Genomic DNA, 57,671 nt, shown 5'->3' with positions numbered 1-57,671 from the left:
AAACTAATATAACTTCCGGTAATTATAATGCCACAGCTGATAACGTTCATAAACTGAAGCACAAAATAAGTGTATTAGGAATGGAAAAAAGTTATTATCTTGCTGAAAAGTTCGAAAAAAACCTGAAAGATAACAGTACTGAACTCCAAAAAGAATTTGAGGATGTACTTTCATCAATACAAGGTTTTGTCGCTGCTTTGTAAAGATACAACTATGAATTGCATTATAATTGACGATGAAGGAATGGCTAGGGCTATTATAGCTCAAATGGCTGGTGCCGAAGAAAATCTTAACGTTACAGAAGAGTTTAGCAATGCCATTGACGCCATTAAATACCTAAACCAAAATGGTGAAGGTGTAGACCTTATATTCTTAGATATACACATGCCGGGTTTTACCGGTTTTGATTTTATACAAACTATAAAAAACCCACCGGCAGTAATACTGGTTACTTCTGACAAAAACTTTGCTATAGAGGCTTTTGAGTACGATTGTATTGTAGATTATCTTGTAAAACCTATAACAGAAGAACGCTTTAAAAAAGCGGTAAGCAAAGCTCGTAATAAAAAAGTAGTACCCGTCCCTCAGTCTACTACAGACACAAAAGAGCAGCATGTTGATACTCCTACAGAGTTTTATGTAAATATAGATCGCAGGCTTATAAAAATTGATATACCAACGGTTAACCTTATAGAAGCCAAAGGGGACTATATATTAATTAAAACTGAAAATAAAAACTATACAGTACACTCTACCCTAAAAAAGATAGAGGAAAAACTACCTGATTCACTTTTCCTTAAAGTGCACCGCACCTATATTATTAACCTTAAGAAGATTATTGATATAGAAGATAATAGTGTACTAATAGGTAAAGATGTAATACCTGTTAGCCGTGCTAACAGACCGGAATTAATGAAGCGTTTAAACACGCTTTAAAATTTCACCGACACATACTTGCATTTCGCCTTAACAAAAAACAGGCTAACCGAAAAGTAAAGACATTGACATAGAACAGATTATATATTTGTTTCATATTTAATACTAAAAATAGAAAGATGAAACGAATAGTACTTATAGCTGCCTTACTTTGTAATGTTCTTTTATTCGGACAAAACAATTACCAATTTTTAGGAACTTACGATTCTCAGGGAGTTCCTGACTACTTAGAGGAAGATGATGTTGTTTCGCAAGCTACATTAGATTTAGTTTCTAACTCTTTACCGGAAGGATATCCTGTACCCGTATATAACCCACACTATATTACAGCAGGTTATGATACTGACCTTACACTTGTAGACAGTGCGGAAGTATATGTAACTTTCGTTAAAGAAGGAGCAGGATATAAAAACGTATTGGGTTTCTATACTTACGATTTAAGCAACCCACAAATTACTACACCGCAACCGGAAGATATTACAATTGTATTCCCTAACGTTTCAGAAGGAGGTTCCGGCGGAGGACTATCAGCCGGTAATAAAGTTAAAATAGGTAATTTTCCTGCAGGCACAGGAATAGGCTGGGTACTATTAGCCAACGGTTGGAATAATGTAGAGGTTACTCCCGGTCAGTGGCAATTATTCTCTAACCCAAACTTTAATCCTGAATCAGACCCTGCTTTACAGCACCATAATGTATTACTGGCAGACCCTGAAAACCAAAGAGTTTTACTTGGTTTTGAAGATATAAGGAGAGATTACTCCTCATGTGATAATGACTTTAATGATGCTATTTTCTATATAACAGCCAACCCATTTACAGCAATGAGAATTGGTAATATAGCCGATGTAAACAGTGCTGCTGATGTATCATCGGGTAACGATGGCGGGCTTGAAAGTAATGGAGACTTAGCAAACCTTATTGCTAAAAGGAACTTTAAAAGGGTACAAAACAACTTATTCCTTAATAAAAAACAAAGCCAGTCTCAATTTGTAAGCGCAAACTTTGCATACAGAAATGGTAATAATCAATTAAGTGTAGAAGCACTATTCCCTGATACAGGTATGTTTGGTACAGAAGTGCCTTATGTATCAAGTCCTGAAGACTTATTAGGTATTACCAATGCAGATGAAGTATTCTCTATAGATTATTATTCAGGAGATAACAGGGTGGCAGCAGCATTAGCTACAAAAACTACAGGAAATGTATACGACCACTCAAAAGTAATATGCGACAGGCTTAACGGCTCGTCTTTAGAAGATGTAAGAACAATACAGCTACAAGGGCATGAGATAATAATGGTGAAGCTTAAAAGAACGAATGGAGTAATGGAATATGCCCTTAGCTTTTCTGTAGAACAAACTGAAACTGAAAACATACTGCACAGTTACTGGAACATTGGGCAGTACCCTGAAGCCAACTACTTAAACCTACAAGTATGGGGTGCCAACATGGGGCAGGTATGTAGCATAGTAAACCATGCTTTAGCACAGCTTGATGGAGAAAACACATTAGTAAGTGATGCTATTGAAAACAGAATACCATCCGTTTTTGTAAAGAACGGAACGTATAAAAACGGTATGCTGAATTTAGAAATTGTAAACAAATCAATGGCTACAACGCTTAACTTTGAAGGTAATAAAAAAGTAACTGAGCTAGCTGAAATGGAAAACTTTACACAGCAAATACCTTTAAGCTTAGAGTATACACAAAGTGTTGCTGTAGAAGTAGGTGGTATATTTGATATCGGTTTCTCAGTAAACGCAAATACTTCGGAAAGACCTGACGGATTATATCTTGCTGACGGACCTTGGGGTATTGATTATAACACTCAGGAAACCGTAATAAACAACTTTGAAATAGCAGAATATATGCCGGAAGCTATAGGCAACGGAGTATATGCCGTAGAACGTAACCCAAGTGTAAGCGGAGAGTTATTCGGTACTATGAACCTTTTCAGGAACATACTGGCAGGTGAGCTTTTACTGGACGCATCAGAATATGAAGCAGTAAACTTTACAATGAACAATACTCATAATGTAGAAGTAGTACTTATAACTGAAGGCCTTACGGATTGGAACAACCGTTTACGCTTCCAAATACCGGTTAACACCTCAAACGAAGAATTTAGTATCCCGTTCAGCAGCTTTACTAATCCTGATGGCGACAGCTATAATAATGAAAAAGTAAAAGGACTTGTATTCTCAGTAATGGGTAGCTACACCAGCTTTGAGTCTTTCAGCATAAATGTTTCATCAGTAACATTTGGTGCAATAGCACTTAGCAACAAAACATTTACAACACAACTGGGCAGTAAAATGTATAACTACCCTAACCCATTTAATGGCAGCACTACTGTAGTACTGCCTGTAACTTCTGCAAAAGTAGCACTACAAATGATAGACATGACAGGAAGAACCCTAATAAACAAAGAGTACACTCCTGATGCCTCTAACAGCATAAGCGTAAAAGCAGAAGGACTACCAAAAGGAATATATATAATAAACGTAAAGACAGAAGAAGGAAAAACATATAACACACGATGTGTGGTGGAATGATTTGAGTTAGCGATTTATGTATAACGGAAAGTCTCTGTAATGTTTTAATTTACAGAGGCTTTTTTAATAAAATATTAACTCTGAATAGTACTATATTTTTTGGTGCTGTCATTTTTAATCAATAATTTTATATCGTAAACGATTTAATTTAAACTAAAAAATATACTCTGATGAAACCATATGTCCCTACCAATGCTACACAAAAAATATTCAGAATAATTTTAGGCTCATTTATGATACTGGCTGCCATAGGGCACCTTACCTTTCAGCGAGAAGAATTTCAGGCACAAGTCCCAAAAGGAATTCCTTTTTTTAGTGAGGACTTTATTGTGGTAGCCTCGGGAGTGGTTGAACTGATATTTGGATTGGCAATACTGTTCTGGAAAAGCAACAGAGTATATGTAGGTATAGCACTCGCTATATTTTATGTTTTAATTTTTCCCGGGAACATATCACAATACACAAACGGTATAGATGCTTTTGGTCTTGATACCGACAGAAAAAGGCTTATACGTTTATTCTTTCAGCCTGTACTTATACTTTGGGCATTATGGTCTACAGGAGCATTAAAGGCGATGTTCACTAAAAGTGATAAATAACACGCTATCAGCACAAATAGTTATATTTTTTCTGCTTTACTTAAATCAGGTAAAAACACGTATTTATAACTACTATAAATACAATAGATTTGTTAAATCCAACAGATAATTATTAAAACAGGTACGTTTTTCATACCGAAAAGCCCTTAGTGTCGCAACTATTTTCCTGACTTAGTTTTTTACCCGCCCAAAAAGGTTCGGATAAATATCTGTATCGCTACTTTTCAAAAACCGGAATATTATTTCTGTTTTTTGGGAAATGGCTGAAGATGCCCTAAAGTAACAGTTAGATACAATGAAAATTGAAAAGACAATTTTAATTGGTTCTGATAAAGCAGGTAACCTTATTACCATACTTAACTGTGTGCAACAAAGTCCTGTATATACTTTTAGGATAATAACAGCGAGCAGAATAGAAGATTTAAAAAACATTTTAAAGGAAGCTAAACCCGACTTAATTATAGCAAACTTTACAAATAACCAGTTAGTACTGGATGAAACAAGTACTTTTGTTCGCGAAAACACCATACCCATTTTATGCCTTAACAGCAAGGAGCAAAAAAATATACTCAACTGGAATATTAACGCCATTGTTTTCGCTTATCCTGTAGCGTTAATTGATAAAGAGTCCTATTTACTTAACAGAATCAACTCCATCTTTCTGCTTAAAAATTCAAGAAGCAATAATGATAAAAGTTCTTTTACTTCGGGTAATGATAACATGAGCCGATATGTAATGGAACTTGACCGCAAAAAGGAAATACTTAGTAAAGTAAGAGACAGAATAAAGGCGCTATACCCCAATGTTAACGATCCTGTACGTAATGAGCTTACCGGTATATTAGACTATATTAAAGCATCATCAAACGACCAGAAGCTTTGGGACGACTTTAAATTTTACTTTGAAAAAACACATCAGGGCTTCTTGCAAACACTAACCGAAAAACACCCTGCCCTTACCCCTATTGATTTAAAATATTGTTGCTACCTTAAAATGAATATGAGTAACGATGATATAAAAAGAATTTTAGGTATCAATCAGGAAAGTGTGCGTACACACACCTACAGACTAAAACGTAAACTGGCACTAGCCAAGCAGGAAGATTTACGCCGCTACCTGCGTAAAGTATGCTGATAAAATAAATATACCTTTCAACACTACCTGCTTTTAATAAGCGGGTATTTTTTTGTCATACTTCTCAAAAGTGTTGCGTTTTTTTCGCAATGTACACGTTTTGTATACGCTGTTGCAGTTTTATGACTACGATTAGTATACGGCAACAATCACAATTTTTTAGCCTCTCATTTTAACTTTACCCTAACACTTTTTGGTAAGTGTTATATCCATCCAACTAAAACTTTATTATGATTAGCGCTGCCCTTAAATTTAGTAGTGATTCTTTAAATCAGTTCCTCCGTAACAGGATGGGGCTCGACGAAGATAAAGTACTGCTTAACAACTTAATAGAAAGTAATGGTAGTATTCCGGAACGCAACCATAATAAGGTAGTTATATCTCTTGTAAACGTAGATAAAGAAACGGTACGTCCTTATAATATAAGGAATGTACAGCTTAAAGATGGCAGTTATACTGATATAAACCCTTCGGAAAAATACAACCTGTATGTATTAATCAGTTCCAATTTTAGTGACTACAACGAAACACTCAAGTTTCTTGATGCCATATTACTGTTTTTCCAGAGAAACCCTTGTCTGGATGGTCGCACACACTCCAACATTCCCGAAGGAGTATCTAAACTGGAATATGAGGTAGAAAAAATATCCCATAATGAAATGCATAACCTTTGGACAGCAATGGGTGCAAAATATCAACCCTCAATGCTATATAAGGTAAGACTGATAACAGTACAAAGCGCAGAAACTATAGCAACACGCAGTGCCGTAACACAACAGGAAAACAATGTAATACAATGAGAAAAAGTAATTACATACCCGTCTTTAGCCTGTCTGTATCGCATTCCTATTTTGCAGATGGTATTTGCAGGGGTATTAATTTTCAGCCCTGTGGTACTACACTATTACTAACAGACCGATATAATTTTAAATACAGAAGCCTGCCGGATGGCTTTGCATGGTATGCCGGTACTGCTGACACATTAGAACAGTTTTTAAACAGCATAGCAAAAACAATCGGGCAAACCTATTTTGAGTTTGAAATAACCGTCACCCCCAATTTTTACAACTATACCACACTACCTGAAAATACTATTAACGAGCAGGTTTACAACAGTAACAATGCAACTGACAACATACTGAACTCAGTTAGCACAGGAGAATCAGGAAATTGTTTTGGTAAACTAATCATCAATTTTGATGATATACTAAAAGTAAATACTACAGAAAACCCAGCTTCATATATTATACAATTTGAAGCTAAAAAAACACAGTGGCAGTATTATATCATTAACCGTAGTAAAGTAGAGTGTAACAACCTTGCTATTACAGGCAAAGAAAATATAACCTTTCAAGGTCCTGATACTATAACCACAGCAGGCGGGGAACAAGCAATACTTTTTACTTCGGGTGATGTACTTATACCGTTAAAAGAGAAACCGGAATACAGTTTAAGCCTCATTAGCCAACCCGAGCAAACAAACAGTAAAATAAAGTCATCAAACAAAATTATATATAAAGGTTTACCCACACCAACCCCTGATAATATAGGGTTTGCAAAAGGAAATAAGCTTGACAGCATAGCATCACCGATGTACGTGTACATCTAACTAAAACTATAAATTAAAACGAATATTATGGTCGAATCTAACATTAAAACACCCGGCGTCTATATAAACGAGCTAGATGCCTTTCCCAATTCGGTAGTCCCTGTGGCTACTGCTGTTCCCGCCTTTATAGGCTATACCCCTCAGGCACAGTATGAGGGTAAATCATATACTAATATTCCACAAAAGGTTACCTCTTTTGCCGAATTCCAGTCTATTTACTGCTTACCCGATCCTGCACCACCTGCAGACCCTGCAAAACAATACAGCCCGCAGTATTATTTAGTAGCGCAAAAAAGCAAGCCTACCAATCAGGATTATTTAATGATCGACGGGGCTTACTACTCTTTAGTACCCGACCCTAACACTATTTATTACCTGTACAACAGTGTAAAAATGTTTTACCAAAACGGTGGTGGTGATGCTTACATAGTATCTGTTGGCGGTTATGGGGCTCCTTCCGGGAAACCTATAGATTCAGGAGCACAAATAGTAAACCCGAATGTACAGTTAAGCGATTTAACTAATGGTCTTGCGTTACTTAAAAATGAGGAAGAGCCAACCATGTACTTATGTCCTGAAGCTACCTTATTACCTGTAGACCAAAACGGTACACTTATGCAGGAAATGCTGTTACAGTGTACAGAAATGCAAACAGCAATATCCATTTTTGATATTATAGGCGGCAGAAACCCTGACCCTATAATGTTTATGGATGACATTACTACCTTCCGTAACAATACAGGATCACAAGGGTTAGACTATGGTACTGCCTACTACCCATTTGTTGGCACAACCATAATGCAAAGTCAGGATGTTGATTATACCAATCTTTTTGGTGGCGATGTAAAGCAACTGGAACCGCTTTTAAACCCTGCCGACAACCCGAACCAGAGTGCTGCCACTATAATAAGCATGATTGAAAATCCGGGAAGCAATCCGCTAACCGTTACGCAGTATAACAACTCTTTACTAAATGCCAGTAAAACCTATAGCCAAATTATGAAGCATGTGCTTAACGATGTTAACATCATGCCTCCAAGTGGGTCTATGGCTGGGGTTATGGCAACTACTGATAATGAAGAAGGTGTATGGCAGGCTCCGGCAAATACTTCTATAGTAGGAGTATCATCATTACCTATACGATTATCGGAAACACAACAGGCAGGACTGAATGTTGATGCCGTATCCGGTAAATCTGTAAACGCTATACGTTTCTTTAACGGTCTTGGTATTTTGGTATGGGGTGCCCGTACTCTTGACGGTAACAGTCAGGATTGGCGATATCTCTCTGTAAGACGTACTGTTACTTTCCTGGAGCAGTCTTGTAAGCAGGCAGCCCACCCTTACGTTTTCCAACCTAACGTAAAAAACACTTGGGAAGCCGTAAAAGCTATGATAGGCAGTTTCTTAACCTCTATTTGGAAAGAAGGCGGTTTACAAGGTGCTACAGCAGCCGATGCTTTCTCTGTAGACTGTGGTCTTGGTTCTACAATGACTTCAGAAGATATACTTAACGGATTTATGAAAGTAACTGTAAAAGTTGCTGTAGTACGTCCTGCTGAATTTATTGTAATAACCTTCCAACAGGAAATGGCTACATCAAGCTAAAAACTATCAACCGATTATAATCATATAAAAAAACAACTAAAAAAATAAAAACATTATGGCAACAGATGACGGAAGCAAAGAAGGCGCAACATGGCCCATGCCGAAGTTCCGATTTGAAGTAGATCTTGGAACTGAAATGAAAGGCGTGGCTTTCCAGGAAGTCTCCGGAATGGATGTTGAAAATCAAATTATAGAATATCGTAAAAGTAACAGCCCCTTATTTTCTACAGAGAAAATGCCGGGTATTGTTAAGTATGGTAATGTAACCATGAAGCGCGGTGTTTTTGTAAACGACAACACTTTTTGGAACTGGCATAAAGAAATTTCAATGAATACCATTAAAAGGAGAACAGTAATTATAAAACTGCTCGACGAAAGTGGTAGCGTAACTATGCAATGGCAGCTTAATAATGCTTGGCCTACTAAAATTACCAGTACCGACCTGAAATCGGATGGTAATGAGGTAGCTATTGATACGCTTGAAATTGCTCATGAACAACTGATTATTACAAATGGCAAGTAATCAAGATTATCCTGTAGGGTTTTATTTTGAACTTTCCTTTAAGGGAGAGGATGCAGCTTTTCAGGAAGTATCCGGTATTTCAAAAGAATTAACGACCGAAGAAGTAGCCTGTGGCGGAGAAAACCGATTTAAATATCGGCTTCCCACAGCTACTGTCAGTCAAAATTTGGTACTGAAAAGAGCACTCATCCCGGGGGGTACACAGCTTATAGACTGGTGCGCCAGCTGCCTTGACGAAGGACTTGCCACCAGTATTGAAACACACGATGTTTCGGTAAGCCTGTTAAGTGCCGACGGCAGTGTATGTGCCATGTGGACTTTTTATAGTGCCTACCCTGTTAAGTATTCAATATCAGACTTAAAATCTCAGGAAAGTGAATTGGTAATAGAGTCCTTAGAGTTGGCGTATACCTATTTTATCACCTCTCCTGATACTATGTTCGGAAACCTATTTGACTAATTACTATGCCTGTAGAAATAAGAGAATTAATAATAAAAACGGAAGTAAGTACTGCACAGCAGGAAAAAAAGGCTGCAATAAAAGACAGCGATATTCAGCTAATGCGAAAGCAGTTACTGGAGGAGTGCAAGCGGTTAATAGCAACACAAAACAGTAATAAAACTTATAAACGCTAAAAATTTAAGAAGATATGAGCAATGGTAGTTTGGAGTACATGCAGATAACAGGTTATACCGATGAAGGTTTCTCATTGCCATTTTCAGGGCAGCCCTATACCTTTATGGTTAACCCTGATAATATCAAGTGGCAAAGAGGCATTGATTATAACGAACAGCAAGCTCCTAACACAAGCTCTCCTTCTCAAAAATATAAAAGCACCCCTTGCGAAAAACTGAGTTTTGATATTGTTATAGACTGTACAGGGATTATAGACCCCAAGCGTACGGATATGGCAAAGGAAATAAGTGACCTTGAGAAGATAATATATACCTATAACGGTGACATTCACCGCCCGAACTTTGTGAAAGTACAATGGGGAAAAAATATTGTTTTTAAAGGTGTGCTTACTTCAATGGATAGCTCGTATACGCTTTTTAAGCCTGACGGAAGCCCGCTAAGAGCAAAAATATCATTAAGCTTTAGTGAATACACAGACCCTAAAACAGTAGCAAAAGAGGACAGCCAAAAATCACCTGACATTACCCACTTAGTAACGGTTGAGGAAGGTATGACACTACCGCAACTATGCGAAAAGGTATGGAAAGAGGATTCTTATTACATACACGTAGCAAAGTTTAACGGTTTAAACAAGTTCAGGAAACTGAAAGGCGGCAGCAAACTTATTTTCCCACCAATAATACAACCCAACTAATGGCAGCACCAACAATACAATATGGCGACATAGCTACTTTTGACGTTAAGGTAGAAGGCAGCACTATACCAAGTGATATTAGTGTACACTCTATCAATATAGAACAAAAGGTAAACCGAATCAGTTCGGCAAAACTGGTTATACTGGATGGAGATGCAGACACGCAAACTTTTAAAGCGAGTTCATCCTCAACTTTTGTTCCCGGTAATAAAATAACTATTGAGGTGGGTTATGACACCAAAAACAAAACCGTTTTTACGGGTATTATTACGCGCCAAACCGTTCGTATTGATGCTCTAATAGGTTCTGCTTTAGAGGTAGAGTGTAAAGATGAAGCTGTAAAAATGATTGTAGGCAGAAAAAGTCAATCGTATGAAAAACAAAAAGACAGCGACATTATTTCATCTGTAATTGGTAATTATTCAGGTATATCTTCAGATGTTACGGCTACAAGTGAAACACATCCTGAACAGGTACAGTATTATGTAACGGACTGGGATTTTATTATGGCACTTGCCGAAAACAACGGACTTATTATTACTACGCTAAACAATAAAGTTTCGGTATTTAAACCTGATGCTGATACTTCTCCTGTAGTACAGGTTAGCTACGGCGATGGCTTAATGGAGTTTAATGCTGATTTAGAATCGATAACACAGCTTGCCAGTACTAAGGCAAACGCATGGGACTATCAAACTCAGGAAATAATAAGCGGCGAAGCTTCAAACAGTTATAGTGGTCCGGGGAACCTTTCTTCTAAAAAACTATCGGAAGTTGTAGGGCTTTCGGATTACCAATTATTAACTCCTGCCAGTGTCGACTCTGATAGTCTTACCACTTGGTCTAAAGCACAACAAATAAAAAGCGAATATGCCAAGATACAAGGCGAAGCAAAATTTCAGGGAACCAACTTAGTAGAGCCCGGCAAGTATATAACACTTGGAGGGTTGGGTGACCGTTTTAATGGCGATTATATCATCTCAGGTGTAGAGCATGAAATTGCCGATGGTAACTGGCTTACCAAAGTAAACTTAGGTTTACCACAGGGGTGGTTTATAGAGCAGCCTGATGTTGTTGCGCCACCTGCTTCGGGGCTATTACCTTGTACAAGAGGACTTTTTACAGGTACAGTAAAAAAAATGTATGAAGACCCGGACTCGCAATATCGTGTGCAGGTAAATGTGCCTATAGTAAGCGGAGAAACCAGTATATGGGCAAGACTTTCTAATTTTTATGCTACCAGTGGTGCGGGTTCTTTCTTCTTTCCAGAAGTAGGTGACGAAGTGCTATTAGGCTTTATAAACGAAGACCCTCGCTTTCCTGTTATACTGGGCAGCCTGTACAGCAGCAGTAAAATAAAACCTTATGAGGAGCTAGACCCGAACGAGAAGAACTCAACAAAAGCTATTGTTTCCAAATCGGGTATTTATGTTCAGTTTGATGACGAAAATAAGGTGTTTACCATTTCTACTCCCGGTAATAACAAAGTAACCCTTAGCGACCAAGACAAGAAAATTACACTTGAAGATGAGAACAGCAACAGCATAACCATGTCCGAAAGTGGTATTACTATAAAAAGTCCTAAAGACATTTCTATAGAAGCTGACCAAAACATTAAGCTTACAGGAAATATGGGTATAAATGCACAGGCATCATCAGGCGATGTGCAATTAAAAGGGCTTAACATTAAGCAAAATGCAGATGTACAATATTCTGCCGAAGGAAGTGCCAGTGCCAGTGTACAAGGGGGAGCCGAGCTTACCCTTAAAGGTGCAATGGTAATGATTAACTAAAAAAACTAAGATTATGCCACCAGCAGCACGATTAACCGATTTTCATGAATGCCCGATGCAAACACCAGCAGTACCTGCACCTATTCCGCACGTGGGTGGCCCGATAATAGGTCCGGGAGAACCAACAGTATTAATTGGAAAGTTACCCGCAGCACGGGTAGGAGACAGTTTAGTATGTGTAGGACCACCTGACAGTATTATTAAAGGTTCGGCAACGGTAATGATAGGCGGTATGCCTGCCGCACGAATGGGCGATTCTACCGCTCACGGAGGCTCTATAGTATTAGGTTGCTTTACAGTAATGATAGGAGGATAATAATGAACAGTATAGATAATAACAGTAGCCAAATTGAAGAACACTTCCTTGGTTCGGGTTGGGCTTTTCCTGTTCGTTTTTCGGCAGGAAACCACAAACTTGAAATGAGTTGGTATGAAAAAAATGTAAATGATTCCATAAACATCATTTTACAAACCAATATGGGCGAAAGATGTATGCAACCTCAGTTCGGGTCGGGTTTACAGCCTTTGTTTTTTAAAAAGATGAATGAAAACCTGAGGGGGCAATTAATCGATGCTGTTAAAAATGCACTGTTACAACACGAACCCAGAATTACTGTGAAAGATGTAAAAGTAACTTTTGCAGACGAGACTAACGGAATGGTTCAGGTAGATATTTATTACATATACAACCAAACCAACACAAGGCACAACTATGTATATCCTTTTTATGTGAAAGAAGGTACAAACTTATAATACATGCAAAAAATTAATCAAAATAGCGCAATACAAGCTCAAATACAGGCTTTAACTCCCAATCCCGATATGATTGACGGGAGAACGGAGAAAGACTGGCTTAGCTTTATATCTGGTTTTGCGGAGCTGATTAATTTTTATGACGAAAACAACAACCAAAATGGTTCGTGGAAACCTTTTTTACTAAAAGACCCTTTGTTTCTTACCGCAACCATTGCAGGTACACCTTTTAAAAAGTACCACAACCTGTATCGCAGTACCGATAAAAAACTAAAGCTTTATATAAAAAAAGATATTGAGGGGTATAAAACAGCTATTAATTTCAACCAGCTTTTTGACCAGTTATCCGGCATATTCATCCAAATAAAAAGCTGGGTACATTATATGCAGTCTTCTGATGAAGAATATGCACTTAAAAAGTATGTTATTCATCAGGCAAAAAACACACTAAGCCCTTATTTCTGGGCAATTAATTCACTTAGGCAGAACTTATATCTTTCTCAAACCTTACCCGGCATTACACCTGTAGACACCTATCGTTATCCGCTGTATTCAGTATATGAGGAAAAAATATGGAAAGAGAATAAAAGCACAAGCCCGTATTGGGAGGTGCTCAACCTAAAGCATCCTATAGACCAAAACAGCAAAGAAGCTATTTTAAATGCTGTAACTGCCGTAGGGGATATTGTTTTTAAATTCTTCCATACGGTTATACACCATGCTAATAAAGAGTTTGACAACATAAAAAAAGAAACAGGGAGTTATCCTGATACTGTTTTAGTACGCTCGTTTGTAGACCTGCTTAAAATATATCAAAAGGAAGTAAACGGGATAGCCAATAAACATCTTGCATTTTATTACCGAGATATACTAAAACAACAACCCAACAAAGCTATAGCAGATAAGGCTTATATATACCTTACACTGACTAAAAAAAATCCGTTTTTATTACCTGAAGGCACTGCTTTTAATGCGGGGACAGATGCTGATAAGAAACCCATACTTTTTACAACAACAACAGATGTCACCTTAAACCCCGCTACTATTACTGAGGCTTACACTATGAGTGTTTTACCTCAAAAAGATGACTTATATTCTTTACAGTTTAAAAATATAGATACTCCTTCTGTTATAAAGAAAAATGAAGAGGGAGTAATGCAGTCGTGGGAAGCTTTCGGAGAAAATAAAACTTCTCCTGCTACCACAGTAAATACAGGTATTGCATTTGCATCGCCCATGCTGCTTTTAAAAGAGGGTAAAAGAAAAGTAACCTTCACTTTTGAGTTTGACAAGCAGTACAATCTAACTCTACTAAAAAACGCTCGTTATTATTTAAGTACACAAAAAACATGGTTGGAGGTTACTGATATAATTCAGTTCGTTGATTACTCCGAAACAGCACAAAGTTTAGTAGCAGATGTATTACTTGATGACAGCCAACCATCAATAGAGCCTTTTGCATCGCACCCTGACGGCATTGAAAGCTCTTGGCCTATGCTAAAAGTAGTGTTTGAAGCAATTACTAACCCTACTACTGTACCGGTACTCACACAGCTTACTATAGATGTTACCGTTACAGGCATGAAGAACTTTAGCCTGTATAACGACTACGGCGCATTAAGCACTAAAAAGCCTTACCCTCCACTGGGTCCTGTCCCTGCCTATAACAGCAGCTTTATTATAGGCAACAGCGAAATGATGAGCAAGCCTTTAAACACTTGGTATTTTGAACTGAACTGGGACAAACTACCCAAAAATGGATTTGCTGATTACTACGAGCAGTATAATAATTACATAAACGAATATGAGCTTGAGAGCACTAACGGAAATGAAGAAGTTGAAGAGAATAATTCAACTTCACAAGATAACGGGGACAACTGGCTTATAAATGCACTGGAAGCTGTAGGGAAGATACTTCATATCATTGAAAAAAGAAAAAAAGAAAAAGAAGCAACAGAAACCTACAACAACTATTGCTTTACTGTCAAGTTTCAGCAACTTTTTGAAAACAATTGGGTTGATATTGATGTTACCCAACTGGAAGATATTAGTATTTCGAGTGATAATACTATTACCGATACGGCTTACTCTATACCAACCGAATGCACACCTACTGTTACTCCTGAAGGGACTTTGCTGTTTACTACCGAGTATTCTTCTGAGAATGAAGTGTGTGAATTGCAACCGTCAACATTATATAAAAGCACTAACAGCGAAAGGAGTGATAACATACAGCCTGATTCAGATATACAGTTAACACCTTTAAAGTTTTCGGATTCCAGTACTAATGGTTTTATAAGAATGGTTTTAACCGCACCGGAAAAATATGGTTTCGGTTCTGATTTGTACCCGAAAGTTATTGCAGATGTCACTTTAAAAAATGCGGAGATAGTATTTAAAAAAGATGATAAAAATAAACCTTCTCCTACACCTAATGTTCCGTTTGTACCTAACCTAACTTTATTTACAGGGCATTATACGGCATCGCAAACGTACAATTTTGGTGATGGAACTTCTTCAAGCGAGCCTATTGAATGCTTTTGGTACACGCCTTTAAGCAACTATAAGGTTTACGACAGTGCAAACGGTGAGAAAAACTATGAGTTTATAAATAACACAGAAAGCACTAATACTAGCAACGGGCTACTACTTTTCTCTCCGTTATATTATAAAGGCTATATGTTCCTGAAAATGGATAATGTAGTAACATCAAACACGTTAAACCTATATGTTGAAATAGCAACCAGCTATAAAAATGAACTAAAACAACAGCAACCTTACTATTACTATTTCAGCGCGACAGGGTGGAAAGCATTACCTGTAATGAAAGATGGCACTAATAATTTTACCTGCCCCGGTATTGTTACGGTAAACCTACCTGAGGATATGAGTAATAACAGCCTGCTATTTCCTGACAGCAGCTACTATATTGCTGTTGCTGTAAATGACATAGCCCTTTCGCCAACTAACATTATAACTATTACTACTAATGGGGTTTGTGTGCAACGTTCATCAGTGCAAAACAGTGTGAGCATTACCCCGAAGTTGGCAGCAAACAGTATAACCAAACCGCAAAATGCAATACCTGAAATAGCCTCTGTAGTGCAACCCTTTCCTTCGTTTGGCGGTAAGGCAGCCGAAAATGAAAAGCTAATGAACGTAAGGGTTAGCAACCGAATTAAAACAAAGGAAAGAGCAGTAAGCAAACAGGATTTTATACGAATTATTAAACAGCAGTATCCTTTTGTGTATTTCTGTAAACCTGTGTACAACGCTAAAAAAGGAATCACTTATTCATATGTGGTTAAGCATTATGATACAATAACCGATACCAATGCGCTAACTCCTGCTATAACGGTTTGTGAACAGACAGAAACAGATAATTTTTTAGCGAATAAAATCACCGCGTTTACAACGGCTAAAGTGCTCAATTTTGATTTCCAATATGTAAAAGTCATAGCAGACATTGTTATTGGCAGCAACTACGAATGCTATGCAGTACAAAAGGCAGTAAACACAGCCATTAATACTTTTATTTCTCCTTGGGTGGCTTCAACGGAAAAACAGCATACTATAGATACCCCTATAACCAACGATGAAATTTTACACTGCATATCAAAAATTGAGGGAGTAATTGAAGTGAACAGCATCAGCTTCTCAACGTGGACAACAGTAAGCACTGAACCTATTATAAAAAATCAAGCCGTAACTACTGTAAAAGAAAATATGCTGCTGGTTTCGGCAGGACAACATCAAATTACGTGTAACAAAGCTATATGAGTAAAATAAACCACATAATAAACACTCCGTTACCCAAAAGCCAAGACTTTGATTCTTTAAAGGCTGAAGGGTTAGCTTATATACAGCAATATGGGGGTAAAGACTGGACAAACCTAAATGCCAGCGACCCCGGTGTTACTATATTGGAGCAGGTTTGTTATGCCCTTACTGAGCTTGGTTACTGCAATGATTTTTCGATAGCAGATATACTCACAGATGAAAACGGAAAGATAGATTTTGAAAGTCAGTTTTACCTGCCTGAAAACATACTTACCACCGCACCTGTAACTATTGAAGATTACAGAAAGTATCTTATTGATGGTATAGAAGGCGTTGGCAATGCAGTAATAGTACCGCACTATAACGGCGGATATAAAAACTATAAAGTTTACCTGCAACTTAGTGAAACAATCCAAACCAACTTGAATGATAAAACGTACTGCATCAGTGCTCATCAATATTTAAATAAGTGCCGAAACCTTTGCGAGTTGTTTGATGAACCCCAACTGTTAACGCCCAAAACGTATCTGCTGTCAGGTACAATAGAGATAAAAAACGGAAAAGATGTTCAGGAAGTTATAACAACCCTGCAACATCTTATCCGTGAGTATATATTCCCTGATGTTGCACCTATTGGTTACAATCAACTGGTTAACGAAGGAGTTGAAACAGATACTATTTTAAACGGTCCTTTATTACAAAGAGGTTGGATTCCTACTGCTATACTGGGCGATAAAAAGGATTCTTTAAAAGCTTTTGAGATAAGTGCCTTATTGAATAAAATATCGGCTGTAGAAACTGTTTCCAACATTACATTTACAGCAGAAGGCGAAACCTACTCACAAATACAGTGTAAAACTGAAGAAATACTTACTATAGCTATTAATGAGTCTGTAAATAACGGTAGTCTTCAATTTTATTGCAAAGGGAGAAAAGTAAACCTCAACACAATACAAACACCTGAAAAACTACATCTACCCGATGATAATATACTAATGGGCGCCAGTGTGGAAAAACAAACCGAATTACCCAAAGGACGATACCGAGATATTAATTCCTATTACTCCATACAAAATACATTCCCTGATATATACAAAATAGGACCTAATGCCTTAGATAACGATTCTGATAGTTTTAAGGTAGCACAATCAAGGCAGTTAAAGGGCTATTTAACCCTTTTTGACCAAGTTATAGCCAATCAGTTTTCGCAACTGGCTAACGTGGGCAATTTGTTTTCTTTTAAAAACTCATTATCAGGAATACCGTCACAAAGAGAAGAATACTATGCAGTGCAGGATGCTCAGGAAAAAGCAAACCCTGCTTACCCTGTTCCATATAACTGTTTCTCTCCTACCTATTACTATCAGGCATTGTATGATGTTCCACACATAAAACCACTATTAAAAAACAACAATGTTTTTGATTTTGATAATGCAGGGAGTTCACAAAGAGAAAAAGAAGTAAAGAGTTGGCAGGCTTATAAAAATGATCCTTATAACTCCTACATCTGGGGTTTAATGCAGTTAATGGAAAATGAGGATGTAAACCTGCAAAGAAGAAATAGTCTTTTAGACCATTTACTCGCCCGTCACGGAGAGTCACCTGAGCTTATGGACGCTTATATAGATGGTACTGTAATTTCAGGCAACAGCATTAAGGACAAGGTTATTATAAAAAGCCTGTACCTGCAAAACTATAGTTTACTATCGTACAACAGGTATAAAAGTTATAATACAGTAGCAGCAAATAAGGTTTCGGGAATAATCCCTAAAGAAGTTCCTGCCGATTTTGAAGAACAAATTTTAAAAGGCTACAGCAAAGATTTTATATTCAACTCTAATGCTCTTGACTGGGCAGAGAAATTAAGCAGTCGTGACTTTATAAATTATACAGGAATAGAGTTAAAAATAAACTTGTTGTTCGGTCTTAAACTGCTTTACAGGGATTTTATAGCCAACACAAAAGATGAAAAATCAGCCACTAACAGGCTTGCTTTTTGGCTTATAAAACAACGTAAGGGGCTTATATTTTTAGAAATGCCACTTCTTTTAAAAGAGTTGCGTTTCAACATCGTAATAAGCCAAAATCCTGAAAGCGGTTCTCACTACAAAACCAAAGAAGAAGTAGGTTTTGCTACTGTTACCACAGTTGAAAATTACGAGACTACTATTCATCAAAATCATGATAATTTATCTTTACAATTAGATGGCAATGCTATCGATTTAGAAGCAGTAAGTATAGATAATGCTGACGCTAAAAACTTTAAATCCTTAGGAAACAGTAGCTATTATTTCTCAGTATATACTTCCGGTGGAACGGCGGTATATAACACTGAGCGATATGCCAATCTTATTCTGTTGTTTTTACCCGGGTTTATACCTGTTTTAAACGGAAACGATTTTAAAAGCAGGCTTACTCTTTTTCTTGAAAACACCCTGCCATTACAGTGTGCCCATTCCACCTGCTTGTTAGATACAGAAAAACTAACCGATTTAATAGAACAGTTCTCTAACTATCATAATGCCTTATTATTTAATAATAAGAACCTTAAAAGCACCAAACAAAGTGCGGAAAACCTTTTCAGATTTATAAACAATTTAAACCCTTTAGGCGATGGCTGGTAATAACACACATATCATATCGAGCCTGAAATGGGATACTTTGTTTGGTAACAAAGAAAAGGCTTTTGAGTTACAGGAAAAGATAAGCGACTGGAGCAGAATACACATGCAGCGTACTATTCTGGAGGTTTTTGATGCAATATGCCCTCCTGAGCAGACTTGGAGAATAAGCAACTTAGAGCTTAACCTCGGTAGTATTGATTTTGATAATTATGATACCGAAATGGCTGCCCGATTGCAGCAACAATTAAGAGAGCAACTTACTAACCTTATCCTGCAACAGTATAACAGAAAACAAAATATTGAGATACTGCATGAGGACAGCTCGCTTTTACAGCTTATAGAAAACTATCTGCTGTATGGGTTCATTCCATGGACGTATAAATCGGCAAGCGGGTCACTCAACGAAATGCTGAAAGAGCAATTAGTAAACAATGAAGCAGAAACTATAGCACTTATAAAAAGGCTGGGCATACGCCATAATAATGTAAGAAAACGAATAGCATGGCAGGTAAGTGAAGAGAACATTAAACTAATTGTAAAAGGTTTAGAGCCGAGCAACTATACGCACATTACCGATTTCAATCAGGAATTAATAACGGTACAACAAAAAAAGCCAATAATAAAAACCGATTTACGCGAGTTTAAAAAACACTTGTGGTATTGGGTGTTAAACTATCTTTTATCAGAAAAAGGGAGTGTTTTTAACCGACTGGCTTTTGCTAAAAGCAACCTGATACAAATGGCTGCGCACTACAACGTAAGCTATGCCGAATTATTAGGGTTAATTGAAGAGGCTATTACCATAATAGCAGCCAAACACGCGGCTTTAAAACCTGAATTTATAACGAATCTTCAGGCACTGATAAAGGAAAATACATCAGGTAAATCACAGCAAAAAGACAAAGAGGGGACTTTAAGTAATTGGGTAGTACTACAAGAGCAATTAAGTACTTTAAATGCCTTAAAATCTCCTGCTCAAATAAATACTTTTAATGATTTACTGATACAACTTAGTAAAGAGAATTCAGGTAAAGTAAGAGCTTTACTAAACACTACAGTAAAAGATAAAACACTATTAATTGAGAAGCTTAGCCCTATAACTATTGAAATGCTTTTAGGTTTTAGCTATCAACAAACCTCATCTTTCAAATACAGAGAAGTAATCGCAACTATAGAGGCTACTACCAAACAGCTTTCTGTAAACTACAGTAAAGCAGCATTTTTAAAAGATGCTTTAAGGAGTGTAATAACTGACAATAAAACGTTCTCTACTGAGCAACTTTTAGACAGCTATATACAAAAAGTTACTAAGCGTTTTAAAACATCTAAAAGTGCTGTGGTAAGTAAATTGTATTATACCAATGCCGGTGCTGCAACAAAAAGTAAGTCACTTTTAAAACTACAACATCACTTAGAAAAAACAATACAAAAAGAAACTCCTACAGACTTCATTACACTATTCAGGGAACAGTTACTACTACTGGGGAAAGTAATTAATAATATTCAGGGGGCTTCAACCCATGAAAAGCTAATTTTCATTTCTTTAAAGCAAGCATTTTTAAAGAATGTAGCATTAAATCCTGTAGCTGCCTTTAAAGCATTAAAGCAACACCCTGATAAAAAAGAAATCACTCAATGGATAAACTTTTTATTGGATGAGAATTACAGTAAAAAAATACTGAATAAAGTAAGTAAAAAAGCTAGTGAGGTAATAACTGCTATACTTAAAATTAGTAATAACAATACTACCCCTTTAGTTGAAAACCACATTTACACTATTGGTTTACAAGTACTCATCTCTCAAAAAAGATTTGATACTAGGCAGTATACAGAACAACTATTAAGCAAACTTGAAACTTTATTTTATAACAACAATGAACAAAGTTATTTTGATGAGTTGATTACAGCACTACAGCAGGAAAAAGCATTTATAGCTCTTCACTTGCCTATTATACAACAGCACAAAAAGCAAGAACGTAAACAACCTTTACCCTTAATTGAGAAGATCAAATTTATAATCAATACTACTACAAATGAGCAGGAAAAACTGAGCAGATTACTAAACTTACAGTTATCGAAAGCAGCATTTTCAGAGCTTAAAAATAATACGCCTCTTCTTTATAAAAAGTTACTAAACTATCTGCTTAAAGATGCTGATGTATTCTTGCCTAAACTGAGCAAAACCTACACTGCATTTATACAACATTATTTAAAAGGAAGTGCTGTAAGTACAAGTAAACTCAACATTAAACTGGAAGAGTTATTCTTCCAAACACTTATACTTTATCCTGCACATGGCGGTAGCAAAAAGCTATTTATACAGCAGTTTAAAAAGGCCATTTTCTTTACCTACCCTATTCAAAAAGAAATAGAGAAAGAAAAGGAGAAAAGAAAAACACTTCACACACAGAATAATGCAAAAACGATATTTATTACAGGTAAAGAGAGCCTTCCGCTTACTATAGCTGTTAAGTTATTAAAACAGGGTTTACAGCAAGGCAGTAATAAAACGAAATGGAATAATATAAAGTATAATACCCGTACAATTCTTATTAAGGTATTAGAGTATGCTCCAAGAGAAGTACAAAAACTACTTACTGAAATTCCATACTCTAAAGAACGTGCAGACATCATCGCTGACACTGTTAGTTTTGAAAACTTCTCCCTGTGGATATTTCAATCTGCTCAAGGTAAAAAGCAGGAAGAAGCACAATCTTTACAACAGTTATATCATTTATTTTTATCCGTATTATCAGGGTCTAATCTTGAAAAAGCAACAGCGCTATTTTGGTCTGCACTATGGGATTTAGCAGCAAACAAAAAAGGTAGCACGCAAATTTTTAATGATGTATTCAGCCTACTAACCAAGCTAACACCAAAAGGAAGTACAAAACATATAGAAAAGAAAATAAGGGAAAGTAATAGCTATTCAACACACACCATTAAACTAGTAGCCAAGTATTTTACTATAAATAGTGCCTATAATAGTACTTTCGGCACTTTCTATAAAACATCAGGTGTATTATTAAAAGCTAAACGAAAAGGGCTGCTGTACACGCTTGCCAAGCATTTAGTACAATTTGGACAATTATCCTCATGGGCAAAACCTACGGAACAAAACGATAAAGAAAGTATAAGTACAGCACTTAACACGCTTATACAGCAAGAACCTTTTACTTTTTTATTAATTATAAAACAAGAACCTATTGCCGAAACACAATGGCAATGGCTACAGCAAACCATCAACTTTAAAACATTGGTAAAAGCAGCAGGAACACTTAGCCGAAATAAAGAAACTATACTTCAACTGGTTGAACAATTATACTACAACCTTGAAGCGATAAAACTAAAAAGTATTAGCTACAAAAAGCTGCAAAACATAGTATTCCGAAAGTTTATTACAGCATGGAGAAGCGGAAACTGGCAAACACTTTCTGCAAAACAAATATGGAATGAAATATTCTGGGAGTGCCAAACTAAATACGGTATAAAGCCACATGTTTTAATAAAAGAGTTTAAAACTGTTCCTTATGCCTTACCTCCTGCCCTTTTAGTTTCTCTACGGGAAACCGAAAAGCACTATCAGGAAGAACAAATGCGTAAATCATCGACTACTAAAAACCTAATCAATATGGCAGATGAAAAGAAACCAGCTCCGGATATAAACCAATCTGCAAATACAGATTCAAGAGAAATGATACCTGTAAAAAATGCGGGAATGGTTTTATTAAACAACTACATTTTAATGCTGCTCGACAGGCTTGGGCTAACGCAAGATGGCAAATTTAAAAATGAAGAATATCAGGAACAGGCAGTACACTATTTACAATACTTAGTTACAGGCTTAGAATATACCGAAGAGTTTTTACTGCCTTTAAACAAACTGCTTTGTGGCATTCCTTTAGAGGCACCTATTACCGATGGCTTTAGTATTAAAGATGATGAAAAAAAACTGATAGAAAGTTTACTGGAAGCTGCTATAAACTACTGGGCAGCTATAGGAAAAAGCTCTATTGAAGGATTAAGAGGAAACTTTTTAGTGCGTGACGGTTTACTCTCGGAGACAGAAGACAGGTGGGAGCTTAAAGTAGAAAAAAGACCTTATGATATACTAATAGCACAATCACCTTTCTCTTTTTCAATAATAAAATATCCATGGATGAACAAGCCCTTACACGTTACATGGGCATATTAAAATACTTTGATTATGAAACATTTCCAACTAAAAGAAAAAATAGACAGCAGCTAGAAAAAACAATTACCGCAAGACCATTAATTTTTATTAACCATCAAAAAAATATAGTATTATGAATGCATATAACGAAAATTTACGCTCTGCCGTTGTAACCTCGTTACAAAGCCAGAGTCTTGAACAAAAAAACCTTCAGGCAAAACAAGACTCCTCTATGTTTGCTTTATATCATGCAGAGGGTGCAACTATTACTGCCAATGAAAAACTGGGAACAGCACAAAAAGATTTAGACTTTAAATCTGACGTTCAAAGTTTAGCAGTAGCAAACAGTAATATCTCTAATAACGAACTTGCTTCTGCAACGCAGGCAAGTAGTTTGCAAAAACAAGCTGTTAGCGATGTAGCTGTTGCTGCATCTAACATACAAATAGCAGCAAATGCTGTTGTAAAACTTGCCAGCGATATAGGCAGTGTATACAGTATAGTAAATGCTTCTGATTTTGACAGCGATATTTACATGCAAGCTGCAGAGGCAAGAGAACTTATGAATGAAACTGCATACCTTTCAGAAGTTACTTCTCAACTGGGTATGGAGGCATCAATGCTTACTTCGGAGGTTTCTTCTGACACTGTACTTAACGAATCGAAAAGTACAAATTCTGCCATAAACAATATTTTAAAAATTGCTGAAAACGAGTTTAATGCAGCATCGCAAACAGTAGCTACAGATAACGCAGCAGTATCGTCTACCAGTGCTAAAGAGAAAGTTGCCGAAGGTAATTTTAAATACCTGAGTGTAGAAGCTAATGCCAGTAGTGATGCCTACAATTCTATAAACAATGAATTGAACTTAGGGCTTACAGTAGAGAATATTACAGAAACCAGTTTTGATGTTGATTTTAAGTCGGTTAAAAATCCTTTTGAGAGCACTACAAATCCTGTAAGTAAATATTACCTATTTGTAGTTAAAGAAAGTAAAAGTTCTCTTTTCTCAATTTCTACAGCTGAAAACATCATCATAAAAGAAAGTAACAATCAACAGTTTATAGAAATTGAAGTGTCTAATAAAGCTAAGATAACCGAAACCGTAAACTTTTTAAATGTTAACGATAGCGGTAATCCTCTAAAAGATACAGACGGAAAGGATATTGACTTAGGGGTAGATTATGTTGTTTTTGTAATGGCTGTTTATACTGACAATTATAAAAGAACAATAAACAATTTCAGTGATTTCCTATCGGCTGCTTCACCATCTTTCTGTATTACACAACAAATTCAGGCTGTAAACAGCAGAACAATTAAAGTAGCATCTGTTGAGCAAAACAAACTAAAAGATGATGAGATAACTGTTTTAGAGAAATTTAATAATGCATTGGTAGCGCTTAATGTTAATATCGTTACCCCAAACAAAACAGACTCTGATGTAAACTTTAAAATTTCTTTCACTGCTCCTGAACAGCCTTCGGAAGTAGAATATCGTTGTATGTTATTACCTGTAAGCAGTACCTTGCCTAAAGGAATGCTTACAGCAGAAAGTATGGGGAACTTCTACGATGAGATAACATCGATGGAAGCTATAGCAAAAGAGTTTGATCCTGATATTGAAGAAATTCAATCCAGAATATATCAAACTCAGCTTATGCTAAAAGATACCAGTGAAGCAAAAGAAGTTAAGAATATTAATACCACTATTTCATCTCTTAATAAAGACTTGAGTAAAATACAAAAGTCTAAAGATGATGCCATTAAAAAGCTTACAAGCTTAGTGCAGAAGAAAAAAATAGGTTTCTATTTTAACCTTGAATTAGCTGAGCAAGTACCGGTAGGCAGCTTCCTGCCTGCTGTAAAAGCATCGGAGAAAGCAAACGGCGATACTACTGAAGTTACAATGGTAGCCTACATTAAGCCGGGCACAACCGATAACTTTGGTAACATGCTAATAAATGGTGATGAATATATGCCTGTTATACTAGCTGTTAGTACCGCAACCGAAGAAAACCAGTCTAAGTTCACAAACGCCTTATCATCTGTAAATGCAAGAGCATTTGAGTATAAAGAAAATTAATAATCCGTAAAAAGAAACATCATGAGTATCCATACATTAAATTCCATAGTAAAAAGAAACGCTTCTTTAAATAATAAATATGGCGTAACCGAAAGCAAAAAAGCAGAAATAGATGCTTTAACAATGCAGGTACTTAACGCACAACAAAATGTAGAATTATTCCAAACTATTGTAGAATCGTTAACTGATAAGTACAATAATTTCCAGACCTTATTAAATACTGCTAACAGTACCCGTACCCAAGCCTTTAATAATAAAAACCTGGGAACTCAACTGGTACAAAGTGCTAATAATTTAATGAACAATTCATCTGTAGCCTTTAACGAGGTAGTAGATGCAAAAAGCAAACTAAATGAGGTTGCTGTTAATGTTAAAAACCTTATGGATAAACTTATCTATTCGGTAGAAGTAATTAATAAACTAGCTACAACCGTTATACGCAAAAAAGCTTTAAATCCGCTTATTTCAGATGAACTTGTAAGTATGCTGAGCACAGCAGGAAGTGATGCCAATAATGTAATAGCATTAACATTAGTAGCATTAAAATCAACATTTGCTTCTCAGGGTTCTGTTATGGAAAGTGAATCTGCAATAGAGCTTAGCTATGCACAGGCAAAAGAGTTATACAACACATTAACGGTTGTTCCTGATGCTTCGGGTAACGAAAAAACATATTCACTGGCCAGTATTCTGGATGTAGCGTATGCTGATGCGCAAAAGAATTATGCCTATATGGAAAATGCTGTTGCCATTACCGAAAAACAACTAAGCGATGCAAAAGCTGACCTTAGTAAAGCACAGATTAAACTGAAGTCTTTACAATCAGGTTTAGCAGCTGCAAATGCAGCCGCATTAGCATCATAAAAACTATAACCGATGTTAGCCTAAACAAGCTAACATCGGTTTTTAAACTTTTAAGCGTATGGAAAATGCAGCTAAAAACTTTTACAGGCATTTTTACATGAAAAGTTCAGGATATATACCCAGCAAGCCTTTAAATAGCTCTCTGTTTCCGGGAGATTTCTTCCAAATACAAAACGGAGAAATTATAGTATTGGGCAACATATACCATAACAATGTAATAGCACCCGGTGAAAAAGAAATAGATTATGGCTTTAAACTAAATCCTATAGGATGGAGTTTTGGGGAAGGAGTACAAAAACCTTATTCAGGCAGAGGTAGCGGTACAGACCCTATTTCGGGAGAGTTTGAATTCAATAAGCAAATATTAACTTTTGATAAAAAAGGTAGTTTTATTTTTCATGCTGATGCTCCCGAAGCTGTAAAAATTACTAACTGGAACGAGCTACAACAAGAACTGATTATAAGGCTTACCCAAACTTATTTTTCTTTCAGAGAATTATATGTAGTAACAGAAGTGGTAAGTGCAGCAGAATGGAACCTTATAATAGCAGGTGCGGAAAATGCCGAAGTAGAAATATCAGGAGAGGCTGATAGTTTCGGTCTGTCTAACCTTTTTAGTCATCACTCATCCAAAGTAGTACAATCACGAGATATTGATTGCTATTACAGAGAAAAAAAGAGAAAGCCCTGCTTTTTTAAAGCAAAAAAACTGGCTGTACGAGAAGAAAAAACCGACACACTAACCACTTATATAACAGCACAAATACAAGAACAAAACCAGTGGGCTAATAATTTTTTCGATTTCAATTTTGAAGCATCGGAAATGTATATGCCTTACAGTACCGAATACAACTCGCTTAACATTTTGGATATGCTCCCTGCAAATGAGCTGAACCCAAATACAGCACTACAATATTTTAAATGGGCAGACACCAGTCTTAACGATGTTGAAAAATTATTTACAGCTAATGTATAATGCCAATGTACAATGAAGACTACATACAAGTACTGGAAAATGAAATTGACTGGCTTCAGGAAGTAATTAGTCAGGCTATAAAATCATATTTCAAACAAGAAGGGCATGAAAATGACTGGCAGGAAATTCCTTTGCCTGATTTATCAGAAGATGAAAGCCCGTACAGTATTTTTATTGCCGAACATGATATAACTATGTATGGGAGGCTGGCTTTAGCATTGGCTATGACTCCGCATTTAAGACCGGAAGCTTTAGATATATTTTTCGGCAAAAATGAAATTTACGACAGAGGCTTTACAGAGTTTGGCGGAGTTACCGATAAGTTACACAGCGGTTTTTTACCTACAGGGCAAACCCTCTGTTTTTTAATTGCTTCTTCACATCCTCAACTAAAAAAAGAAGTATGGGAACTGTTTGATGAAACCCACACTTTAAACAAAGAGAAAGTACTAAACTTAGGCGATACAGAAAACCATCTCCCTATGCTAGACGGAATACTTAGTATTGATAACGGCTGGCTGGTTTATTTTATGACAGGCGAAAAAACAGAGCATAAATACAGTAACAATTTCCCTGCAAAAAGAATAAACACTGCTATGAACTGGGAAGATGTTGTTTTAGATGAAATTATTCTGGAACAGGTAAACGAAGTTATTGGCTGGCTGGAATATGGCGATGCATTACTACAGGACTGGGATTTAGGAAAAAAAATAAAACCCGGATACAGAACTTTGTTTTATGGTCCTCCTGGTACGGGTAAAACTCTTACCGCTACTTTAATCGGGAAAATGACGGAAAGGGAAGTCTACCGTATTGATTTATCAATGGTAGTATCTAAATATATTGGTGAAACTGAAAAGAACCTTTCAAAACTGTTTGATATAGCCCAGAACAATAACTGGATTCTGTTTTTTGATGAAGCTGATGCACTATTTGGTAAGCGTACTGCTGCTAACTCCTCTAACGACAGGCATGCCAACCAACAAACCGCATATCTACTACAACGCATTGAAGATTTCCCCGGGGTAGTAATATTAGCTTCTAACCTTAAAACAAATATGGATGAAGCCTTTACACGTCGTTTCCAAAGTATGATTCACTTTACTATGCCAAACGTTGAGGAAAGACACCAGCTATGGCAAAAAGCATTCTCCGGAAAATGTATACTCAGTCCTGATATTGATATTTACCAAATTGCTGAGAGCTACGAAATGTCTGGTGGGTCTATTATAAACGTTTTGCGTTTTTGCGCACTGGCTGCCATTAAGCGCAACAGTACTGTGGTAACAGAAGGAGAACTAATAAAAGGCATACGCAACGAGCTGAAAAAAGAAAATAAAACCATGCAAACCATAAGCATTTAAACCTTATGAATATTGATATACACATTGAACCCAACACGCATGCAATTTATGCTATACGGCTGGTTCCCGGAAAGTGGAAAGAAATTTTCAGTAAAGGGAACTATGCCGTACTTATAGCGGAATGCCTTAATGAATGTGTTTATGAAAACGATATGCATATAAACGGTTATTTAATTACCTATAACAGTGTTTGCCTGCTACTAAGTAATGATATTGAGTGCCAACAAAAAATTACACTCTTTATGAAAAAAGTTAAAACTGCTGTTCTTGAAGTTGCCAACAAACACGAGCGAGAGAAAATAGTATTGCACCATCTTTTCAGGCAGTATACTATTACAGATACTGCTCTTATATACCTGCTTACAGGCAGAGATTTTCAACTGCCTTATTACGACCCGAATGTTAGCCAATTAAGGGAAAAACTTAATAATGAACCCTTCTGTTCTGTAGTAGATTATTCCGGAGCTAAAAGCCCTGTAGTAATTGAAAAGAAAGAACCAAAGATTGAAATTATAATTACATCAACAGATACAATAAACCTGCAAAACGATTACTTTTTCAACACCCTTTAAAAAAGCGTTATGGAATATAATAACAAACAACATACAAACGCTAACAAAACCGAAACAGCAGCCAGCAGCATAGGTAAAAATGCCACGCCAATACAAGACAACCGTAATGTTGCAACCGTACAGAGAAAACCTAACAAAACAGGAATGCCCGATAACCTTAAATCGGGAATAGAAAACCTTTCGGGGTATGATATGAGTGATGTAAGAGTACATTATAACTCCGCTAAACCATCACAGTTAAACGCTCATGCTTATGCACAGGGTACTAACATACATATTGCATCAGGACAGGAAAAACACCTGCCACACGAAGCATGGCATATAGCCCAGCAAAAACAAGGCAGGGTAAAACCTACTATGCAAATGCAGGGCAGTGTAAATGTAAATGATGATAAATCTTTAGAAAAAGAAGCTGATGTAATGGGAAATAAAGCAAACAAATAATAAAGAAAAGATGGAAAGTAAATATCAACTAACTAAAGAAAATAAACAGTTATCTGTTCAAAATAGCGTTAAAAATACAAATAGTGCTACACCTCTTAATGATAATCGTCCTACTACTGTTTTACAAAAAAAACAAGTCAGTAAAATGACGAATCAAAACAGCACTCCTATACAGCTTAGAAAAGCAAAGTCAAGAGGGGATAATAAAAGGACATATAAACTACCGGCTACTGTAGCAAATCATATTTTTGTAAATAATAATAATGGGTCGGGTTTTCACTCTATAGCCAGAAATCCAGCTACTTTAAGACCTCATGTAGTTCAAACTGATGATAGAGACAGAAATACTCAAGCATATTTATCTAATCATGTTGACAATGGAGGCAGAAGAATTGTAGCCCGTGGTAAATCAATGTTCCCGGATAATTGGAGCGTGGATAAAGTAACTACTACTATTGAACAAGCATTTACAAAGCCTGTCATTTCAGCAACAGACAAAGTAAGGGTTAACCGTTATGGTACAACAGAAGCAAATAACAGAGAGCTTCCAGATCCTGTTAAAGGTAAGGCAAACGGGCTTAGAATAGAAGGGTTAACTCAAGAGGGGGCTCTGGCAACTGCTTACCCTATAGTACAATAATAAATCAAAACCGCCAGAACTAATTAAAGCTCTGACGGTTTCTCAACTATAATAACCCAGCTTAATAGCCTTTTTATACCTTATTTATTCCCATCCGCCACCTAATGCGCGGTATACATTTACAAATGCACTCATTTGCTGCATTTTGGTTTCAATAAGTTCAAATCTTGACTCCAGTGCATCACGCTGTGTCATTAGCACTTCCATATAATCTGCTCTTGCAGAACTGAATAAATCATTTGATATTTTAACCGACTGTGTAAGCGCCTCTACTTCCCTACCTTTTAAATCATAACTTTTTTCAAGGTTATCAATTTTAGAGAGCTGATTGGCAACTTCTATATAAGCGTTTAATATGGTGCGTTCATAATTATAAACAGCCTGTATTTGCTTGGCATTAGCACCCGAATAAGATGCCTTTATAGCATTCCTGTTAATTAACGGAGCTGCTAAATCACCGGCTATAGAATACAGTAAAGACTCCGGTTTTATTAAGTAAGAAGGATCAAAAGCACGGTAGCCTACACCTGCTGAAATACCTAAAGAAGGATAAAATTTTGCTTTCGCAACTTTTACATCAAGTTTAGCAGCAGCCAATTCCAGTTCAGCCTGTCTTACATCAGGTCGGTTTTCCAGTAATTGTGCCGGAATACCTGAATGGATATCGCCAAATGTAAAATCAGTAAATGCTTCTGTGCTTCTTTCCACGTGCTGCGGAAAACGTCCTACCAAAAAGTTTATTCTGTTCTCAGTTTCTACAATTTGCTGCTTAACATTGTACTGTAAACTCTTGGTTTTTAATAGCTGTGCTTCAAACCTTTTAACGGCAAGCTCTGTAACTCTAGCCGATTCCTTTTGCAGCTTTACTATTTTAAAGGCATTATCCTGTATAGCAATGTTACGTTCTAAAATAGCCAACTGGTTATCAAGTGCCAATAACTCATAATACGAGTTTGCTATCTCTGCAATAAGGTTAGTAACTACAAAGTTTTTACCTTCTACACTGGCAAGGTACCTGCTTACGGCTGCTTTTTTAGCATTATGCAGTTTGCCCCAAACATCTATTTCCCAACTGGCATAAGCACCAACCATATAGTCCTGTAATGGGTCGGGCATTTCTCTTCCCGGTTCAATATCAGTAGTAGCTTCGCTTGCACCTCTACTGGTATAGCGCGCTATTTTATCAACCCCTGCACCTGCTTTAAGCCCAACAAAAGGTAAGTATTCCCCTTTTCTTATTTTAACTTCACTTCTGGCAATTCTTATTTCCTGTAAAGTAATGTTCAACTCCTGATTGTTTTGCAAAGCAAGGTCAATCAGGTTATTAAGATTAGGATCAGTAAAATAGTCCTTCCATTTAATTTTAGCAGCGTTAACAGTATCCTGAGGGGCATTTGCATACCCCTCAGGAACTTCCTTATTTGCTTCTCTCTCAACTATACCGGGAACTTTACAGCCTGTAAAGCTTAGCATTACTACGGCTATCCCTATGTATATATAAGCGCGTTTATTAAGTATCTTACTCATTCTCTTCGTTATTTTCGAAATTATCTATTTGGTGCACAAAATCATCTGATAATGAACTGTCATCTTCATCTTTAATTAGTTTTCTACCATCTGCCAGTGAGCCGAAAATAAAGTACAGCCCCGGAACAATAATTACCCCGAATACGGTACCGAAAAGCATACCGCCCAATGCCGAAGCACCAATGGTACGGTTACCAATAGCACCCGCCCCGGTTGCAATTATTAGAGGAATTAATCCGGCGATAAAGGCAAATGACGTCATTAAAATAGGTCGGAAACGTACTTTTGCACCCTCAATAGCGGCTTGTAGTATGGTATAGCCTTCATGCCGCTTAAGGACGGCAAACTCTACAATAAGTACGGCGTTTTTACCTAACAGCCCGACGAGCATAATAAGCCCGATTTGTGCATAGATGTCATTTTGAAGTCCCATCATTTTAAGCAGCAGGAACGAACCGAAAACCCCTACAGGTAATGAGAATACTACTGCTAAAGGAATAATGAAACTTTCGTACTGTGCTGCTAATACAAAGTACACGAATACTAACACTATTAAGAATATGTATAATGATTCGTTACCTCTGTTTGCCTCATCATACGAAAGACCTTCCCAAGCAATATCATACCCTTTTGGTAAGGACTGGCTTGCTACTTCGCGAATTGCCTGAATGGCATCGGCAGTAGTATAGCCTTTTGCAGGAAGCCCCCTGATAGCTGCCGAGTTATACATATTATAACGGGTAACCTCATTAGGCCCCTGGGTCTTTTTAAGTGTCATGAATGCAGAATACGGAACCATTTCGCCATGGTCGTTCTTCACGTACATATTTAAAATATCCGAAGGAAGTCTTCTGAATTTAGGGTCTGACTGCACATATACTTTAAAGAAACGTCCGAATTTAATGAAACCCTGCTCGTACGTACTACCAATTAAAATGTTCAGGTTTTCCATTGCTTTACCAATAGATACTCCTTTTTGCATGGCCAAATCGTTATTGATTTCCAGTTCATACTGAGGGTAATTAGCGGCGAAGAAAGTAAATAAACCTGTTAGCTCTTTACGCTTTTTAAGGTCATCAAGGAATTTCTGGTTTACCTTATCAAAATCCTGATAGTCGGTTTCAGTATTTTTATCCAATAAACGCATAGAGAAACCTCCCGAAGAACCAAAACCGGGTATTGCAGGCGGTTCAAAGAATTCTATTACCGCTCCTAAACCTTTGGACTTTTCCTCCAGTTCTTCCATTATCTCGGTAACGCCATGTTCACGTTCCGACCATGGTTTAAGGTTAATCAAACACGTACCGGCATTAGACCCTCTACCTTCGGTCATAATTTCATAACCGGCAAGAGAGGATACTGACTCTACCCCTTCAACATGCTCACAAATCTTCTGTAATTGTTGCGATACTTTATTCGTCCTTTCCAGCGTAGCGCCCGGTGGTGTTTGTATAATGGCATAAATAGTACCCTGGTCTTCACTTGGTATAAATCCTGATGGTAAAATCTGACTTTCAAAGAATATACCAGCACAGAAGGCTAATAGTATCCCGAAAGTAAGCCATCTTCTGTTAACTATTCTCTTCAGTACATTTACATATTTCCCTGTAAGTTTATCGAAACCGCTGTTAAACTTATCCAGACCTTTGGTAAGCAGGTTCTTTTTATGCTCTTTACCATGATGGTTTTTAAGTAACATAGCACACAATACCGGTGTAAGGGTAAGTGCAATAATTGCCGATATTACAATAGAGCTCGCCATGGTAATAGAGAACTGACGATAGAATGTTCCTACAGGCCCGGACATGAACGATATGGGCAAGAATACCGATACCATAACTGCGGTAATGGCTATAATGGCACCACTAATTTCACCCAATACTTTTCGTACTGCTTGGTATGGCGTTATATTCGGGTGTTCGTCAAACTTGGCGTGTACCGCCTCGACGACGACAATAGCATCATCCACTACAATACCAATTGCCAGTACTAATGCAAATAGTGTAACCAAGTTAATAGACAGCCCAAAGAACTGAATAACAAAGAATGCCCCAATTAACGAAACCGGAACGGCTAATATTGGTATTAATGTAGAGCGCCAGTCTCCTAAGAAAATAAATACTACAATTGCCACCAATATAAAGGCATCTCGTAATGTGTGTATTACCTGCTCTATAGAGGCATCCAGGAATTGCGATACATCATAACTCAACTTATAATCCATTCCCGGAGGGAAATCCTGTTTCATTTCCTCCAGCTTGGCTTTTACCTCATCAATTACATCACTTGCATTACTACCGTAGTTTTGCTTTAACACTATTGCAGCAGATGGGTGACCGTCTAAGTTAGAGTAGATGTCAAAAAACTCACTCCCCAATTCTACCTTACCAATATCTTTTAAGTGAATACTTTCCCCTTCAGAATTGGCGCGTATAATTATATTTTCGTACTCTACAGGTTCACTATACCTGCCTTTATAGGTTAAAACATATTCTAATGATTGTGCCGAAATTCCGGAACTTTGCCCTAAACGACCCGGTCGCCCTATAATACTTTGTTCTGACAAAGCTTCCATAACTTCATCAATAGAAATATTGTAAGCACGCATACGGTCAGGATCCAGCCAAACTCTCATGGCATATGTTCTACTACCTAGTATCTGTGTTCTGGCAACCCCTTTTATCCTGTTAATTTCAGGAATCATTTTTACGTTGGCATAATTGTAAAGGAATTTTTCATCCATACTCTTATCCTTACCATAAAGGTTAATGTACATTAGCATACTGGGCTGTATAGGGGTAATTATAACCCCTTCTTTCTGTACCAGTTCAGGCAACAGGGGCATTACCTGGTCAACCCGGGTTTTTACCCGTATAACAGCGTCATTAGGGTCTGTTCCCGGTTCAAATATTATTCTTAATGTGGCTTCACCTGCACTGGTGGCATCTGTTGCCATATATCGCATTCCTTCAACCCCGTTAATAGAGTTCTCTAAGGTAATCAGTGTAGATTTCACCAATACATCGGCACTTGAACCTGGATAGGCAATAAATATATTTACAGTTGTAGGTGCAATTTGTGGAAACTGCGATATGGGCAGTGTTTTTATGGATAGAGACCCTATAAATACAATTATAATAGAAATTACAATTGCAAAAACAGGCCTGTGTATAAACTTATTAAACATATAGTTTTTATTTTTTTGAGATTTTTTAAACCTATTCTGCGTATAACTCTAAATCCGATAAAGCAGTTTCGGGCTTTACAACTTTATACTTTATTTCTTCGTTTTCTCTTACAAGACGAAGTCCTTCAAGCAAAATTTTATCTCCTTCGGATAACCCTCCGCTTACCGCATAAATATGAGGCATCTCTTCTGCTATTGTAATTTCTCTTGATTGTACTTTGCCTTCTTTAGAAATTACATACACATATTTTTTATCCAGTACTTCGAAAGTGGTTTTTTGCGGAATTAATAAGGCGTTTTCCAGCGGTATGGTTAAACGTACATTACCTGTTTCTCCGTGTCTTAATAAACCGTCAGGATTAGGGAAAGTCGCCCTGAAAGGAATGTTACCGGTTTCATTATTAAAGTCTGCTTCTATAGTTTCTATTTCACCTGTGTATTTAAACAATTTGTTGTTTGCCATTAACAGGTCAACCTTTTGTTTGTGTCCTTTATCTACTTTAGTCTTATAGTTTAAGTACTCTGCTTCAGGCACATTAAAATATACCCACATGTCACTGTTATCAGAAAGGTTTGTAAGTAGTTCCCCTTCCTCTACAAGGCTACCCAGCCTTACATGGAAACGGTCAATATACCCATCAAAAGGGGCTCGTATCTGGGTGAATTGTAAGTGTACCTGAGTTAAAGCCAGTTCTGCTTTAGCTTTGTCCAGTTTGGCTTTAGCCATTGCCAGTTCATTAGGGGCAACAACGCTGCTGTCAGCAAGTCTTTTAGTATTTTGGTATTCAATTTCTGCAAAGCTTGCCTCTGCTTTTGCTCTTTGCATTTCGGCTTCATAAAGTTTCGGCATTATCTGGAATAAAAGTTGTCCTTTCTTTACAAAATCTCCTTCGTCTACATATATCTTTTCCAGATAACCTCTTTCCTGTGCTCTCAGCTCTATATGCTGTATGGATCGGATTTGACACACATAATCCTGTGTAATTGTGGTATCTTTTTTTACCGGGGCAGTAACCAGAAACTCCGTTTCTTCTTCTTTACCTTCTTTTTCAGTTTTACAGCTTGTATTGCACAATAACGCACACAAACCCATGATCATGAAAATTCTCTTCATAATAATTTTTGCTTTTTAAAAACAATGTGATTTAAATGATGTTTTGTAAGAGTTGTGTATAACAAATACACGATTGTAAACCTTTGGCTTAAAAAGCCTTAGTGTTTACGTAATAAATAAATGCAGTGATAGTGATTAAGCCTTGAAAGACTTAATCAGAGAATTTAAATCATATTCGGAAAACCCTGAATATGATATACCATTTGTAAGATGAGAAATAAAAAAAACGCTTACGTATAGCTAAGCGTCTCTTAGTGTAATCACAAAAATATTCATGAGTCTGGCTGTAAGAATCAGTAATAAAGTACTTACTGCTTTTTACATGCTTTTTATATGAAGGTACTTCGTCTTCTTCAATCTCGCTGTCTGTAGCGTAAATTTTATCACCTTGTTTCTCTGTTACAGGTGAGCTTGACTTAAGTGTATAATCTTGTTTAATATACTCTAAGCCCAGATTTATCTGCTCTGCCTCTTCCAGCGATTTTATTGAAGAATAAGGAGTCATGTCCTTTTCTGTATGGGCATTGAGCTGAGCTCCACCCGACAGAAGGATAATTAATGATACTAAAAATTTAATTAAAAAGCTCCTCATTTCGGCGTCAAAATTACCTAAACTCTAGTATACTAGCAAGTAATATACCATTAAATATAAAAACTCAAAAAAAAGTTTAGCACTATATAAAAACAAAAAGAGCGGTTTTCATTAGAAAACTGCTCTTTTTAATTAGTACCTGGAGTGGGGATCGAACCCACACACCAAAGGTACACGAGTTTGAGTCGTGCGCGTCTACCAGTTCCGCCATCCAGGCAATTAATTTGGTGGGTGCAAATTTAAAAATTTTTCTTGAACTGACTGAAAATTACACAATAATTTACTTCCAAACTTAAATTAAATTCCTAAATTTGCACCTCATTACGAAAAACAACACTAACTAACTACGAAACAACCATTTAAAAATGTCATATCACGAGCCCGAAGCCAAGATATTTTCATGTTCAGAAAGCACCTATCTCGCTGAAAAAATAGCCGAAAGCTATGGTACTAAGCTTGGTAAAGTTACTATGTCCAGATATAGTGACGGGGAGTTTCAGCCATCATTTGAAGAATCTATAAGAGGACTAAGAGTATTTTTAGTATGCTCTACTTTTCCAAATTCAGACAACCTTATGGAGCTTCTTTTAATGATTGATGCTGCCAAAAGAGCTTCTGCAAGACATATTACAGCTGTTATACCATATTTTGGATGGGCAAGACAGGACAGAAAAGATAAACCAAGAGTTCCTATAGGAGCTAAACTGGTTGCTAAATTATTAGAGTCAGCAGGTGCTACAAGAATTATGACGATGGACTTGCATGCTGACCAGATACAAGGTTTTTTTGAAAAGCCGGTTGACCATTTATTTGCATCAACTATATTCTTACCACACGTAAGAGATTTAAACCTTGATAACCTTACAATAGCCTCTCCGGATATGGGAGGTTCTAAAAGGGCTTATGCATACTCTAAGTTTTTACAAAGTGATGTAGTTATATGTTACAAGCACCGTAAGGCTGCCAATGTTGTAGAAGCTATGGAACTTATAGGCGAGGTTAAAGGCAGAAACGTTATACTTGTTGACGATATGATTGATACAGGTGGTACGCTTACTAAAGCTGCTGACCTTATGATTGAAAAAGGGGCACTTAGCGTAAGGGCTATTTGTACACACGCCATACTATCGGGCGATGCATATGAAAAGATAGAAAACTCTAAACTATCAGAACTTATAGTTACTGACAGTATTCCGCTTAAAAAAGAGAGCAAAAAAATACGTGTAATAACATGTGCCGATTTGTTTGCTGATGTAATGCACAAAGTACACCAGAACAACTCTATAAGCGGTAAATTTTTAATGTAATTTATTATTTATTAACTATATTTTTATTTCAAATGAAATCAATTACGATTAAAGGATCTGAAAGAGAAAGCGTGGGTAAAGCGGCAACGCGTGCAGCACGTAATGCTGGAATGGTTCCTTGCGTGTTATACGGAGGAGATCAGCCAGTACATTTTACTGCAGAAAGCAAGGCATTTAAAGACCTTGTGTACACTCCAAACGTACACACTGTAGTAATTGACCTAAACGGAAAGACTTACAATGCTATCCTACAGGACATACAGTTCCACCCTGTAAACGACAGAATTCTTCACTTAGATTTCTATCAACTACAAGATGATAAAGAAATCACTATGGAAGTACCTGTAAAAGTTGTTGGAACTTCTCCTGGTGTACTTGGTGGTGGTGTACTTCGCCTTAACCAACGTAAACTTAAAGTAAGAGCTTTACCTTCTAATCTTCCTGACTTTGTTAAAGCTGACATTTCAGGTCTAGAAATGGGTAATAAACTTTATGTTACTAAAATAGAAACTAAAGACTTTAAATTACTTCACCCGGATAACACTGTGGTAGCTCAGGTAAGAATTTCTCGTGCGGCAATGAAAGCAGCTCAGGAAGCTGCAAAAGCAGAAAAAGCAGCAGCAAAGAAATAATATTTTTATTTCAAGATATTTTAAAAACGCTCCCTATCGGGAGCGTTTTTTTGTTTCTACTTAACCTGCTTAGCACTACAAACTACCATAAATAACTATCTTTGCTGCTATGAAATGGCTTACTAACCTTTTTACGAACAAAAAAGAAGTAAAAGAACCTACAGACCCCATGAAGAAGTTTTTAATAGTAGGACTGGGAAACCCCGGCGCCGAATATGTAAATACACGCCACAACATAGGTTTTAAAATATTGGATGAATTAGCCAGAGATGGTGAAACTGATTTTACAACTGCCAAATTGGGCAGTGTAGCCGAATATAAAATTAAAGGCAGAACACTTATACTTTTAAAGCCTAACACCTTTATGAATCTTAGTGGTAAGGCTATTAAATACTGGTTGGAAAAAGAGAAAATTCCTTTAGAGAATTTACTCGTAATTACTGATGACCTTAACCTTCCTTACGGAACTATACGTATAAAAGCCAAAGGTAGCGATGGCGGACATAATGGTCTTAAAAACACTCAGTTGTTATTAAACACAACCAATTACCCGCGTTTTCGCTTCGGGATAAGCGATGAGTTTAAAAAAGGTAAGCAGGTAGATTATGTTTTAGGCGAGTGGGATGAAGAAGAAAAAGAACAACTGCCGGAACGATTAAAAACAGCTAGCGAAGCTGTTAAGTCATTTGCATTATCAGGACTGGCAAATACCATGAGTAGCTTTAACGGTAAGTAAATGTAGCTTTAAATTTGTACATTAGTATACTATAACACTACTACTGATGAGAAAACTGGCAATTATACCATTAGCGCTTATAATGCTAAACTGTAGTGGAAGCAAATCATTACAAGAATCGCTTAAAAGCCAAAACCCCGAATTATCTTGCCCTGAAGATGGCGAATGCACTATTACCGTTGAGCATAATAAAAGTATTGCTACTAAAACAGATGATACGGGAAGTTTATACTACAGCACTGCCGATCATAAGGGTACTGATGTTGTAATATATCGTTACACTAAGCAACACGACCCGATGCTAGCCGATGCCGGTTTAACAGAAGAGGTTATTTTTGAAATAGACAGCAATAGTAAATCATTAGAATATAAAGACAAAGCTATAAAGCAAACCAACATGCTATACCATGTAGCATGTTTTTGCAAAGGAAGAGCAGGCTATTATAAGGTTGAAAGCGGAGAACTCACCTATAAGGATAACAAGCTAAACATTCAACTCCCTGAAATATTAAAGCCTCAAAAGTTGAAAGACATTACAATTACACTTAAATAAAAAAGAGCGGCAAAATTGCCGCTCTTTTTTATACTTAAAATATAGTGTTTATTATTGTATAACAACTTTTCGTACCGCTTTTTGCTCACCATCGTTTACAGTTACTAAGTAAATTCCCGCTTGTAAAGATTGAAGGTTTACATCTGCATTTATAACTCCTGTGTTTTTATATTCATTTACATACACTACTCTTCCATTTACATCGTGCACTGTAATAGCAACATCAGTATTGGACTGAGAAGTAAAGTTCACTGAGAATATACCACTATTAGGATTAGGGTATACAGTAAGATTATTAATACTAAAAGTATCAGCAGCACTAAGGTCTGTATAACATACATCTACCGCCCAAGAATTTAAAGTACCTTCATCGCCCGCTCCGCCATCAGCATATAATAATGTCCATGTTCCCTGAGGGTCTTCTCCTTCAAAAGCAGAAAGTGCTTCTTCAGGCAAAATAATACCTGTTGTTGGCGAACCGCAACTTATAGGCGTACCACCATCACTAAATATCACTTCTAAATCATCACTCTGCCCGCACTCGTTAGAGAGCAATTCTACGGTTGTACCGTCAGGACTTACTAATGACAGGAATAAATCTCCTACATAAGGGTGTGTTATATCAACACTAACTTCAACACTTTGTATCGCTCCTTCTTCGGGAAACTCTATTTCAGATGATGAAAACTCTGTAGCATCATCAGGAATGTTTACTACATTCTCATTACTATATTCTATACATACTGTAGTTACATTTGTTCCTACAGCAAAAGGCTTTTGGTTTACTGCATAAAATATATTCCCTACAGCCTCTACTATAATTCTGCAAAAAGCACCTTCAACATCAGGCACTATTATCGTTTCAGAACCATCATTAAGTGTATTTGCTGCCAATACAGTATCGAAAGTTATACCGCCATCAAGAGATAATAATATATTTACATTTGCCGTATTTACACCCGCAGTTGTAGTTGCTGCCACATTCCAGGTTATAGTTTGTTGTTCTCCCTGATTCCATGAAAGGTTATCTTCATTTTGAGAGGTTACTTCAAAAGGACCTGCAACATTGCTAATCTCAACCGACATATCCTCAGTAGCAGTTTGCCCACCGTTAGGTGTTTGGTTATCTCTTACTGTCAATGTAAAATCAAGTGTACGACCAACCGAAGGAACAACTTCCCATGTAGGCGTGAGGTTACCTGCAAGCACACTCGAAAACTCAGGCATATACCTGTCCGGAGATTCTGAAGGGCTTAACGAGCGAAAGTTTGGTCCTGTTATACTAAATTTAGAAGGTGTATCATTTTGAGTTGAAAAAGCTCCATTTGCATTTACCTGCTCCCAGCAATAGGTAAGCACTTCATTGTTAGCATCGGTAGCATTTCCTCTTAGAACAAAAGCGGTTGCCTTTGGTATGGTATAGTTAGGTATAGGTACTATTTGCGGAGCATTATTACCACTTAACACCTCTGTAGCACAAGTACCTCCTGTGCTATTAATAAAACTAACTATTTGGTCAATACTAACAGTATGAAAATAATCGTCTGAATTATTCTGAACATTCGGAGGACTTATACCTGCATAAGCCATAATGGTACTACCACTACCCGGCTCTACTGCTGTTTCTGCCGTCCTTTGGAAAGAATTATTAAAAGTATGGTTTGCGCCAAACTGGTGTCCCATTTCGTGGGCTACATAATCTACATCAAAAGGGTCTCCTACCGGAGAAAAACTTCCTGTAACTCCCCTTGCTTTATTAGAGGTACAAACACAGCCAAGGTTAGCCACTCCACCACCTCCTGTGCTTACTACATGACCAATATCATAATTATTAAAACCTATAGCATTATTTATTATACTTTGTATTTGCCCTATTAATTCTCCGGCATCATCATTATTTAAATTATCTGAATTAATATAAATAATATCCTCATTATCCGGTACTATTTGCATAGTTAGAGATAAGTCTCTTTCATAAATTCCATTAACACGAGTCATGGTAACAACCATAGCAGCCAGTACCGCAGCCTTTTTTTCTGCTAAAGTACCGTCGTTTACTCCGGCTTCATTAATATGAAAAGCTGCATACTCAATAGTACAAGCCATTGCTAACCTATATGTCCTGAAAAACCCATCACTGGACTGTGTAGAAAGCGGAATGCTTTTAGGAGCAGCTTGTTCCTCAATGGCTTTAGTCATATTACAAGCAAAATGTCTTGCAGTTTTTATAGCTGATTTTTTATATACTATATAATTTTGAAGGTCTGTAGTATAAGGCTCAATATATGATGTTCCTTCCGTTGAAAAAATCATAGCATGAAAACCGTATATAGTAGTACTAAAATATACTGAAGATGTTGGGTTTTCTACACCCTGCCCAATATATGTTTTTATCTCAGGATGGTTTGCAGCAAGCTCAGGATTAAGTACCGCAGTTTCATAAACCCTGAAATGTTCTGTTTTCCCTTCTCCGTTAGGAAGTGGTATAATTACCGAAGATTCTCCTGTGTAATTACTTCTCAACGGAGCTTCTGCCAAAGCAGATTTCATTGCCTGAGTGTTGAGTGTAAAAATATAACGTTTCACAGGCTGTACATTTCGTTCTTTTTTTTCAGCGTCATCTAAGCGACTTTCAGCAATACCGCTCCAAAAGTTTTGTGCATAACTAAAATTACACACTATAACCATTAACAGTAAAAGTAATTTTCTTTTCATTATAGTTATTATTAAAACATCCACTAATTTTTTACTTCTCAGCATAAAATATTCTGCTTTAAGCAAAGCATTCCTTACAAAACTATCAATTTTATATTTAAAACATGTTTCGTTTACTTTAAAAACAGCATCTTTACTATTCTTTTTAAAAACAGATATTTAAATTTGTTGTTTTAAACTTATCTCTTGAAAATATATAATTCTATACAGGAGTTCACCTCCACTAATAAAACTATAGCTACCCTTGGCACTTTTGATGGTGTACACAAGGGGCATAAAACTATACTTGAAAAGGTAACTAAAAGCAGTAAAAACTCAAATCACGACAGTGTGGTGCTCACTTTCTTTCCGCATCCGCGCATGGTGTTGCAGCAAAATACAGGAATAGAACTACTGAACACCATGAAGGAGAAAGCATTTTTGCTTGATGAATGTGGTATTGATAACTTAATTGTTCACCCTTTTGATAAAGCTTTTTCACGACTTACTGCCGAAGATTTTGTAAAAACTGTTTTAGTAGAAAAGCTTAACATTAGTAAAATAATAATTGGTTACGACCACCGTTTTGGCAGAAACCGTACTGCAACTATAGATGACCTTATTTATTTTGGTGAGCAATATGGTTTTGAAGTAGAACAAATATCCGCTTTAGAAGTTAATGAAGTTTCTGTAAGTTCTACCAAAATACGCAATGCACTAAATGAAGGAGATGTTACTACTGCAAACGAATTTTTAGGTTACAATTACTTTATTACAGGAAAAGTAGTAAAAGGAGAACAGCGAGGCAGAACTATAGGTTTCCCCACTGCTAACATTGCCATTCCTGAAGATTACAAACTTATACCTGCAAAAGGGGTATATGTGGCTTCGGCGGAAATAGACGGTACAGTAGTAAAAGGCATGATGAACATAGGTAACAGACCTACCGTTAACGGAACCAACCAAAGTATTGAAGTCCACTTCTTTGATTTAGATAAAGATCTTTACGGTAAAGAGCTAAGGGTAAGTTTACATAAAAGATTACGCAACGAAGAAAAGTTTGCTTCTGTTGATGCATTAAAGCAACAGCTTATTGAAGATAAAACAGCCGCATTAAATTATTTTAAATAACCCATCCAACACCTAACCAATAATATGAAAAAACGCCTGTTTGCTGAAATTGATAATGCTCCGCTAATCATTTTCAGGATTTTCTTTGGTTTTTTATTAGCCTGCGAAACAATAGGCGCAATATTTACAGGTTGGGTAAAGGCTAACTTTATTGATCCTGACTTTACATTCTCGCATATTGGTATGGACTGGCTACAGCCATTACCGGGAAATGGTATGTACTATTACTTTGTTGTAATGGGAATACTTGGGCTGCTGGTTATGCTGGGTTATAAATACCGATTGAGCTTGGGGTTGTACACTATACTATGGGCAGGTGTGTACTTTATGCAGAAAACATCCTACAACAACCATTATTACCTGTTATTATTGGTGTGTATAATAATGTGGTTTTTACCAGCTAACCGTTATGCATCTTTTGATGTAAAACAAAAACCCTCCCTTAAAAAACTAACCATGCCGGCGTGGTGTTCGGCAGTAATGATATTTCAGGTAGCCATAGTTTACTTTTATGCAACAATTGCTAAATTTTACCCCGGGTGGCTGGACGGAACTTTTACGCGTAACCTTTTGGAAGCTCGAACCAGTGGTTTTTTCCATGAAATAGCAATACAAAAATGGTTTTATATTTTTATTGCTTATGCAGGCATTGCATTTGATATGCTTGTAGTACCTTTACTGTTGTGGAAAAGAACTCGAACGCTGGCACTTATTGCTTCTTTAATATTTCACCTGTTTAACTCTATTACACTGCACATTGGTATATTCCCTTACTTTGCATTAAGTTTCGCGGTTTTCTTTTACCCTCCTGAAAAAATCCGAAAAATATTCTTTAAACGAAAGCCTGTTGTTGAATCCTATGGAATGGATTATAGCAACACAGGAGTTTTAAAGTATTTCTTCATCCCTTATTTTGTTATTCAGCTATTCCTCCCGATTAGACATCATTTAATAAAAGGAGATGTTCTATGGACGGAAGAAGGGCATAGACTGAGCTGGAGAATGATGTTGAGAAGCCGAGGAGGCTACACCTTATTTAAAGTAGTAAACAAAGCTAACAATAACCAAATCCCTTATAATGTAAGCGACGACCTTACCCGGAAACAAATCAACTCTATGGACACTAAACCGGATATGATTTGGCAAATGGCGCAAAGAATAAAGAAAAAATATAAGGAAAAAGGCTTAGATGTTGCTGTATATGCTACAACAAAAGCAGGCATAAACAGCGACCCTTATAAAACATTAATAGATCCTACTGTTGACTTGGCAAGCGTTGAATGGAATTACTTTTTCCATAATGACTGGGTTTTAATGTATGATGAAAACGGCAACATCATCAGGTAAAAAACTCCTGTATTTATCATACTTCTTTTATTAAAGTTTTATTAATAGATATTCGTTTTTACGGTTTTATGGCTAAATTCGATAAGGATTAACTAATAAACAAAAAAACGAAAGAAACTATGAAAATCTCCAGAATAGTAATTAATGGTTTTATTATTTATATAGCTATCGCCTTGTTTTTCACCTTTATGGAAGTATTAGGCATTACTGAGCAGGTATACTTAAGGCTTATCAACTTTATTTTTGTTATATATGGTGTAAACAGAACTATAAAACAAGATTATAAAGACCGTATAAAAGGTTATTTTACCAACTTGACTTCTGCTTTTCTTACTGCTATGGTAAGTGTAGTACTTTCACTGGTAAGTTTTATAATTTATGCAGAAATAAGAGGTGGGGAAGCGTATATTGACGGGTATATAGAAAGTTTTATTTTTGGTGGAGACCCTTCACTATATCAATTTGTTATGGGACTATTTTTAGAAGGCTCGGCTGCTTCTTTAATTGTTGCTTTTGCCATGATGCAATACTGGAAAAACAAAGTTGACGCGGTTAACGTAGTAGATGATATAAACCATAATCACCCTGAATAAAAAAAGCTTTTGCGGTAATTAAATCGGAATTTGCTACTTTTGAAGCAATTTTAAAATTCCGTTATGAATATAAAAAGGCACGATTGGACTCGAGAAGAAATCATAGAGATATATAATAAACCCCTGATGGATCTTCTATATGAAGCTGCATCAGTGCACCGCCAGCACCACGACCCTAATGTGGTACAGGTATCTACACTGCTATCAATTAAAACAGGAGGGTGTCCCGAAGACTGTGGCTATTGTCCACAGGCAGCACGTTACCATACTGATATAGAAGGTAACGACCTTATGACTGTAAGTCAGGTAAAAGCCCAGGCACTACGTGCAAAAGCAGGAGGTTCATCTCGTGTTTGTATGGGAGCTGCATGGCGTAACGTGAAAGACGGTCCTGAATTTGATCAGGTATTAGAAATGGTAAGAACTATTAACAAACTGGATATGGAAGTTTGTTGTACACTGGGTATGCTTACCGAAAACCAGGCACAAAGGCTTGCAGAAGCGGGGCTTTATGCTTATAACCACAACCTGGACACATCTGAAGAGTACTATAAAGAAGTAATATCTACCAGAGGTTACGAAGACCGTTTACAAACTATTGACAACGTAAGAAAAACAAACGTTACTGTTTGTAGTGGCGGTATTATAGGCATGGGCGAAAGTATAGAGGACAGAGCAGGAATGCTTGTAGCTTTAGCTTCATTAAACCCGCAGCCGGAATCAGTGCCTATTAATGCGCTGGTAGCTGTAGACGGTACCCCAATGGAAGAAGAAACACCTGTAGAAATATGGGAAATGATAAGAATGGTAGCTACTACACGTATTGTAATGCCGGAAACTCAGGTTAGGTTATCTGCAGGTAGAACGCAAATGAGTCGCGAAGGTCAGGCTATGTGTTTCTTTGCAGGGGCAAACTCAATATTTGCAGGAGACAAGTTACTTACCACTCCTAACCCTGATGTAAATGAAGACATGAAAATGTTTGAAACACTGGGTATGATACCGCAAAAACCGTTTACTAAAGTTTCGCAACCTAAAACCGTTGAAGCAGAGGAATCGCAGTATCAACCTTTAGGTGAAAAACCAAAATGGACAAGACCGGGACATAAAATAGAGCGTAACCTGAAAGCATCGGGAAAAGCATAAGCTGAATATAAATTTACTTTTACTATACAAAGGCTCTCCTTAATTAAGGAGAGCCTTTTTCTGTTTATATATTTAACTGTCACTAAAGAAATTATGAAAATTTTAAGAATCGTTCTTCTTATCTCAGTAAATTGTTATATTTAGCCACACCAAAAAAACTCAAATATGAAAAACATATACTATTCCATTGGTCTACTGCTTATAAGCCTTTCTGCAATGGGTCAAAATAAAGACACTGCCGAGGCTGATAAACTTTTTGAAACTTTTGAGTATATAGATGCTGCTGATGAATACCTAAAGCTGGTAAATAAAGGTAAAGCTAATGCTTATATATATAAGCAACTGGCAGAAAGCCATTATAACCTGTTTAATTATAAAGAGGCTGCAAAGTGGTATGCAAAAGCAACAGAATATAAGCAAGATGCCGAGACCTACTTCCGTTATGCTGAAATGCTTAAGGCAGAGGGTAAATACAAAGAAGCTAATGAGCAAATGAAAGAGTTTGCAAAACTGGCACCTAAAGACCAAAGAGCAGTTTCTTTTAATAAAAACCCGGACTACTTACCGCAACTAAGAAGCCAGACAAAACTTTTTGATGAAAGAATTTTAGATATTAACGACAAAAAGAATTCTGATTTTGCAGCTGTACTTACAGATGAAAACATACTTTATTTTACAAGCTCCAGAAACACAGCTAAAAGAAAGTATGGTCGTAATGAGGAACCCTATCTGGATGTATACAAAGCCAGTTATGATGCTAAAACAGGAAAAATAGGCAAACCGGAAGCACTTACTGATATTAACACAAAGTGGCACGATGGCCCTGTAGCGGTAACCTCTGATGGTAAAATAATGTATTTTGCCAGCGAAAGTTTTATGAGTGGCGAATATGACAAAAATAGTACTGCAAGCCAGTTAACAGGATTAATATACCTGTTTAGAGCTACCAAAAAGGATGGTAAGTGGACGAATGTAAAACCTGTTCCTTTTAACAGTGATTCGTGGAGCACGGGTAACCCTGCTATAAGCAAAGACGGAAAAACACTTTATTTTACTTCTAACAGAGAAGGCTCTATAGGTAATACAGATATTTGGAAGGTAGAAGTAAAAGGCAATAACACCTACGGAGAACCTATAAACCTGGGACCTGAAATTAATACCGAAGCAAAGGAAACATTCCCTTATATTACTGATGACAACAAACTTTTCTTCTCTTCAAACGGTCATAACGGTTTTGGAGGGTTAGATATATTTATGGTAGATTTAGCTAATGATGGTGACGTTATAAATGTAGGAGAACCTGTAAATTCACCTCAGGATGACTTTGCTTTTAGTTTTAACATCACCAATAATATTGGTTTCTTTTCAAGTAACCGTAAAGGAAAAGATAATATGTACCTGGCAATACCTGTTTGTGGTGTTGAAGTATTTGTTACTGTAAAGGACAAAAACACCGGGAAACCTTTAGCTAATGCCAACGTTACAATACTTGATGACAAACAATACAGTATTGAAACCCGCAAAACAGATGCAAACGGTAAGCTTAGTTATGATGTAGACTGCGACAGAGTTTATTCTTTAAAAGTAGCTGCAAAAGGATATGAAAACAGCGAACTTTCTCTTACTAAAACAAAAGGTGGCGATGTAAACGTTGACGCACTGTTAAAACCACTTGATGATATTATTGTAGATGGTGCAATTATGCTTAAAAATATTTACTTTGATTATAATAAAAGTAATATTAAGCCTGAAACTGCTGCCGAGCTTGACAAACTTGTAGGCATTATGGAGCAAAACCCTGATATGAAAATAGAAGTTAAAGCCCATAGTGACAATAGGGGTAGTGACCAGTACAACCTGGAACTGTCTGACCGAAGAGCAAGAGCAACTGTACAGTATGTTATCTCTCAAGGTATAGATAAGAGCAGAATATCAGGAAAAGGTTATGGCGAAAGCCAACTAAAAATAGATTGTAATGACTGTACCGAGGAGCAGCATGCTGTTAATAGACGTACAGAGTTTATTATAGTAGAATAACTCTAACAATATTGTTAAAAAAGCAGCTTTTAAAGGCTGCTTTTTTATTTTTGTATGGAGCCTTATGTAGTATTGTAAAGCCTGAACTGATTAATTTTACAAACCTGCCTTTACATTTACGTAATCCTTTATTAATTTTACTGTATAATAACCCGCATTGATATGCCTTTACACCTAACCGAAATTGAACGGGTAAAAACTATCTCTAAAGAAGATTTTTACAATAATTATGTCCGTAAGCAAAAACCGTTAGTGATAGAAGAACTTACCAAAGACTGGCCTGCTTATGAAAAGTGGAATCTTAACTTTATAAAAGATATAGCCGGAGAAAAAACGGTACCGTTATATGACGACAGACCTGTTTCACACGAAGATGGGTTTAATCAGGCTCATGCGGAAATGAAGCTAAAAGATTATATAGACCTTTTACAAACCAAGCCTACCAACTACAGGATATTTTTATACAACCTGATGAAAAAAGTTCCTGTACTTCAAAATGATTTTAAGTGGCCTGATTTAGGTTTACGACTTATAAAGCAGCTACCTATGTTGTTTTTCGGCGGGGAGAACTCAAAGGTGTTTATTCATTATGATATAGATTATTCTAATATACTGCACTTTCATTTTCATGGAGAAAAGCGTTGTATATTATTTCATCCGGATCAAACCCCTTATTTGTACAAAGTACCACATGCGCTTATATCTCGCGAAGATATAGACTTTGATAATCCTGATTTTGAAAAATGGCCGGCTTTAAAACAGGCAAAAGGTCTTGTGGCTGATTTAAAGCACGGGGAAATGTTATATATGCCCGAGGGTTACTGGCATTATATGAAGTATGTCACCCCGGGCTTTTCTATGAGTTTAAGAGCATTACCCAGAAAAATAAGCAACCTGTCTAAAGCTACCTATAATGTTTTTATAATGAGACATTTTGATAATTTAATGCGTAGGCTTAAAGGTCAGGCCTGGATTGATTATAAAAACGAGCAGGCTGTTGTAAGAACCCATAAAAAACTTAACCTTCCTACTAAGGTAAAGTAATATAGCCTTATCAGGATGACATATAAATCGTATACAGTACAGGAAGCACAACAAAAACTGGAGCATTACTGCTCCTACCAAGAGCGTTGCCATGCCGAAGTAGTACAAAAATTAAAAAGCCTGAATATGATACCTCAGGCTATTGATGCTATTGTAGCGCACCTTATTACCAACAACTTTTTAAACGAAGAACGCTTTGCCAAAAGTTTTGCCCGCGGTAAATTCCGTATAAAACACTGGGGCAAAATTCGTATTGTACAGGAACTTAAAATTCGTCAGATTTCAAAATACAATATCAATTCTGCATTAAAAGAAATTGATGAAGATGAATATCTTGAAGCTTTTTACGAACTATCTGAAAAACAATGGAATACCATAAAGGAAACAAATCCAACTAAGAAAAAGAAAAAGCTATTTGATTTTTTAATGCGAAAAGGTTTTGAATCACACTTGATATACGAAGCTATTAACAACCTTAGTAATTAAAATTATTTTTTTAAGTTAATCTTAACATTCCGTTTATTTTTGTTAATTTGCTATTCCTCCCTCCGACATTAACTAAAATATTTCTTCGCCCCTATGTTAAGAAGATTGCTTTTACTTTTAATGCTGGCAGGTTTCAGTGCTTTTGCCCAAAAATCTTATAATTTTAAAAAGGCTGAATCAGAAGCACGTCAATTACTACACACTGCTCCGGATAGTGCTTTAGTAATTATAAACACAACTCTTGCACAAAAAAAGCCTATACACGATACCATTTTAGGAAACACCTATAGCTTATATGGTATTTACTATGCTATGGGCGGAAAACCAGACTCTTCTATTTACTACTTTAAAAAGGGGCTAAACCATGTAAACAACTATACCGAAAACAAAAAGCGGATATTAAGTAACTTGGCTATTGCATATCGGCAAAAAGGAAAATATAAAGAGTCGATTAATCACCTTAATGAGGTTATTGCGATTTCAAAACAACAAAAAGACTCTTCAAGGTTAGCACTTGTGTATGGTGAGTTGGCATCTAATTATAACTATATGCAGCAGTACGATAAGTCTGTATATTACCTACTAAAGGCTATTGCCTTACTAAACAACAAAAACGACCTTGATAAAATTGCGGGGCTTAAGCAAAAACTTGCCAATGCTTATTTAGCAATGGAAAATTTTGATTTTGCTATAGACTTATATCAGGAAGCCCTATCTATTTTTAAAGAAATTAAAAGCGATAAGAATTATTACCTGACTTTAGTAAACTTAGGAGAAACTTATATTAGAATTAAAGACTATAATGCTGCATTAAAATATCTCTCAGAGGGTGTTAGCGGATTGGAAAAATTTGGAGATAAGGAAATACTGGGTATTGCTTATAATAAATTAGGTAACATACAAAGAAAGAAAGGTGATATAAAAAAAGCTTTAAGTTACTACCAAAAAGCTTACAATTACCTTACCACTACAAACTCTGTAAGAGTATTACGTATTGCCGGTGAATATATTAAACTACTCAACGACACGCAAAACTACCAAAAGGCATTACAAATAATAAAAGAAACAGACCCTTACAGAAAAAGTATAGAAAGTAATGTTGATGACAGAATGGTATATGTTATGGCAATAGCTGAGACATATAATAAAACTAATCAGTTAAAGGAAGCTGTAAAGCAGTACAAAACAGCCATAACTTTAGTAGACTCTTCCTCTTTTAATGAAACCGAGAGAAAAACAAAAGAATTACAAGCTAAATTTCAAACTAAATTACAAAGGGAGAAAAACATAGCCCTAAAAGCAAATAATGATGCGCTTAAAAATAAAGTGGAAGCCGAAGAGCGGTTAATCCTCTTTTATATTATTGGCAGCATTGCTTTATTTTTAATTGTTTTAGCCTTTTTAAGAACTTACTGGCTCAGAAGTAATTTGCAAAAAGAACAACTGAAAAATACAGAAGCAGAAAAATCGCTTATAGAACAACAGCACCAGCATGAGCAAGAACTAAACAATAATCAACGTAAGGCTATTGAAGAAAAAAAACGAGAACTTACCGCTACAACAATGCAAATGGCAAATCTGCAAGATTCTATAAACCAGATTATTAATAAGTGTAGTGACAATAAAATTACCCTTCAAGAAATAAAAAAAGAGCTGGAGGTGCTTAATAAGAAAAAAGATTATTGGAAGCAGTTTAAAACCCGATTTAATAACCTACACCCCGAATTCGAAAAAAAGCTAAGTTCAGAATTTCCCGAACTCACTAAAAATGATATAGAATTCTGCTCTTTACTAAAACTAAATCTTTCATATAAAGAAATAGCTTCTATGCTGCAAATATCATATGAAAGCACAATTACTAAAAAATACCGGATAAAGAAAAAGATAGGAATTAAGGATGATAAAGAGTTTGAAAAACTACTACTAAACCTATAATCATCAAAAACTAAACTATAATATTAAAAGTTGTAAGATTAGTTTTGTTTATTTTCCCATTCGTCGAGGGACAACTACCATACAACGGGACACTATCCTACACAAACGAAAATAGTAAGTACAAACTGCTTTTAAGTAGTAATTTTGATTATAGAATTAAGGCTATAAATTTATTTAAGGCTAAAAGCTAAAAACATAAAAAGTTCTTGGAAAAGCTCAGTCTTAATTTTTAAAAAGAATAAAAAAGCAAAAAAAAGTGCATTTCAACGATAAAAAATGCATTTAATATTTAAATAACTGGTTTACAGTTTAAAAAAATAACATTTTATAGTTCTGTCTATACTTTATCTATATGATTTTTAAACAATTTTTATATCAATTTGTTGTAAAATAAACATTAACAATATAATCACAAAAAAATACAACAAGTAAAACTGTAAGAAAAAGAATAAACAAAAAAATATAAAACACTAATATACAGCATGTTTAACAAAACAATAAAGAAAAACTATTACAATATAATTTAAGAGAATAAAAACATGAATTTTTGCACCTCTTCACAGCCTAAATTTGCCTTTGCAAACAAGTTAAAGGATTAAGACAAAAATCAACGATTATAAACACATTAACTATAAGTAACAATAATAGTTATTTTATGAATAAATATTCGCCAAAACATTAAAAAAGAGGATATAAATTTTAACATTTTTTTATTTTAACATTTAGAAAAATAGCAGTACATTTGCACCCGCAACCAAGAAACAGTTATGCCCCCCATAACTACCTAAATTTAAATTATTTACTAAGATGAAAAAGACATTATTTTTACTAATGCTATTGCCTTTTATTGGCTATTCTCAAACAAACCTTGTAAGCTGGAACACTACTTCAGCACCAACCCCAAATGTTAGCGAAATTACAGCTGACGCTATAAGCGTAAGCTCAGGAAATTCTTTAAGCAACGATAGTTGGTCAGGATATAGAATACAAGGTTCTCCTAACGGTTCTAAAGCACTAAACTACAACCTTTACACACAGTTTAGCGTTTCTGTAGCTGCAGGTAACACCCTTACTCCTTCTACTTTCAGTTTTACTTACAACTCGCCAAATGACAATAATGGCCCTAAAAAACTGCAAGTAAGATATTCTACTTCACCTTCTTTTCCTTCAAACGGAACTGAATTAGGAACAGTAAACAGTCTTTCACGAGGAAGCAACAGCTACGAATTAAGTTTTGATTTCCCTGCTGGTTATACAGTGAGTGAAAACACTACATTATATATAAGACTGTACACTTATAACCAAAACAATAAATGGTATAGTGACTTCAGATTAAGAAACACTACTTACAACGCTTCTGTAAATGGCCCTACCTTATCCGGTACTGTTACTTCATCTACTAATAATGGTGGAGACGGAGGTACTACAAACCCGGTAACAGGGGCTCTTAACGGAACCTACAATGTAGGTAACGGTGGTGATTTTGCTACAATAACTGAAGCTGTTAACTATTTAAATGACAATGGTGTATCAGGTCCTGTAACATTTTTACTTACTCAGGTATTATACAACAACAATTCGGGTGAAACATTCCCTATAGTAATCGAGGATTTTTCAGGAAGTTCAGCAGCAAACACTGTTACATTTAAGCCTAATACCGGTATTAATGCTAAAATAGAATCTTCAAACGTTAACGATTGGACAGGTGTATCTGCAGTATTTAAATTTCAAGGAGCAGATTACATTACATTTAACGGTAGTAATACAGAAGATAATACCAGAAATTTAATCATTACAAACAAAGACATTGTTAACTATGTAAGCCGCAGTGTATTTTGGTTAGCTTCAAATGGTTCAAACGGAAGCACCAATATAACTATCAAAAACTGTAAGATTAAGCAAGACAACAAAAACCAAGGAAGCAACTTCTGCACAGGTATATATACAGGTAGAGATCAGAATGACAATAACGGCGGTATAACAATTGCACAAGCAAACGCTGACAACTCTAACTTAACAGTACAAAACAATAACTTTATAAATGTTAAACAAGGTGTATATGTAAATGGTGGTAATGGTGGTAACCGCACTACTAATGTAGTTATAACTAAAAACGACTTAGGCGCTGAAACTAATACAGAAACTATTATACAGCCTGCATACCTTTTTAATGTTGACGGGTTTGAATATTCTGAAAACTACATACACAATTTATACAGAGATACCAATGCGGGTGACTTAAGATCTGCAGGTATACACGTAGCCGGAAATACAACTAACGGTTATATTATTAGAAATAAAATGCGTGACCTTACCAGAACAACAACAGATTCATACACTTTTGCTGGTATAACGCTTGAATCAACAAACAGTAATGCAAATATTCTTGTAGCAAACAACTTTATATTAAACGTTGCTGCACAAGGTAATACAACAGCTAACGAAAACGGTCATGGTATAAATGTAGCTGACGGTGGCGGATATAAAATATACAACAATACAATAGTATTAAATACTAACCAACAGAATAATGGCTATACAGCAGCACTTTATGTACACTCTGATGTTGATGGAGGTCTTGATGTAAGAAACAACATGTTCATCAACAACCAAACTACAGGTTTAAGAAGAACTGCAATACTTGTAAACAAGCCTTTAAGCCAAATAAACACTGTATTTACTCACTTAGACTATAATAACTTATACTCAACTGATAAAATAGGTTTTATATCTAACAGTGGTTCTATAGACTGGTCAGATAATCCTGACTACCAAACAACCCTTTCAGGATGGCAATCTGTTACAGGTAAAGACACAAACTCTATCAATGAACTACCTGTATTTGTTGGAGAAAAAGATCTTCACTTAGCAAGCGATGAAAATGAGGCGATAAACAACTTAGGTACTTTATTATCAGGTATAACAATTGATATAGACGGACAGGTTAGAAACATTGCTAACCCTGACATGGGTGCTGACGAATTCGGATCAATAGAATTACCGGAACCGGGATCAGGTGAAGGTATATACTGTGACAGTAGCGTTACATGGAATGGTACTGAGTGGCTTAACGGTGAACCAACAGCTGATACAGATGTAATATTTGCAGGAGATTATACTCAAAACAGTGGCGACCTTTATGCATGTTCTATATTCGTACTTGATGGTGTATCAGTAACTTTTGAAGCTAACTCTGATGCTTTTGTAACACATGCAGTAACAGTAGAAGAAAACGGTAACCTTACATTTGAAAGCAGCAGTAACTTAATACAGACTACTGAAGTACAAAATATTGGTATCGTAACTGTAAAAAGAAACAGCTCTAAACTTAAGCGTCTTGACTATACAGCATGGTCATCACCCGTAAGCGGTTCTCAAACATTACTTGAGTTCTCTCCGCTAACACTTACTAATCGTTTTTACATATACAACACGAACACAAACCTATATAACACAGTAGCCCCTGAAACAACAACATTTGAAAAGGCTAAAGGATATCTAATACGTGTACCTAACAACTTCTCTAGTGAAACCCCTACAGTTTATGAAGGTTCATTTGAAGGAACTCCAAACAACGGTACAGTAAGAATTCCTTTAACATATACTGGTGGTAATGATAGCCATAACTTAGTTGGTAACCCTTACCCTTCTCCAATAAACATTAACAGGTTTATTGATGAGAATATACAAAACATACAAGGTACACTATGGTTATGGAGAAAAACAAATGATCCTTCAAAATCATCATACTGTACTGTAAACAAAATGGGATATGTTGCAAACAGCGCTCCTGGAGGAAACAGCCAAGAAAATAATGGTAACGACCTTATAGAAGACCCGTTTGATATTACAGGAGAAGGTGTCCTTAACACAGGACAAGGTTTCATAGTAAGAGCTATTAATGACGAAGAGCTTGTATTTAAAAACAGCATGCGTGATGCAGTTAACTTTAGCAACTTCTTCCGTACCGAGGATACACAAGCACAACAAAATGTTCAGAACCAAACTAACCGTTACTGGTTAAATGTTGTAAATGCTGACGAAACAGCTACTCCTGTATTCTCTCAGGCTCTTATAGCACACTCTGCTTTAAGTACTAATGGATATGACAACGGATATGATGGAAAATCTCTTCTTGATGCTGATGTAAACCTGTACACAGTAATTGTAGATGAAGCTAATGAAGAAGACATGAAACTTGCTATACAAACAAGAAGTATATTTGATGTTAATGATACTGTTAAACTAGGATTCTCTACAGAAATAGCAGGTACTTTTGAAATTACAATAGACCACATGGACGGTTTATTTGCAGAAGGACAAGAAATATACCTGGTAGACAACCTTACAGATACAACGTATAACCTTCAGGAAGGTGATTATAGCTTTACATCAGAAACAGGAACTTTTGAAAACAGATTTGAAATAATCTATACAATAGAAGCTCTTGGTACAGATGTACCACAAATCACTAAAAATGAAGTTGTAGTATACCAGCAAGGTAAAACTGTAAACATTCAGTCTCCACAAACAATAGAGTCTGTAACAGTATACGACATGGTTGGTAAAACTTTATATACTAACAACAAAGTTGATAACACTGAGTTCTCTGCAACACTTAACACGCAGCAGCAAGTTGGTATAGTAGTAATAACACTGGACAATCAGCAGGTTGTTACTAAAAAGATAATGATGAACTAATACAGGTTATCATTACAAAACAATAAACAATCAGTAAATAATTTATTTTAAAATATAAAAGCTCCGTTACCAAACAGTAGCGGGGCTTTTAAAAAGAAAAAAGCTAATGCTTTTTTAATAATGTCAAGAAATTTATAATGAGTTTCATTATAAGGTTTTAGTAATTTTTTAGTTGGATGTAAGAAAATCCCCCGCTACTTTTAGTAGGGGATTTTTTTATTATCCTGCTCTTTTCTCTTTGCTTAAGACACCTTAAAATATAAAAAAACGTCTTTTAATAAACCAGTGTGTTAAATTTTTCAAAATAAAAAAAGCTAAACTCAATTCAAAAAACACAAAAAACTGAACAACAATACATTAAATAATAAAAGAAGGTTAAGCTAAGTAAAACCAAACTTTAAAAAATATCGCATTTTTTTAAAAATAAGTATATGATATTCCAAAAAGTAGTTATATATTTGCTTCGGAAGAAGTTAATATTGAGCAACGTTTAAAAAACTGCTTGCTACACACAACGTTTACGAAATAAAATTAAGCTTTAGC

At 36.2% G+C, this 57,671-nt stretch carries 43 protein-coding genes and 1 tRNA gene (1 of these 44 running past the window's edge); 38 read left to right on the top strand and 6 right to left on the bottom strand.

Going from position 1 to position 57,671, the window contains the following annotated elements; genetic code table 11:
- The 25 genes from IEW45_RS09845 to IEW45_RS09725 form a co-directional block, all read left to right on the top strand.
- Nucleotides 1-203 carry the 3' portion of an Hpt domain-containing protein gene (locus tag IEW45_RS09845; RefSeq protein ID WP_188621074.1) on the top strand. It extends 115 nt beyond the left edge of the window, so only the last 203 of its 318 coding nucleotides appear in the window; the start codon falls outside the window, past its left edge; it ends in the stop codon at nucleotides 201-203.
- 10 nt (nucleotides 204-213) lie between these two features.
- Nucleotides 214-936 carry a LytR/AlgR family response regulator transcription factor gene (locus tag IEW45_RS09840; protein ID WP_188621073.1) on the top strand — a complete coding sequence of 241 codons (723 nt, stop codon included), beginning with the start codon at nucleotides 214-216 and terminating at the stop codon, nucleotides 934-936.
- Between the two features lie 119 nt (nucleotides 937-1,055).
- The gene (locus IEW45_RS09835; RefSeq protein ID WP_188621072.1) at nucleotides 1,056-3,494 is read left to right on the top strand and encodes a DUF4114 domain-containing protein; all 2,439 of its coding nucleotides are present in this window, start codon (nucleotides 1,056-1,058) and stop codon (nucleotides 3,492-3,494) included.
- Nucleotides 3,495-3,664: 170 nt separating this feature from the next.
- The gene (locus IEW45_RS09830; RefSeq protein WP_188621071.1) at nucleotides 3,665-4,093 is read left to right on the top strand and encodes a DoxX family protein; all 429 of its coding nucleotides are present in this window, start codon (nucleotides 3,665-3,667) and stop codon (nucleotides 4,091-4,093) included.
- 295 nt (nucleotides 4,094-4,388) lie between these two features.
- Nucleotides 4,389-5,228 carry a helix-turn-helix transcriptional regulator gene (locus IEW45_RS09825; RefSeq protein WP_188621070.1) on the top strand — a complete coding sequence of 280 codons (840 nt, stop codon included), beginning with the start codon at nucleotides 4,389-4,391 and terminating at the stop codon, nucleotides 5,226-5,228.
- A gap of 230 nt (nucleotides 5,229-5,458) precedes the next feature.
- Nucleotides 5,459-6,028, top strand: a complete 570-nt coding sequence (locus tag IEW45_RS09820; RefSeq protein ID WP_188621069.1) for a Pvc16 family protein — start codon at nucleotides 5,459-5,461, stop codon at nucleotides 6,026-6,028.
- On the top strand, nucleotides 6,025-6,837 hold the full coding sequence (locus tag IEW45_RS09815) for a hypothetical protein (protein WP_188621068.1): 813 nt from the start codon (nucleotides 6,025-6,027) through the stop codon (nucleotides 6,835-6,837). The genes IEW45_RS09820 and IEW45_RS09815 overlap by 4 nt, the downstream gene beginning before the upstream one ends.
- Before the next feature lie 27 nt (nucleotides 6,838-6,864).
- Entirely contained in the window at nucleotides 6,865-8,445 is a 1,581-nt protein-coding gene (locus IEW45_RS09810; RefSeq protein ID WP_188621067.1) for a phage tail sheath family protein, read from the top strand.
- Nucleotides 8,446-8,500: 55 nt separating this feature from the next.
- Entirely contained in the window at nucleotides 8,501-8,968 is a 468-nt protein-coding gene (locus IEW45_RS09805) for a phage tail protein (protein WP_188621066.1), read from the top strand.
- Entirely contained in the window at nucleotides 8,958-9,428 is a 471-nt protein-coding gene (locus tag IEW45_RS09800; RefSeq protein WP_188621065.1) for a phage tail protein, read from the top strand. Before IEW45_RS09805 ends, IEW45_RS09800 begins: the two co-directional genes overlap by 11 nt.
- 5 nt (nucleotides 9,429-9,433) lie before the next feature.
- A complete protein-coding gene (locus tag IEW45_RS09795; protein WP_188621064.1) occupies nucleotides 9,434-9,604 on the top strand; it encodes a DUF5908 family protein in 171 nt (56 codons plus the stop codon).
- A 14-nt stretch (nucleotides 9,605-9,618) separates the two neighbouring features.
- Nucleotides 9,619-10,299 (top strand): CIS tube protein, encoded by a 681-nt coding sequence (locus tag IEW45_RS09790; protein WP_229665930.1) that lies wholly within the window; start codon nucleotides 9,619-9,621, stop codon nucleotides 10,297-10,299.
- Entirely contained in the window at nucleotides 10,299-12,092 is a 1,794-nt protein-coding gene (gene vgrG / locus IEW45_RS09785) for a type VI secretion system tip protein VgrG (protein WP_188621063.1), read from the top strand. Before IEW45_RS09790 ends, vgrG begins: the two co-directional genes overlap by 1 nt.
- Nucleotides 12,093-12,105: 13 nt before the next feature.
- Nucleotides 12,106-12,408 (top strand): PAAR domain-containing protein, encoded by a 303-nt coding sequence (locus IEW45_RS09780; protein WP_188621062.1) that lies wholly within the window; start codon nucleotides 12,106-12,108, stop codon nucleotides 12,406-12,408.
- Nucleotides 12,409-12,410: 2 nt separating this feature from the next.
- Nucleotides 12,411-12,845 carry a GPW/gp25 family protein gene (locus IEW45_RS09775; RefSeq protein ID WP_188621061.1) on the top strand — a complete coding sequence of 145 codons (435 nt, stop codon included), beginning with the start codon at nucleotides 12,411-12,413 and terminating at the stop codon, nucleotides 12,843-12,845.
- A 3-nt stretch (nucleotides 12,846-12,848) separates the two neighbouring features.
- Nucleotides 12,849-16,625: a baseplate J/gp47 family protein gene (locus IEW45_RS09770; protein ID WP_188621060.1), complete on the top strand. Its 3,777-nt coding sequence runs from the start codon at nucleotides 12,849-12,851 to the stop codon at nucleotides 16,623-16,625.
- Nucleotides 16,622-19,249 (top strand): baseplate wedge protein, encoded by a 2,628-nt coding sequence (locus IEW45_RS09765; RefSeq protein WP_188621059.1) that lies wholly within the window; start codon nucleotides 16,622-16,624, stop codon nucleotides 19,247-19,249. The genes IEW45_RS09770 and IEW45_RS09765 overlap by 4 nt, the downstream gene beginning before the upstream one ends.
- A complete protein-coding gene (locus IEW45_RS09760; RefSeq protein WP_188621058.1) occupies nucleotides 19,239-23,444 on the top strand; it encodes a contractile injection system tape measure protein in 4,206 nt (1,401 codons plus the stop codon). The genes IEW45_RS09765 and IEW45_RS09760 overlap by 11 nt, the downstream gene beginning before the upstream one ends.
- Nucleotides 23,445-23,556: 112 nt before the next feature.
- Entirely contained in the window at nucleotides 23,557-25,506 is a 1,950-nt protein-coding gene (locus IEW45_RS09755) for a hypothetical protein (RefSeq protein WP_188621057.1), read from the top strand.
- A gap of 21 nt (nucleotides 25,507-25,527) precedes the next feature.
- Entirely contained in the window at nucleotides 25,528-26,370 is an 843-nt protein-coding gene (locus tag IEW45_RS09750; RefSeq protein WP_188621056.1) for a hypothetical protein, read from the top strand.
- Nucleotides 26,371-26,428: 58 nt separating this feature from the next.
- On the top strand, nucleotides 26,429-27,346 hold the full coding sequence (locus IEW45_RS09745) for a hypothetical protein (RefSeq protein WP_188621055.1): 918 nt from the start codon (nucleotides 26,429-26,431) through the stop codon (nucleotides 27,344-27,346).
- 5 nt (nucleotides 27,347-27,351) lie between these two features.
- A complete protein-coding gene (locus tag IEW45_RS09740; protein WP_188621142.1) occupies nucleotides 27,352-28,710 on the top strand; it encodes an ATP-binding protein in 1,359 nt (452 codons plus the stop codon).
- A 5-nt stretch (nucleotides 28,711-28,715) separates the two neighbouring features.
- Nucleotides 28,716-29,282 (top strand): hypothetical protein, encoded by a 567-nt coding sequence (locus IEW45_RS09735; protein WP_188621054.1) that lies wholly within the window; start codon nucleotides 28,716-28,718, stop codon nucleotides 29,280-29,282.
- Nucleotides 29,283-29,291: 9 nt separating this feature from the next.
- Nucleotides 29,292-29,726, top strand: coding sequence for an eCIS core domain-containing protein (locus IEW45_RS09730; protein ID WP_188621053.1), 435 nt, complete (start codon nucleotides 29,292-29,294; stop codon nucleotides 29,724-29,726).
- Between the two features lie 10 nt (nucleotides 29,727-29,736).
- A complete protein-coding gene (locus tag IEW45_RS09725; RefSeq protein ID WP_188621052.1) occupies nucleotides 29,737-30,366 on the top strand; it encodes an EndoU domain-containing protein in 630 nt (209 codons plus the stop codon).
- A gap of 84 nt (nucleotides 30,367-30,450) precedes the next feature.
- Here IEW45_RS09725 and IEW45_RS09720 read toward each other — a convergent pair whose 3' ends face one another.
- From IEW45_RS09720 to IEW45_RS09700, 5 genes are all read right to left on the bottom strand, one after another.
- Complete coding sequence (locus tag IEW45_RS09720) at nucleotides 30,451-31,893, bottom strand: TolC family protein (protein ID WP_188621051.1); 1,443 nt, start codon at nucleotides 31,891-31,893, stop codon at nucleotides 30,451-30,453.
- Complete coding sequence (locus IEW45_RS09715) at nucleotides 31,886-35,080, bottom strand: efflux RND transporter permease subunit (protein ID WP_188621050.1); 3,195 nt, start codon at nucleotides 35,078-35,080, stop codon at nucleotides 31,886-31,888. The genes IEW45_RS09720 and IEW45_RS09715 overlap by 8 nt, the downstream gene beginning before the upstream one ends.
- A 31-nt stretch (nucleotides 35,081-35,111) precedes the next feature.
- Nucleotides 35,112-36,194, bottom strand: coding sequence for an efflux RND transporter periplasmic adaptor subunit (locus tag IEW45_RS09710; RefSeq protein ID WP_188621049.1), 1,083 nt, complete (start codon nucleotides 36,192-36,194; stop codon nucleotides 35,112-35,114).
- A 169-nt stretch (nucleotides 36,195-36,363) separates the two neighbouring features.
- Nucleotides 36,364-36,786, bottom strand: a complete 423-nt coding sequence (locus tag IEW45_RS09705) for a hypothetical protein (RefSeq protein ID WP_188621048.1) — start codon at nucleotides 36,784-36,786, stop codon at nucleotides 36,364-36,366.
- 136 nt (nucleotides 36,787-36,922) lie between these two features.
- Nucleotides 36,923-37,003 (bottom strand) — tRNA-Leu (locus tag IEW45_RS09700).
- Between the two features lie 148 nt (nucleotides 37,004-37,151).
- Here IEW45_RS09700 and IEW45_RS09695 point away from each other — a divergent pair.
- The 4 genes from IEW45_RS09695 (at nucleotide 37,152) to IEW45_RS09680 (ending at nucleotide 40,014) form a co-directional block, all read left to right on the top strand.
- Nucleotides 37,152-38,093 (top strand): ribose-phosphate pyrophosphokinase, encoded by a 942-nt coding sequence (locus IEW45_RS09695; protein ID WP_188621047.1) that lies wholly within the window; start codon nucleotides 37,152-37,154, stop codon nucleotides 38,091-38,093.
- A gap of 32 nt (nucleotides 38,094-38,125) precedes the next feature.
- Complete coding sequence (locus tag IEW45_RS09690) at nucleotides 38,126-38,725, top strand: 50S ribosomal protein L25/general stress protein Ctc (RefSeq protein WP_188621046.1); 600 nt, start codon at nucleotides 38,126-38,128, stop codon at nucleotides 38,723-38,725.
- Between the two features lie 169 nt (nucleotides 38,726-38,894).
- Nucleotides 38,895-39,461: an aminoacyl-tRNA hydrolase gene (gene pth, locus IEW45_RS09685; RefSeq protein WP_188621141.1), complete on the top strand. Its 567-nt coding sequence runs from the start codon at nucleotides 38,895-38,897 to the stop codon at nucleotides 39,459-39,461.
- 46 nt (nucleotides 39,462-39,507) lie between these two features.
- Complete coding sequence (locus IEW45_RS09680; RefSeq protein WP_188621045.1) at nucleotides 39,508-40,014, top strand: hypothetical protein; 507 nt, start codon at nucleotides 39,508-39,510, stop codon at nucleotides 40,012-40,014.
- A 51-nt stretch (nucleotides 40,015-40,065) separates the two neighbouring features.
- Here the strand turns inward: IEW45_RS09680 and IEW45_RS09675 are convergent, their stop codons facing one another.
- Nucleotides 40,066-42,729 (bottom strand): reprolysin-like metallopeptidase, encoded by a 2,664-nt coding sequence (locus IEW45_RS09675; RefSeq protein ID WP_188621044.1) that lies wholly within the window; start codon nucleotides 42,727-42,729, stop codon nucleotides 40,066-40,068.
- A 186-nt stretch (nucleotides 42,730-42,915) separates the two neighbouring features.
- Between IEW45_RS09675 and IEW45_RS09670 the strand changes: the two genes are divergently transcribed.
- The 9 genes from IEW45_RS09670 (at nucleotide 42,916) to IEW45_RS09630 (ending at nucleotide 57,128) form a co-directional block, all read left to right on the top strand.
- Nucleotides 42,916-43,839 carry a bifunctional riboflavin kinase/FAD synthetase gene (locus IEW45_RS09670; protein WP_188621043.1) on the top strand — a complete coding sequence of 308 codons (924 nt, stop codon included), beginning with the start codon at nucleotides 42,916-42,918 and terminating at the stop codon, nucleotides 43,837-43,839.
- Nucleotides 43,840-43,863: 24 nt separating this feature from the next.
- Complete coding sequence (locus IEW45_RS09665) at nucleotides 43,864-45,186, top strand: HTTM domain-containing protein (RefSeq protein ID WP_188621042.1); 1,323 nt, start codon at nucleotides 43,864-43,866, stop codon at nucleotides 45,184-45,186.
- Between the two features lie 119 nt (nucleotides 45,187-45,305).
- Complete coding sequence (locus IEW45_RS09660; RefSeq protein ID WP_188621041.1) at nucleotides 45,306-45,779, top strand: hypothetical protein; 474 nt, start codon at nucleotides 45,306-45,308, stop codon at nucleotides 45,777-45,779.
- A 63-nt stretch (nucleotides 45,780-45,842) separates the two neighbouring features.
- Nucleotides 45,843-46,925, top strand: coding sequence for a biotin synthase BioB (bioB, locus tag IEW45_RS09655; RefSeq protein WP_188621040.1), 1,083 nt, complete (start codon nucleotides 45,843-45,845; stop codon nucleotides 46,923-46,925).
- A 165-nt stretch (nucleotides 46,926-47,090) separates the two neighbouring features.
- The gene (locus IEW45_RS09650) at nucleotides 47,091-48,962 is read left to right on the top strand and encodes an OmpA family protein (protein ID WP_188621039.1); all 1,872 of its coding nucleotides are present in this window, start codon (nucleotides 47,091-47,093) and stop codon (nucleotides 48,960-48,962) included.
- A gap of 162 nt (nucleotides 48,963-49,124) precedes the next feature.
- The gene (locus tag IEW45_RS09645) at nucleotides 49,125-50,006 is read left to right on the top strand and encodes a cupin-like domain-containing protein (RefSeq protein WP_188621038.1); all 882 of its coding nucleotides are present in this window, start codon (nucleotides 49,125-49,127) and stop codon (nucleotides 50,004-50,006) included.
- A gap of 15 nt (nucleotides 50,007-50,021) precedes the next feature.
- Nucleotides 50,022-50,492, top strand: coding sequence for a regulatory protein RecX (locus IEW45_RS09640; RefSeq protein WP_188621037.1), 471 nt, complete (start codon nucleotides 50,022-50,024; stop codon nucleotides 50,490-50,492).
- Between the two features lie 93 nt (nucleotides 50,493-50,585).
- Nucleotides 50,586-52,427, top strand: a complete 1,842-nt coding sequence (locus tag IEW45_RS09635; RefSeq protein ID WP_188621036.1) for a tetratricopeptide repeat protein — start codon at nucleotides 50,586-50,588, stop codon at nucleotides 52,425-52,427.
- Nucleotides 52,428-53,234: 807 nt separating this feature from the next.
- On the top strand, nucleotides 53,235-57,128 hold the full coding sequence (locus IEW45_RS09630) for a RemA C-terminal-like gliding motility protein (RefSeq protein ID WP_188621035.1): 3,894 nt from the start codon (nucleotides 53,235-53,237) through the stop codon (nucleotides 57,126-57,128).
- Nucleotides 57,129-57,671 lie beyond the last annotated feature (543 nt).

The sequence above is a fragment of the Flavobacterium suaedae genome, from assembly GCF_014642915.1.
GTDB classification, from domain to species: Bacteria; Bacteroidota; Bacteroidia; order Flavobacteriales; family Flavobacteriaceae; genus Flavobacterium; species Flavobacterium suaedae.
Note: the sequence above shows the minus strand (reverse complement) of the source record. Positions and strands in the feature narration are given on the sequence as shown.

Bases quoted from the DNA above. Each gene is read 5' to 3' on its own strand.
- IEW45_RS09735 (WP_188621054.1), top strand. From the start codon at position 28,716: ATGAATATTGATATACACATTGAACCCAACACGCATGCAATTTATGCT.
- vgrG (WP_188621063.1), top strand. From the start codon at position 10,299: ATGGCAGCACCAACAATACAATATGGCGACATAGCTACTTTTGACGTT.
- bioB (WP_188621040.1), top strand. From the start codon at position 45,843: ATGAATATAAAAAGGCACGATTGGACTCGAGAAGAAATCATAGAGATA.
- IEW45_RS09820 (WP_188621069.1), top strand. From the start codon at position 5,459: ATGATTAGCGCTGCCCTTAAATTTAGTAGTGATTCTTTAAATCAGTTC.
- IEW45_RS09800 (WP_188621065.1), top strand. From the start codon at position 8,958: ATGGCAAGTAATCAAGATTATCCTGTAGGGTTTTATTTTGAACTTTCC.
- IEW45_RS09755 (WP_188621057.1), top strand. From the start codon at position 23,557: ATGAATGCATATAACGAAAATTTACGCTCTGCCGTTGTAACCTCGTTA.
- IEW45_RS09810 (WP_188621067.1), top strand. From the start codon at position 6,865: ATGGTCGAATCTAACATTAAAACACCCGGCGTCTATATAAACGAGCTA.
- IEW45_RS09715 (WP_188621050.1), bottom strand. From the start codon at position 35,080: ATGTTTAATAAGTTTATACACAGGCCTGTTTTTGCAATTGTAATTTCT.
- IEW45_RS09765 (WP_188621059.1), top strand. From the start codon at position 16,622: ATGAGTAAAATAAACCACATAATAAACACTCCGTTACCCAAAAGCCAA.
- IEW45_RS09825 (WP_188621070.1), top strand. From the start codon at position 4,389: ATGAAAATTGAAAAGACAATTTTAATTGGTTCTGATAAAGCAGGTAAC.
- IEW45_RS09660 (WP_188621041.1), top strand. From the start codon at position 45,306: ATGAAAATCTCCAGAATAGTAATTAATGGTTTTATTATTTATATAGCT.
- IEW45_RS09830 (WP_188621071.1), top strand. From the start codon at position 3,665: ATGAAACCATATGTCCCTACCAATGCTACACAAAAAATATTCAGAATA.
- IEW45_RS09705 (WP_188621048.1), bottom strand. From the start codon at position 36,786: ATGAGGAGCTTTTTAATTAAATTTTTAGTATCATTAATTATCCTTCTG.
- IEW45_RS09730 (WP_188621053.1), top strand. From the start codon at position 29,292: ATGGAATATAATAACAAACAACATACAAACGCTAACAAAACCGAAACA.
- pth (WP_188621141.1), top strand. From the start codon at position 38,895: ATGAAGAAGTTTTTAATAGTAGGACTGGGAAACCCCGGCGCCGAATAT.
- IEW45_RS09690 (WP_188621046.1), top strand. From the start codon at position 38,126: ATGAAATCAATTACGATTAAAGGATCTGAAAGAGAAAGCGTGGGTAAA.
- IEW45_RS09680 (WP_188621045.1), top strand. From the start codon at position 39,508: ATGAGAAAACTGGCAATTATACCATTAGCGCTTATAATGCTAAACTGT.
- IEW45_RS09725 (WP_188621052.1), top strand. From the start codon at position 29,737: ATGGAAAGTAAATATCAACTAACTAAAGAAAATAAACAGTTATCTGTT.
- IEW45_RS09710 (WP_188621049.1), bottom strand. From the start codon at position 36,194: ATGAAGAGAATTTTCATGATCATGGGTTTGTGTGCGTTATTGTGCAAT.
- IEW45_RS09695 (WP_188621047.1), top strand. From the start codon at position 37,152: ATGTCATATCACGAGCCCGAAGCCAAGATATTTTCATGTTCAGAAAGC.
- IEW45_RS09770 (WP_188621060.1), top strand. From the start codon at position 12,849: ATGCAAAAAATTAATCAAAATAGCGCAATACAAGCTCAAATACAGGCT.
- IEW45_RS09835 (WP_188621072.1), top strand. From the start codon at position 1,056: ATGAAACGAATAGTACTTATAGCTGCCTTACTTTGTAATGTTCTTTTA.
- IEW45_RS09635 (WP_188621036.1), top strand. From the start codon at position 50,586: ATGTTAAGAAGATTGCTTTTACTTTTAATGCTGGCAGGTTTCAGTGCT.
- IEW45_RS09775 (WP_188621061.1), top strand. From the start codon at position 12,411: ATGAACAGTATAGATAATAACAGTAGCCAAATTGAAGAACACTTCCTT.
- IEW45_RS09760 (WP_188621058.1), top strand. From the start codon at position 19,239: ATGGCTGGTAATAACACACATATCATATCGAGCCTGAAATGGGATACT.
- IEW45_RS09790 (WP_229665930.1), top strand. From the start codon at position 9,619: ATGAGCAATGGTAGTTTGGAGTACATGCAGATAACAGGTTATACCGAT.
- IEW45_RS09740 (WP_188621142.1), top strand. From the start codon at position 27,352: ATGTACAATGAAGACTACATACAAGTACTGGAAAATGAAATTGACTGG.
- IEW45_RS09805 (WP_188621066.1), top strand. From the start codon at position 8,501: ATGGCAACAGATGACGGAAGCAAAGAAGGCGCAACATGGCCCATGCCG.
- IEW45_RS09795 (WP_188621064.1), top strand. From the start codon at position 9,434: ATGCCTGTAGAAATAAGAGAATTAATAATAAAAACGGAAGTAAGTACT.
- IEW45_RS09815 (WP_188621068.1), top strand. From the start codon at position 6,025: ATGAGAAAAAGTAATTACATACCCGTCTTTAGCCTGTCTGTATCGCAT.
- IEW45_RS09640 (WP_188621037.1), top strand. From the start codon at position 50,022: ATGACATATAAATCGTATACAGTACAGGAAGCACAACAAAAACTGGAG.
- IEW45_RS09745 (WP_188621055.1), top strand. From the start codon at position 26,429: ATGGAAAATGCAGCTAAAAACTTTTACAGGCATTTTTACATGAAAAGT.
- IEW45_RS09720 (WP_188621051.1), bottom strand. From the start codon at position 31,893: ATGAGTAAGATACTTAATAAACGCGCTTATATATACATAGGGATAGCC.
- IEW45_RS09665 (WP_188621042.1), top strand. From the start codon at position 43,864: ATGAAAAAACGCCTGTTTGCTGAAATTGATAATGCTCCGCTAATCATT.
- IEW45_RS09675 (WP_188621044.1), bottom strand. From the start codon at position 42,729: ATGAAAAGAAAATTACTTTTACTGTTAATGGTTATAGTGTGTAATTTT.
- IEW45_RS09630 (WP_188621035.1), top strand. From the start codon at position 53,235: ATGAAAAAGACATTATTTTTACTAATGCTATTGCCTTTTATTGGCTAT.
- IEW45_RS09840 (WP_188621073.1), top strand. From the start codon at position 214: ATGAATTGCATTATAATTGACGATGAAGGAATGGCTAGGGCTATTATA.
- IEW45_RS09645 (WP_188621038.1), top strand. From the start codon at position 49,125: ATGCCTTTACACCTAACCGAAATTGAACGGGTAAAAACTATCTCTAAA.
- IEW45_RS09650 (WP_188621039.1), top strand. From the start codon at position 47,091: ATGAAAAACATATACTATTCCATTGGTCTACTGCTTATAAGCCTTTCT.
- IEW45_RS09750 (WP_188621056.1), top strand. From the start codon at position 25,528: ATGAGTATCCATACATTAAATTCCATAGTAAAAAGAAACGCTTCTTTA.
- IEW45_RS09780 (WP_188621062.1), top strand. From the start codon at position 12,106: ATGCCACCAGCAGCACGATTAACCGATTTTCATGAATGCCCGATGCAA.